Consider the following 57,671-nt stretch of genomic DNA (forward strand, 5'->3'; position numbering starts at 1 on the left):
TCTTGCGCTTTCGGTTCTTCCTTAACTTTTACTTTCTCTGATACTTTCGCCTCTTCTTTAGGCTTTACTATTTCTTGCGCTTTCGGTTCTTCTTTAACTTTTACTTCTTCTTTAGGCTTTACTATTTCTTGTGCTTTCGTTGTTTCTTTCGCTTTTGCTACTTTCTGCGTCTTTACTTCTTTCTTTTCTTTAACTGATTTTTGTACTTTCGCTACTTGCTTTGCTTTCTCTTCAGTTTTCTTTTCAGTTGGTGCTGTACTTGATAGGAAAGAAACATTTGCATAAGCTGTTTTTCCTTTATACTCAAATTGCAGCCATCCGTCTTTTACTTGATGCGTTGATTCAATTACATCATCTTTTTTTAGTCTGCCAAGAATTTCTGAATCTGTGTTTGCTTCAGTACGTACATTTAACAAATTTGCCGTTACATGATACACATCTTTAGTAAACTCCGAACTTACAAATACTTCCTTACCATTTAACTCAATTTTTGACCAGCCATCTTCGGTATTAATGACTTTTAACTCTTGCCCATTCTTTACTTTTTCGACAACTTTTGATTCTGTAGTCGGTTTTTCACGTACGTTAAGTACATCTGCTGTTACGATTGTTTCTGCGGTAGCGGTTGTGGTAAACGCCCCCAATCCAAAAATAGTTGCTGTTGCTGCGCCAATTACTTTTTTCATATTAGCCTCCATTATATTTTTTTGAATTTTATTAAATGTCTCTGTAAAATTGTATAATTTTACATAATATCAAAACATTTGCAACAGTATATTAATACCGCTTAATATACTGTTATTAAAACTCATCACTTCAATACTAACAAATTCTTATTTCTAATTCTATATATTATAAATCTCCTTATCTTTTATAAAAGCTTCATGCCCTTCTTCACACTAAATAGTCGTTGCAATTCCCGCCAAAAATAAACTTACGATTGCTAAAAATTGAGTAGCGACTATAGCCCCTCTTAAATGAAACTTATAATCTTTATATCCCTTCATTCCTTCCGTACTAGGAATCACAACAAACCTTGGAGTAATCCAGCAAAAAATTAGCCAATCAATTATAAGTAAATCTACTAAATTGAAAATCATTAAAATACCAAAAGTGTGTAAATAAGCATCCATATACATTAATTTTTCATGTTTATGTAATATATATGTAGAAACGAAAGGACAACCGAAAAGAATAGCATTATATACAATATTAAAGTAAATGGTTTGCTTTTTTTCATGAATCGATTTTGGAAAAACTACTTTTTGAATATCTTTCGGATAATCAGTTAACGATAGTCGAGGATTATAATATAAGGACCCTAAAATCATTACGGATAGTACAGTAGACATGATGACACCAACGTACATCATTTGCTCAAATTGATTCATATGCTACATTCACCTTTTTCTTTAATTACTATGTTGCTCCTTTACTTAATTACACATTGTATGCTCATAAATAACCAAAAATTAATACCACCTTCAACACCCAATCAAAATTCTTGCAATGCAAAAACAATTTTTATAAAGTGAAAGCCTAATTAGTTAAGTTAGGATTGGTAAAAACTATGAAAATAGATCATATTGCAATTTGGGTAAATGATTTAGAATTAATGCGTTCTTTCTATACGAAGTACTTTAATGGTAAATCGAACTCTTTATATCATAATGAATTGAAACAATTTGAATCTTATTTTATTACGTTCGAATCTGGAGCAAGACTTGAAATTATGCGTAAAAAAGGTATAGAAAACGAGCCTAACCTTAACATAACTGGCTATGCTCATATGGCTTTCTCTGTCGGTAGTGAAGAACGCGTAAATGAATTAACTACAACATTAAAAAATGATGGTTATCCTTTATTAAATGGACCACGTTTCACTGGAGATGGCTATTACGAAAGTGTGATAAGCGATCCTGAAGGTAATCAAATTGAAATTACGATTTAATTTATCTTTTTTCTGAAGAACAAATGAACATTAGTTTGGAGGAGTATTATACAAAAGCTAAATTTGAAGAAACAGATTTTAATTTATCTTTCCAGCTCGTATCCAATAAAGAAGTAATGGCGCCATGAAAATCATCAACTATTCAGCTGTTATAAAGTATATGATTCATTATGGGATTTGAATGTAATACAAAAAATGCTTAGGATTTCTCCGAAGCATTTTTTGTATAGGAATAATAAATTTATTCCTTAGCCGTTTAGTCAATGCTTAAACCTATTTCCTCATCTTTTACAAGTGAGGGCGCCCCTATTAATCTAAATAAGCGTCTCATTTCCAATCTTCCAGCTAAACCATTTCCCATGCCCTTCTGTTTCTCCAACCGTTTCACGATATTCGTTTCCGTTAATATAATAATCAATATGAAGGTCACGATCCCACATGTTGTTATAAAGGTGGAATACATCACGTTTTGCGCCAATTTCTTGTATTTGTTTTTCTAACTTATGTTTTACTTGTTCTGGTATTTGATTTGCGACGTGTGTATGGAAAATACAAATAACAGCTTCTTCACTTATTTGTTCAATAATAGATGATAATAGCTCTACACCGTCTCCTTCTATTAATTGGACAGATTCATTTTTCACTAAAGATGCAGCTTGATCAAACATCTCAAGCCTTTCTTTATGTTCTGGCCAAATTAAAGCACGTAACCATAAATAATCTTCCTCATTATGTAAATCATTCACATGTAAGTCCAGTCCGATTCTTTCTACGACAGATGGGCTTTCTTTTAGAAAATGCGGCACATTCTCCCCTGTTATTTCAGAAGTTACATGCACATTTGAATTTATATTTCCGTACATTTCATCCGTCCCGTACGAATAACTATATTGGTCCCAGAACAGTTGCAACCCAGAACTTGTCCCAATTTCAATTAACGCTAACGGCTTCTTCACTTTGTTAAATATGTAGCAGAAACTTGGGTATAAATATGCGCACCTTCTTACTTCATTCGTTTGAACGAGTTTCGTTTGTAACAAAGTAATGATTTCTTCTCGGTACTCTTTACAGAAATCTTTAAAGTGATCAAAAGCTTTATCTAAATTTGTATCGGCATTTTCAACTAAACTACTATAATACGTTTTTAAATGATGTTCTTTCCCTGCTAACAATAAATAATGTACTGCACCTAATAGTAAGTTTGGGACTGGTTGACCTACCTGAGCATAGGACGATAGTGTAAGTACTTCCTCATCTTCAGCAATTTTCATCGATAAATATTCATATAAATCACTTGACCCTTTACATTCCTTTATTGAAAAGTTTCGAAATAAGTTTGAAATTTGCTCTTTTGTACGCATTAGAGTTCCTCCTTTTTTTCAGAATAATCTTACCATTACAGAAAGAATACTTCCATAAAAAGGTACTCAATTTAGTCACTTAAGGATACGTAAGCTTTTTCGAGATAATTTCAAACTGTAATTTTTTTCTATTTATCACCTTAAAAGAGCTTGTTAAATAAGATTTTTGGCGAATAAAACGTTAAATAGTTTAAAATTATCAGATAACACTAGATATTTTAGTCTATTAATTATTATAATAGAGTATGAGATGGTTATACAATTGAGACAAAAAAGGTAAATACCTAGGTGGGGCCTAGGCGGTGTTTCTCTTTTACGGCTTAGACATAGAAAACACCTACTCTTTTTTGCCAATATAGGGGATGGAGAGATTATCATGAGCAACATGCAGCAAAAAACAGACGTTATCTTAATTGGTGCAGGAATTATGAGTGCAACGTTAGGCTCATTACTAAAAGAATTAGCACCTGAATGGGAAATTAAAGTTTTTGAAAAACTCGCAAGTGCCGGGGAAGAAAGCTCTAATGAATGGAATAATGCAGGTACAGGGCATTCTGCGCTATGCGAACTGAACTATACTTCCGAAAAATCTGACGGATCTATAGATATTAGTAAGGCTGTAAAAGTGAATGAGCAATTCCAGCTTTCAAGACAATTTTGGGCATATCTTGTAAAAAGTAAATTAATTCGTAATCCACAAGATTTCATTATGCCTCTACCTCATATGAGTTTAGTACAAGGTGAAAAAAATGTTGAGTTTCTAAAAAACCGTTTTGAAGCGCTTTCAAAAAATCCACTATTTCAAGGTATGGAATTTTCCGATGCTCCTGAAACATTAAAAAAATGGCTTCCACTCATTATGGAAGGACGTACACCTAACGAACCAATGGCTGCAACGAAGATTGATTCTGGAACAGATGTTAACTTCGGTGCATTAACACGTATGTTGTTTGATTACTTACAAACGAAAAATGTCGAGCTAAACTACAAACATAGTGTCGAAAATATTAAACGCACAAAGAATGGTTTGTGGGAAGTAAAAGTACACGATATGAATAGTGGTAAAATTGAGCATCACACTGCAAAATTCGTCTTTATCGGTGGCGGTGGCGGTAGTCTACCTCTACTACAAAAGACTGGTATCCCTGAATCAAAACATATCGGTGGATTCCCTGTAAGTGGACTATTTATGGTATGTAAAAACCAGAAAGTTGTCGAGCAACATCATGCGAAAGTATATGGTAAAGCTAAAGTTGGCGCTCCGCCAATGTCTGTACCTCACCTTGATACGAGATATATAGACAATAAAAAAGCTTTACTATTTGGACCGTTCGCAGGGTTCTCTCCTAAGTTCTTAAAAACTGGCTCAAACCTTGACTTAATTGGTTCTGTAAAACCAAATAACGTCTTAACGATGTTAGCTGCTGGTGTAAAAGAAATGGGATTAACAAAATACTTAATTCAGCAAGTTATGTTATCTCACGAAAAACGTATGGAAGAATTACGCGAATTCATTCCGAACGCGAAAAGTGAAGATTGGGATATTGTAGTTGCTGGGCAACGTGTGCAAGTAATTAAAGACACTGATGCTGGCGGTAAAGGTACACTTCAATTCGGCACAGAAGTTGTCAGTGCAGCTGACGGCTCAATCGCTGCATTACTAGGTGCCTCACCAGGTGCCTCTACTGCCGTTCACGTCATGCTTGAAGTATTAGAAAAATGCTTCCCAAGCCGCATGGTAGAATGGGAAGGAAAAATAAAAGAAATGATTCCTTCTTACGGCATTTCATTAACAGAAAATCCAAGATTATTCCAAGACCTTCATACTTCTACAGGTCGTACCCTTGGATTAAATGAAAAAGAAACGGTTCATAATTAATGAAGAAATGAAAACGTCCGATATATTCGGACGTTTTTTCGTTACTAGAAATTATATTTATCAATATTATCCTTTGTAAATACAACTCGTTCTGGTAGTACGATAATTCCGTTTCCTTCTGCCTCATAATCATATCCTTGAATAGAGTTTGGCTCTACTTTCACTTTTCCGATTCCTTCTACTTCAAAGCTATCCCCTACTTTTAACTTCTTCCCTTTTACTACTATTTCATTTGCTACATACGTTGCGAGTGCACCTTGTTGTTTTACATCCCATAATCCGAATTGCTGTACTGTTCCTCGTTTTACATAATCACGCATAACATTCGGTGTAGAAAACCCTGTTACAACGACTTTTTTATCCATTTTTAAGTTTTCCGCTGCTTGTGCCATCGCCGGAAGTGCCGTTGCATCTGGACAAATGACTGCATTAATATCTGGATATGTTTTTAAAATGTTCTCTCCTACAGATAACGATTTTTGCGCATTATTTTCGCCGTACTGCGTCGTTACAATTTCCCAGTTCGGATATTTCTTTTTAATAATTTCTTTCGCTTTCGTTACCCATTGGTTTTGATCTGTTACTGTTGGGCTAGAATAAAAGAATGCTACTTTTCCTTTATCTCCAATTTGTTTGGAAGTCATTTCAATTAATAAGTTAGCAAGTTGATCTGGTGTTCCTTGGCTTATATAAAATGAACGGTCTTTCGGATTCACATCAGAATCCCACGTTAAAACAGTCATTCCTTTTTTCTTAGCTCGTTGTAATGATTGTGATAAACCATCTACTGACGTAGAAGAGACCATAAGTGCATCATAGTTTTGATTAATAAAGTTGTTTATATATTTCACTTGCCCTGATACACTTGCTTCAGACGGTCCATCATACTTCACTTGTACACCTAGTTTATCTCCCATCTCTTTTGCTCCTTCACCGCCCGATGTAAAGAAGCCAACTCCAGTTAATTTCGGAATGAATGCAAATTTCACATCATCTGCCCTTTTCTTATCTGCCGTTTGACTAGAGCAAGCGATTAAACCGATTAAACAAATGCATACAATGAATACAATCCCCAGTTTTCTCTTCATGACATTTCCCCCTTATGCAAGTTCTTTCTTTTCCACGGTGTGAATTGATGTAATTTGAAATGTCTCATAATAACTGAAAGAATAAGAATAATACCAATAACTACGTTAGATTGTTCATTTGTTAAACCCGTCATTTGCAAGCCATACTGCATGAGCCCAATAAAAATACTCGCCAGTACAGTACCGATAATACTTCCTTTTCCCCCTGTAATAAGTGTCCCGCCTAATACGACTGCTGTAATGATTGGTAAAATCGTTTCACTTCCCATATCAGCACGGGCGGAACCGAAATATGCAGTTAAGAAAGCGCCCCCTAATCCACCTCCTAACCCGGAAAGTATGTAAGCGATGATGACTACTTTTTTCGTTTTGATCCCAGTGTATTTTGCTGCATTTTCGTTCGCACCTGTTAATTTGACGTGGCGCCCATAAATAGTACGTTGAAACAATACAGTGCATAAAATCGTTAATATAATCAATAACCATAATAAATTCGGTATCCCTATAAAACTACCGTTTGCCAGTTGTACAAATGCGTCAGGCAAACCACTTATCCCTTCATATCCAGAAGCACCTGCCCCTCCTGAAATGACGAGTGCAATTCCGCCGTATAAAAACATCGTTCCGAGTGTAACGACAAGTGGCTCTACATCTGTCATTTTTATAATGATTCCGTTTAAAGCTCCTGCTAAACAACTAATTATAAGAGTTAATATGACAGCTAGCAAAATAGGTATTCCATTCATCCAAAGTACACCAATTATAATCGAAGTTAACCCCATAATAGATCCTACAGAAACGTCAATTCCTCCTGTTACAATAACGAAAGTCATTGGTATCGCTGCGATTGCTATAAATAGAAAATCATTTGTACTAAAAAGGAGATTACTAATATTTAAGAAATCACTACTTATAAAACTAAAGAGAATGAATTCTATAAAAAGTAATACAATTAGAACACCTTCCCATCTGTACAAATACTTCATAGATTCATCCTCCTTTCCGCCTTCCACTTTTTCATAACACTATCTAATATAACGATTACTAATAATAAAAACCCTGAAATAGCATTATTCCAAAACGCAGGTATTTTTAAAAAGACAAGTGAACTACTAATCGCCTCTAAAAATACTGCTCCTAATGCAGCTCCAACTATAGAACCCGTTCCTCCTTTTAAATGAATTCCCCCTAGTACAGCAGCTGCGATAACCTGTAGTTCTATCCCGGTGCCTGTTTGATTTGGAACGAATCCGATATTCATGACAAATATGCAACCAGCGAGCGCAGCGCTTATGCCAGATATAATAAACGCATATATCTTCACTTTATTAACAGGTATACCAATGAGTCTCGCGCCATCTTCATTATCACCTACCGCATAAAAGTATCTTCCGAATGGCACTTTCCTTAAAAAGAAGTATAGTAGTAGTAAAATAATAAGAACAACCCATACAATTATCGGCAAACCAAGTATGACGATCGATGACAGTTTCTTAAAATTGTTTGGTACGTCTTCAATCCACTTTCCGCCTGTGAAAATTAACATCGCACCTCTAATGATCCCTAACATACCTAATGTCATAATAATAGCTGGTACCCGAAACTTCGCAACGCCAATCCCATTTATAAAACCGAGAATAGCGCCAAGTAAAATAGCAGCAAGTATGGACAAAAATGCATGATATCCATCCGTTAACAACATCCCGCAAACAGCTGCGCTTAATCCCATAATTGAACCGACTGATACGTCTATATTTTTCGTAAATAAGACGAACGATTGGCCAATTGCTAGGACAACTAAAATAACGCTTGATTTCATCATTAAAGATAACGAGTTAAGCTGAACGAAACTTGGATTTATCATTCCGACAATGGCAATGTAAATGAGTAATAATAGTATGATAGATGTTTCGTGCATTTTATACATACGTTTCATTCCGTTACACCTCCGTATGCAAGACGTGTAACTTCATCTACAGTCATATTTTGTTTCTCTAAATGAGAAACAAATTGTCCATTTCGCATTACATATACACGATTTACTAATTGAACGATTTCTTCAACATCGGAAGAGATTAATAATATTGCGAGTCCTTCTCTTTTCATTTTTTCTATCGTCTCATATACTTCAATCCTTGCTTTCGCATCAATTCCGCGAGTCGGTTCATCAAGAATAATAATTTTTGGATTACACGCAAGATATTTTGCAAGCACGACTTTTTGCTGATTACCTCCCGATAAAGATGCTAGAACTTCATCCATGCTTCGTACAACAATTCGAAACTGTTCTATATACGCCTTCAATAAAGCGCTTTCTTTTTCTTGGTTAATGAAAAATCGACTATTCTGATGTAAACTTGCTGCAGTCATATTTTCTTTAACCGATGCAATTGAGAAAATACCATTTCTTGCTCTATCCTCTGGCACATAAACTAATCCCTCGCTAAGTCTTTTATGCAAAGAGCATGAATCAATTGATTTTCCTTCTAATAAAATAGAACCTAATTTTATAGACTTCAATCCAAATATGGCTTCTGCTAATTCCGTTCTGCCTGATCCAACAATGCCAGCAATTCCTACAATCTCTCCAGCATGTACAGTAAATGATATATTTTCGAATGCGTGACTCGTTATATCAATTACTTCTAATATTTTTTTCGTTTCTTTTGTCTCTTGCACTATTTCTCTTTTCTCTTCTTGTTTATACCCTTTCGGCAATAACCCCTCCATTAGCATGTCATATGTATAGTCACATACATCACCTTGGCTTACAATCATTCCATCACGTAATATCGCTACTTTGTTGGCAATTTCAAAGATTTCTGGAAAGCGATGCGTAATATATATCATTCCAATTCCTTTTTCTTGTAAGCTTTTCATCAGCACAAAAAGACTCTTTATTTCGTGAGTTGTTAATGTCGATGTTGGCTCATCTAAAATAAGAATCTCGGCTTCCCGTATTAATCCTCTAACGATTTCTACTAACTGTTGCTGCGCAATGGATAGTGATCCTCCTAATTCTTTAAGGTCAATATCCCATCTTAAACTGTCAATCAATTGCTGAATCTTTACTTTTAATTCCTTTTTCTTCCCTTTTAGTCCGATACATATATTTTCTTCAATGGTCATATGCGGAAAAATGAGTGGTTCTTGTGGTATTAAGTAAATCCCTTCTCGGTGTGCTTTTTCCGGATTTACAAACTGTCTCCTCATTCCTTTTACATACATTTCTCCACTATCATACGAATATAACCCCGTTAATATTTTCATTAATGTTGATTTTCCAGCACCATTTCCTCCAACTAAAGCGTATATATCGCCACGCTCTACTTGTAAGTTCACCTCTTTTAACACATGTTGATTTGAAAACGCCTTACTCATTCTCTTTACATGTAATAAAGGTACGTTCTCCACATGATGTCACCTGCCTTCATCCAGAACATTTTTTGAGAAAATGATTATTTGTTCTACTTGTTTTGTAGCATTGTATATTTCTTTTTTCATATCTAGAACACTTTTTTCATCAGACAATTAATCGTTTCAACTGGAATAAACAAAATATATGGCACATATGTTTAAGCAGTGGTCAATTGTTGAAAGGGATGACGCGTATGACACAGCTGAACTTTGAAGAGAATTTATTAACGAAAGTAGCTTGGTATTATTATAAAGACCAATTAACACAACAGGAAATTGCTTCACTTCTTCACATTTCAAGAAATAAAGTTGTCCGATTATTAGATAAGGCGCGGAGTGAAGGTATCGTTACATTTCACGTAAAAGGGACTGGTTTGCACTGTTTAAGTATTGAGCGTGACCTAATGAAAAAATTCCACTTAAAAGATGCTTTTATTATCCCTACCCCAGTAAACAATTATCACGCTTCTCTCGGAAAAGCTGCTGCACAATATTTAGAAACTCATCTCCAGCAAGGCGATTTACTCGGTATTGGCTGGGGAGAAACAATTAGCAAAATGCTAGAAAACATTCATTTTGAAACTTCTATCAACCTTTCAATTGTAACGCTAACAGGCGGAGTAAATCACTATCTCCCGAGAAAACAAAACTATTTTCACTACATGCAAGGCGATTTTCACATTATCCCTACGCCGTTTCTAGCATCTACAACCGAAATGGCACAAAGTATTCTATCAGAACCGAGTGTAAAAGATATGCTTCATGTCGCTTCACTTGCTCATACAGCAGTTGTTGGTATTGGCGGGCTATCCCAAGACGCAACTATTGTAAAAGAAGAAAAATTAACACTACGTGAGATGACATATATTCGTAGTCAAAACGGTGCTGGCGATATTTTAGGGCAGTTTTATAATACGAATGGTGATTTATTAAAGCTCCCACATCATAATCGACTAATTGGTACGCCGCTCTCGATTCTGCGCAAAATGAAACATGTCGTTGGTGTTGCTGGAGGTATAGAAAAGATAGATGCAATTTATGGTGCCTTAAAAGGAAAGTTCATTCATACATTAATTACCGATGAGGAAACGGCCCTCTCCTTATTACGAAAGGATGGTGATTGTTAATGTCTCATTTATTAGCTTTTGATGCTGGTACAGGAAGCATTCGAGCTGTTCTTTTTGATTTATTAGGTAATCAAATTGCGGTCAGTCAAAAAGAATGGGTTCATAACACGAATCCTCGTTACCCGGGTTCTATGAATTTTGATGTAATAGAAAACTGGAAGCTAGTACAACAGTGCACGAAAGAAGTTTTACAAAGAAGTAATGTCACGCCCTCTTCTATTCTAGCTATTAGCGCTACTAGTATGCGAGAAGGTTTTGTTTTATATGATAAAGGTGGGCAAGAAATATGGGCTTGCGCAAATGTTGATGGACGTGCATCCGCTGAAGTTAGTGAGCTAAAAGAAATACGATCACATCTTGAAGAAGGTTTATATACTAGATCTGGTCAAACTTTTTCATTAGGTGCTTTACCTCGACTACTTTGGATTAAAAAACATGAACCAGACGTCTATAGTAATATTCATTCTTTTACGATGTTAAACGATTGGATATTATATAAACTAAGCGGCGTACTACAAATCGACCCTTCAAACGGATGTACATCCGGTATTTTTGACCTACAAAATAGAGTATGGGATAACGATGTCGCTATCGAGTGCGGTCTAACTTTGCCATTTTCACCAACAGTAAATGAAGCTGGTACAGTAATTGGCAACGTCACAAAAGAGTGTGCAACATTAACTGGATTATGTGAAGGAATTCCTGTCGTCGCCGGGGGCGGAGATGCACAAATGGCCTCACTTGGAACAGGAGTCGTGAAACCTAATCAAACGTTAATATGCGGAGGTAGTTTTTGGCAACAAGAAGTCAATGTTACAGAACCAAAAACAGATCCACATGCTTCCATTCGGGTAAATTGTCACGTCGTACCTAACCTTTGGCAATATGAAACGATTGCCTTTTTCCCAGGCCTTGTTATGCGCTGGTTTCGAGACGCTTTTTGCCATGAGGAAAAGAAACTTGCTGACAAACTCGGTGTAGATGCTTATGCATTATTAGAAGAACAAGCGAAAGACGTACCTGTTGGTTCACATGGCATTATCCCTACCTTTTCAAATGTTATGAACTACATTTCTTGGCGTCATGCCGCACCTTCTTTTTTAAATTTAAGTTTAGATGCTGACAAATGCGGAAAAAAAGAACTGTTCCGTGCTATTGAAGAAAATGCTGCCTTTGTTACACTTGGCAACTTAAAATTAATAGAAAATCTCACAGGGACATTCCCTTCTGAAGTCATTTTTGCTGGCGGTGCTGCTAAAGGAAAACTATGGCCACAAATTTTATCGGACGTCCTTGGTATTCCTGTAAAAGTACCTGTTGTGAAAGAAGCAGCTGCTTTAGGAACTGCGATTGCTGCTGGATTTGGCGCTGGCATATATTCATCTATGGAAGAAACTGCCGAAGAGTTTGTACAGTGGGAGCAAACATTCGAACCAGTTACTGAAAATCACGAACTATATAAAGAGTTCTATGAAACATGGAAAACTGTATATGACAGTCAGCTCGCTTTAGCTGATAAAGGGCTCACCTCACATATGTGGATTGCGCCTGGTGCACTGTAACACATTACATAAAGGAGTGAACTGTATGTTAAAAGCGAATGAAAATGACTTCTCCTATCGATTCGGTGATAACGGGCCCAAATATTTAATACAAGGTCCAAATATTGATCTTGGCCTTGTTGTCATTCAGCCTGGGCAGGAGTTTCAAAACCATTATCATACGACGTGCGAAGAGGTCTTTTATGCATTAGAAGGTGAAATAGATTTCTATGTGAATAACGAAAGAGTTCCAATTAAACAAGGTGATGTCCTGCAAGTTCGTCCTCATGAATCTCACTATCTTATTAACCATTCTGACAAACCTTTTAAAGCAGTTTTTATTAAGTCACCACATTTACCAAGTAAAGATACGGTACAAACGGAAAATCCAACATTAACGAAGGAGTGATTTCGAATGACTTGGGGATTTAAAAATCGATTAAATACAATTTTACCTGATGGCAGAGCGGTTATGTTAGCGATAGATCACGGCTACTTTTTAGGACCAATTCATGGGCTTGAACAGCCACTTGAAACAGTTAAAAACTTACTTCCTTATACGGATTCGCTCTTTTTAACGCGTGGTGTACTTAGCTCCTGCATTCCTGAAAACTGCAGCACACCGATGGTTATGCGTGTATCTGGCGGGGCTACTGTCGTCGGTAAAGACTTAGCGAATGAGACAATTGTTACGCCTGTAAAAGAAGCAGTAAAACAAAACGCAATTGGCGTAGGTGTTTCTGTTTTCGTCGGATCAGACTATGAAACACAAACAGTTTCGAATCTCGCAAATGTAGTTTCAGAAGCTCACGATTATGGCCTGCCAGTACTCGGCATTACCGCAGTTGCCAAAGAACTACAAAAACGTGAAGCTCGCTTTCTAGCACTTGCTTCCCGCGTATGCGTTGAAATGGGTGCTGACATTATTAAAACGTATTACTGCGAAGGGTTCGAAAAAATTACAAGCACATGCCCTGCCCCAGTCGTAATTGCTGGTGGACCAAAACTGGATTCAATTGAAGACGCATTAAACATTACGTACAATGCACTGCAAGAAGGCGCAATCGGCGTAGATATGGGCCGAAACATATGGCAATCTGAACATCCTGCTGCGATGATTCAAGCGATTCATGGCATTGTGAAGAATGGATTGAATGTGAAAGAGGCACTCCAATTATTCGACGATGTAAAAAATTAAAATAAACGACAGACTATTACTCTTAAATATATACAAAATTAATATTTACAATAAAGAAAAACCTCTATGTTAGATTACTAAGTAACCTAACATAGAGGTTTTCTTTTACATTTTTTTGTTCCGGATTTAGTCAGATTTCTACAGATCGCGTACGTTCCAAACAATCTCACCGCGCTCCCCCCATGTACTGTGATGCCGATGAAACCCTATCTTTTCTAATACCCGGAAAGACGCTGTATTCCAAGCGCCTACAGTTGACCAAAGTCTTTGGCGCCCCGTAGCGATCGCGGCCTCAAGCACTGCTGATGCTGCCTCTGTCGCATAACCATTACGATGAACTCTTTGGAACAACTCATATGCAATCTCCGGCTCTTCAAGCGTGGCACGACCAATAATTAAGCCACAGTATCCGATGAAATCCCCTTCTTCTCGCCTACGTATAGTAAGAAGAGAAATACCATTTTCAGTTGCTTTCTTGCGCATTTCGATAAGAGAGCTACGAACAGATTCAATGGTAGGCATGTCCACACCACGTTCACCAATTAATTGTCTCAGCCAGACTGCATCAGATTCCTCCCACATATTCAGATCGAGTCGTTCCGTTTTTAACTGAAACGCCATATCTTTAAAAACAGCTGTCATACCGGTAACCTCCTATTGATTTCACTGTACTACTTATAATAGTTTCGTACTTTATCATATGGGAAACCTGCTTGATTCATACATTAATATTATTTTATGCATAAGCAATTCCTCTGCTAAATAGACCTTGTTATCAAACTTCATTTTAAGTCTACAATATTTGATTTATGAATGAGTTTAAATTTACATTTAAAAATGTATCGCACTTTCTTTTTTGTTAAAATAAAGAAAAGGAGGAATGATTATGAAACGAATGGGTTTTGAACGGCCTAGTGATTATTACGATGACAGGTTATATACTATCGATGAAAAAATTTGTGCCCTATTAAAAGAACGAAAAGAACTTTCAGGTGGTGATCCAGGTTTTCCACATGATGAAGCCATTTATAAATGGGCAAAGCAATACGGATTTTATCCAGACTATCTAAATTCACTGTTCTCTTCTATGATGGACGAAGGTGAATTTAAACCTCGCGTAGAACCAACTACATTCAAAAAACATATACCTGTTTTTAAAACGTATGAACATAAAGGTATTATGTATACCGTAACTTTTATTCGGCAATACGCAAATGCTAGTGTAGTTTATTTATATAGCGATTGGGATTCCACGAATGAAGCTTTTAATGAAGTTAAGCCTCATAGTTTCTTCCAATTATCAATAGATGATACATATGACTGCTGGCCAGAAGGTGGCGGCGGCACTGATGGACATTTGAGTCATCATTTCGTTGTATCTCCTGCTCTTCCTGATAATTTGTCTGGAATAAGCTTACGATTCAAAGAACTCAATATACCGTTTAGGAAAGATCAAGCTGTGCTTGAATTTGAAATTCGCTTGGATTAAAGAGAGCGTAATCTAGTTGAAAATCAGACTAGATTACTCTCTTTTATTTTGTACTTATACGATGTATAAAATTTACATCAATGCTTTTCGATATACCGATAACCCGACAGAAAATATCGATATATTAACAGAATTAGACAAAATCATTTATATAACACCCACTCCATTAACATGATTGCCGATTCAATACGTTCTTTCGTATCCCCTAAAAATAGTTTATGAAGTAATGCCTCCAAATGAATTGGTTTATTAGGCAACACTTGTATATACCTTAAAACAGATCCCGCTGGCGGTGTAGGCTTGTTATTAATAGCCCATATCCCTTCTAACAATGTCCAAGTTGACGTATGAACAATGTATGAAGCTTTTAACTCATCATGTGCTTTCAAAGCAGACTGAATTTTAATGAGCGAACTACGCAACCAATGAGAAATACCTTTCACTTTGTCGCTAGAAACACGATAGTTTTCAAATTCATATGTAGCTATTTCCTTTAACTTTTTCAACTCGCCGCTTTTATCAAATAAAATTTCCCCTTCTAAAAATGAGTATAATTCCATCGGATTGTTTTTGAAGTTTTCTAGTATTTGATTAACGTCTGCATACTTATATTCAACTAAAATTTCTTCTCTCGTTTCAGAATGAAATTTCTTATTTTGCCCGTCTTCTAAAAGAACATAGAAGTCTAAATCCGAATCAGGATATGCATCACCTCTTGCGACAGATCCGATAAGCATACATCCAGTTATCTTATTTATAGATAAGATTTCAGCTACTATGGTTTGCACTAATTTTTTATGTTGTTCATGTTTAATAGATATTTGTGCTTCTAACATTTGTAACCTCCAAACATATTATTATGGAGTTATTCCTCACCTAAATATATTGTACTTTTCTTATAATCTTCTACATACTTATTCAACGATTGTCAGTTCATATATAATTGCGTCTTTACTGCTTTTTGTTTTATCTTGAATTGTAACAATATCTCCAGCTTTTATTTTCGAAGCATTCACTACTTTTACCATCTCTGGCGGAACAACCCCTCCATCGTTCTCTTTATTTAGTGGTAACCACTTAACTGATTTACTAGTTGCTTCTAAAATTTTATATTTAATTGTACCATCATACTTTATTTCACCAACAAGATCTTTTACTAATGTAGGTGTGTATTTGCCCCCTTCTTTTTCCAAAGAGATATGATCACCTATATCTGGGATACCGTTTCTTACAGGTGCCTTCCATTTTGTTGAGTTTAAATCATTTAAACTTACTTTCACACTATCTTCTTTATTTGAACTAGCATCTTTTAGAAATATATCATTATGTTTCTTATCAATAATGATATACTCCTTCTGCTCTACTATTTTTGCACTGCTTTCACGTTTTTCTTCCTCATTCTTAAATACTTCTTCTTTCACATTATTATTACTACACGCTGATAATAATGTCGTTGCTAAAGATGTCATTAGTAATATTCTTTTCACTTCATTTACCTCCATTTACAATTAAACAAATAAACATATATCACATCCATATTTTACTATAAATCAAAAAAGAGGATATTTGTTTATTAATAAACAAATACCCTCTACCTTTACATATATATTACAACTGCTGATAAGCCGCTTTTGATGATTTCACATAATAAACCGCATGATCCACGTTAATGATATGATCTGGTTTTGGTTTACCACGGCTTGCTCTATGACCTGCTAAATGCTCTTCACTTGTTTCCCAGTTTTTCCATGCTTCTTCAGATTCCCAGCGAATCATAACGACTACTTCTTCGTCGCCGCGTCTTACTTTTTTCACAAGAACACTTAAATCAATAAAGCCTTCAAATTTTTCGATAATACCTTCTCCAGTAAAACGTTCTACAACTATATTTGATGTACCTTCTTTTACTGTAAATGTTTTCGTTTCGATAAACATATATCCCACTCCTTCATTGTAATACGAATACTACTATACTTCTATTATAGTTGATTATGATAATTATTTTCAATTATAAAGTTTGGATTTTTCGAATTATGCTGTTTTCTCTTCAACTGCCCCATCTAAAAATTTGAAATATGGGAGTAAGATTCCGATTAAAGAAGTGACACATATAATTGAACCGATAATAAAGTATAGTACTCTTACTCCCCACATTTCACTCAATATTCCCCCTACTAACACACCTAATGGCATAGCGGATCGTATGAAAAATAATCGCACCGAAAATACTTGTCCTATCATATTGTTCGGAACTGATTGTTGGCATATCGTCGTATTATAAACATTGAAAAAGGCAATACAAACACCTGCAACTATTTCAATTATTACCGCTATTACAATACTGTGGTTAAAACCTAGTGAAATGTATGTGAGTCCCCCTATAAACAATCCTCCAAGCATAAGTATGCGCCGGCTTTTATATGTTAGTTTTCCGACTAGTATAGATCCAACTACATAGCCAAGTGGGAATCCGGCCATAAAATAACCAAATTCCGCATATCCCGCTGATAGCTCATCTTTTATATAAGGAAGGTTTGTGACCATTGTTACTCCTACTCCAAATTGAACAAAAGTTAGAAATATACCGAGCCAAACGATGATTGGTTTTGTGAAAAAATATGTAAAACCGTGAAGAAATTGTTCTAGCCACGTTTTCCGAATGGATTGTGACGTTCTATTTTCTTTTATATAAAGTAAGACAGTACCACTAACAAATAAACAAATGCATACGAAGAATAATGCAAGTTTTGTTCCAATCAAATGAATGACTACTCCGCCTAATACTGGCGCAAGAAACATCATAAGGCGAGTCATTCCATCAATGTACGCATTTGCATCTTGAAGTTGTTCTTTCCTTACAATGCTCGGTGTAATTGCTTGACTTGCAGGTGTATAAAGTGGTGTAATAAGCCCCACTACAATTTGAACAACATAAATGTGCCAAACTTCTATACTACCTAAAACTAGCATCACTAAAGGTAATAAAAATACAGACGCTCGTATCCATTGTGAAAATATCATAATCCACTTCCGGCTCCATTTATCAATAAATGGGCCACTTATTAATTGCAATATGAGTGATGGGATGAAATATAATAACCACATACTACTTAAAGCCATTTCCGATCCTGTTAACTCATATACTAGAATTGAATTACACAACGTTCCGAAAGCCCCTCCTAATTCAGAGATTGCACTACCAATCCACATAAAAAAGAACGAACGATTTTTCAATATATTTTTCAATTTCACACACCAACTTTTCTTTTATATTCCTCCCTTTATGTACATTCTCGTTGTTAATTATCTATTCAAAAACATATCTAATTCTTTCGCTAAAGACTGTACTGCTTTCTTTCTCAATACATATTTCCCCTCATGTATATCAACTAACTTCGCCGCACGTAACAATTTCAAATGGTGATGTACTGTCGATTTACCGAGTTGCAGTCTTTCTGTAATTTCCTGCAAAGTCCGTTCTTGTTCGAACAACATTTTTACAATGCGTAGCCTCGCTTCATCCCCAAGTGCCTTATGTTTTTGAACTAAAAAATAATTCGGTTCATATAGATCTTCAGGATGGATGCTTTCGTTTGCAACTGGGTAATGAAATACTTTCGTATCTTCAATATCCGCCTCAATATTCCACGGTCTGTACGTCATTTGCGGAATAAGAAGTACGTGATGAACACTTGGCTCTGGCATATAGTTCACGCCACCAGTGGCCCACTCGACAAACTCTTCTGGTTTCATTTTTTTATTCATTTCATTCTTTGCTTCATAATCTCGTTTTAATATAGAAAGTATTTGTTCTTCCTCTCTTTTAATAACACTGTCGTACCATCCTGTCATAACAGCAATTAAATGGGATTTCAGCACTTGTACATCAACATCACATATAAAACGAATATACGTAGAGAAAAACTGATGATCATGTGTTAATTCCTTTAGTTCATGTATTGCAGTTACATCTCTACTTGCGGCTAAACGTCTTTTTTTCTCATATTTCTCCCCTAAAAACGGTAAACATATATACTTCAAATCTTCTTCTGAAAGTGAATCGATTTTAGCATGAAACTGCGATACATCCTGCATGTCTTCTTCATACAACAACTGAAGTAACGCTTTCCACGTATTATGTTCTTCTACAAACTGTAAGTGCTCTCTCATTTCTTCTGTTAATGATTCCTTAATTTCTTCCCATTCATTTTGACTCTTTTCAAGGGTATCGATTAACCTTTTATGAGTAATTGCCGCAATGCCAAGTGCACATTCGAAAAGTATTGAATACTTGACTTGAACATGGTAAGTTTCCCTCTTTCTACTCGTTATGTGATAGACCTCCATTTTATCCCCTCCTTGTTTACTATATATCAAATTCTATTTTTATCGAATTTTATCTTCTATGTTTTTAGAATTAATAAAATTTTAGTTGAAACACATTCATTCTAAATTAAGAAGAATAGGAGCTTTTTTATATACAAATAATAAGCCTCAAGGAGTTGTTGATATGCATTTTATATTAAATATGTTAGGAATTTTCGTTGTAATATTAATCGTTTTCCTATGTTCGCCTAATAAAAAACAAATAAAATGGAGACCAATCGTTATTCTAATCATATTGGAGCTCTTTATTACATGGTTTATGTTAGGCACGAAGCTCGGCAGTATTATCATTAATAAAATCGCGTCATTTTTCAGTTGGCTACTATCGTGTGCGAATGAAGGTATTCGGTTTGCCTTTCCTTCCGCTATGGACAGTCCACACATTGATTTCTTCTTTAGTGCATTACTTCCTATCATTTTCGTTATCACTTTTTTCGATATTCTTTCGTACTTTGGGATCTTAACTTGGATTATTGATAAAGTAGGTGCAGTTATTTCAAAGATTTCTCGTTTACCAAAGTTAGAAAGTTTCTTTTCGATTCAAATGATGTTTTTAGGAAACACCGAAGCACTTGCGGTTGTTCGTGATCAGTTATCCGTTTTAAAAGAAAATCGTTTGCTGACTTTTGGAATTATGAGTATGAGTAGCGTTAGCGGATCCATTCTTGGCGCCTATTTATCAATGGTTCCAGCAACATATATTTTCAGCGCTATCCCTTTAAACTGTATTAACGCATTAATTTTAGCCAATGTATTAAATCCTGTAGAAGTTACGAAAGAAGAAGATGTCGTATATACACCTTCAAAAGATGAAAAAAAGGATTTCTTTTCTACTATTTCAAACAGTATGTTAGTCGGGATGAATATGGTTATCGTTATTTTAGCTATGGTAATTGGTTATGTGGCATTAACTGCATGTTTAAATGGAATTTTAGGCTTTTTCGTCACAGGTTTAACAATTCAAAAAATCTTCTCCATTATCTTTAGCCCCTTTGCTTTTTTACTCGGTTTATCGGGCAGTGATGCGATGTATGTAGCTGAATTAATGGGGATTAAAATAACAACGAATGAATTTGTTGCCATGATGGATTTAAAATCGAACCTAAAGTCTTTACAACCACATACGATTGCGGTTGCAACAACATTTCTAGCTTCTTTTGCTAACTTTAGTACAGTAGGTATGATTTACGGAACTTACAATTCATTATTTGGCGGAGAAAAATCAGCCATAATCGGTAAAAATGTGTGGAAGCTTCTCGTTAGCGGAATGGCAGTTTCCTTATTAAGCGCTATGCTTGTTGGGCTATTTGTATGGTAAATAAATAAAAAGACACCCAAGCAAATTGAGTGTCTTTTATTATTATTTTCGAATTTGTCCATTTCCACGAATCACGTATTTAGTAGAAGTTAATGCAGGTAGTCCCATTGGTCCCCTTACGTGTAACTTTTGTGTACTGATGCCAATTTCAGCGCCGAATCCGAATTCAGATCCATCAGTAAAACGAGTGGATGCATTATGATACAGTGCAGCCGCATCTACAGCTGTGAAGAATTTGCTGACGTTTTCCTCGTTTTCTGAAATAATCGCTTCGGAATGCATAGAACCATACGTATTTATGTGATGAATCGCTTCTTCTATAGAAGAAACTACTTTCACTGCCAACGTGAGTGATAAAAATTCTGTTTCCCAATCTTCTTCTGAAGCAAGTACAATTGACGAATCGATTGCCAATGCTTTCTGATCACCACGTAGCTCCACGCCTTTTTCCTTCAAAGTTGAAAACAGCTCGCTACCAAATTGCTGCGCCCACTTCTCATGAAGTACAATCGTTTCAATTGCATTACATACAGATGGACGCTGCGTTTTTGCATTTATAATAATATCAATTGTCATTCGCTTATCCGCTGTTTCATCAATGAAAATATGACAATTTCCCGCACCTGTTTCAAGTACTGGAACAGACGCTTCTCTCACTACCGTATCAATTAATTGTTTGCCACCTCTTGGAATAAGAACGTCTAAGTAATCATTCATTGTAAACAACTGCTTTGCGCTATCCCGTGTTGTATCTTGTATAAGCTGTACACTTTCTTCTGGCAAGCTTGTTTGTTTAAGCGCTCGGTGAATAACGGAAACGATGGCTTTGTTAGAATTGATAGCAGAAGAACTACCACGTAATATAACTGCGTTTCCTGTTTTCAAGCAAATTGTAGCAGCATCTACTGTTACATTTGGCCTTGCCTCATAAATCATCCCAACAACACCAAGTGGTACACGCATCTCCTGAATAGATAGTCCATTTGGTCGCTCCCATTCGCTTACACGTTCTCCAACTGGATCACGTAATTCGATTAACTGCTTAATTCCCTCTGCCATATCAACAATTCGTTGTTCAGTTAGCATAAGTCGATCAAGGAGTGAATCAGAAAATCCTTTTGCCTTACCTTCTTCGATATCACGTTTGTTTTCCTCTACAATATAAGCTGTTTCTACTATTAGCCTTTCAGCAATAGCAGCAAGTGCTTCGTTTTTTTGACTTGTAGATTTTAGTACAAGTTCTCTAGCAATTTCTTTCGCCTTTTTTCCCTTTGCCAACACTTCATTCATCTTCATTTCCTCCTTTTTAACATCACTATTCTTAAAGTGACACCCAATAATCTCTATGAATGACTTCATAATTATGCCTTTCGCCTCTTGCTTGAATATGTTGACTTTGCATACCTTTTATCTCTCTTAATTCCTCTGCGCTATATGTGCATTGTCCTTTTCCAATTACGCGCCCTTGTTGCGTCATTACTTCTACGACATCGCCAACTTGGAAAAATCCTGAAACATTTGTAACGCCAGCAGGAAGAAGACTCTTACCATGCTGAATGATAGCAGTAGCTGCTCCAGCGTCTACTTCAATTTGTCCGCTAACAAGCGAATGCAACGCGATCCATTGCTTGTTCATCTTCATCTCTTTTTGAGGGGCATTTCCGACATACGTACCATCACCTTTGCCCTTCAAAACATCTACAAATTTCTCTTGTCCACGTCCTGTTCCGATAAATACACTCACGCCAAGAGAAAGTGCTGTCTTCGCAGCATCAATTTTTGATTTCATACCGCCAGTCCCAAGTTTGGACCCAGCATCTCCTGCAAGAGAAGCAATCTCTTCCGTAACTTCAGGAAGGAAATAATATTTTTTCGCATCCGCATTTTTCTGTGGATTTTTGTCATATAAACCGTTCACATCCGTAAAAATCATAAGCATATCTGCCGAAACAAGTCCGCTTACTAAAGCTGACAGCATATCGTTATCACCGAACGTTAGCTCCTCTAAAGAGATGGAATCATTTTCATTAATGATTGGAAGAGCAGAACGGTTTAGTAACTCTCCTAAAGTAGCGTAAGCGTTACTATATTGTTCTTTTCTAGAAAAATCACTTCTCGTCAGTAATAGTTGCGCAGTAACGATGCCATATTTACGAAATTCCTCCGTATACGCCTGCATTAACAAACTTTGTCCGACAGCCGCAGCAGCCTGTTTTCCTTTAATTGTCACAGGTCTGCTAGGATATCCTAGAGCAGAAAAACCTGCAGCGACAGCCCCAGATGTAATTAACAAAACTTCATGCCCTTCCTCTTTCAATCGAGCCAATGCGGCAACATGATCTGAAAGTTGTTCTTTAGAAATGCCTCCGTGACTATCTGCTAGAGAACTGCTCCCAATCTTTACAACAATTCGTTGTTTTTTCACTTTTGTATCCCCCAAGTCTAAAATCAAAGTTTTTTATACATTACACTTTTATTCATTCGGCTTGCAGCGACTTCTATTCTCACCAATGCTGCATCTAGCCTATTAAAGAGCAAAATAAAAATGACCGCTTCGCCCTTAATAAAATAAAAAGGACGAAACGGTCATTGTTCCGCGGTACCACCTTAATTGATATACATAGATATCCACTTGGCGCCTATAACGCAGGCGAACGCCTAAACTTTCATTTAAGACTCAGGGATAGGTTCGATATATTCTATACGAGGAATCTTTCAGCCGGTGAATTCCACTCTCTTTCGCAAGAAGACATATGTACTATTTCCCTTCAACGATTTTCGGTTTAATTTTTTATATTATGCGATATAATTTGATTTGGTGTCAAGAAGTATTTTTAAAAATAAATAGAGCGGTAAGTTACTTGTATGAAATTATTACCGTACTGAATGAAAATACAAATCGATATAAGTTTAACTCATATTCATCAACATAAAACCTAAAATTAAAGTGTATATATTTACATAATGTCGAATATAATTGATTTTTATCTTTTGGTGTTGCAAAAAGGAATATATTCTCTTAGAATGTTTCTTTATATTACTTAAAGATGTCATTGTTATTTTAAGATAGCAATTTCAAAATGATATAATTTATTATAAAAGGAGCAAGATTGAGTTATTATGGATAAACAAATTGGATTTATCGGTTGCGGAAATATGGGAATGGCTATGATTGGTGGGATGCTACACAAAAAGATAGTGTCTGCAAATAATATTATTTGTTCGGATTTAAACACTACGAATTTAAAAAATGCTAGTGAAAAATATGGGCTAACTACAACTACTGACAACAATGAAGTAGCTAAAAATGCTGATATTTTAATTTTATCAATTAAACCAGACCTATACACATCAATCATTAACGAAATAAAAGAAGTAATCAAAAACGATGTTATCATCGTAACGATTGCTGCCGGGAAAAGCATTAAAAGTACTGAAGAAGCTTTTGCTAAAAAATTAAAGGTTATAAGAGTAATGCCTAACACCCCTGCTCTTGTTGGAGAAGGAATGTCTGCATTATGCCCTAATGAAATGGTGACAGAAAAAGATTTAGAAGATGTGCTAAACATTTTCAATAGCTTTGGTCAAACAGAGATCGTAAGCGAAAAATTAATGAACGTTGTAACATCTGTAAGCGGTTCTTCACCAGCATACGTATATATGATTATAGAAGCGATGGCAGACGCCGCTGTACTTGATGGTATGCCACGCAATCAAGCATATAAATTCGCTGCTCAAGCTGTGTTAGGCTCTGCAAAAATGGTACTAGAAACAGGCATACATCCAGGTGAATTGAAAGATATGGTTTGTTCTCCTGGCGGAACAACGATAGAAGCTGTAGCAACATTAGAGGAAAAAGGATTACGAACTGCAATTATTTCAGCAATGCAGCGCTGTACACAAAAGTCTGTTGAACTATCTGGGCAAACGAAAAAGTAAAACTATAAAAGAGATCACGTTAGCTTTGAATTTAGTTAGAAAACGGTGGATTACATACTCTCTCGCTTGCACTAAATGATAAACGGACAAACTCATAGATACTTGAGTTTGTCCGTTCTTTTGATTATACTACAATAATTTTATTTGTATCTTCTTTTGAAATTTTAGTTTTATCCCTTCCTTATTCCCTACTATGATTGTGTAATTTTATTAGAAACTAATAATTTTTCAATGCATTTCGGTAACATATCTAATAGCGTTTCAAATGCGTAATTTACATCTAAACGTTCTGTCCATTGATGTGCATCTTTTCCTACCGGCCCCATATTTAATACCGGAACGTCAAACTCTTCTAGATCCTGAAGTGGAATCGAATAACCTTTATCCCATAATGGCATATTGTCTACAAGTGAACTCATTGAATCTAGTGGATTCTGTAAGCCCACATAGCTCAAATCTGAAATTCCCCCAAAATAGTTTTGTTTTTCAAATGTAATGTTATGATTGTAGTGAGCATACTTTTCCATTTCTGCAACTACATCTTTAATTAACGGATTGTTGCGTGAACTTACAGCTGGATAATATGGTGGAGCAAAGAAAAGTACAATCATCGGCGCCTTTTCTTTACATAAAATAGATAGTTTATCTACTAAATCAATTGTTACCGCACGATCATCTTTATCTTCTCTATTTTTTATTATACTAGATTGAATATCATCTATTTTCTCTTGCCCATGTTGTTCAATTGCATAAGCGATAAGCTCTTCATACGTTAATACATTTACTTTCATATTAGGCGGTATAAACGGATTATATTTAGAAAAACGATATGCTTGCTTCTCGTATGATTCTTCTATTTTCTCTGCTACTTTCGTTACTTTTTGACGTAACATTGAAACGACATCTGTCATCGTTTTTTCCAGTAAAAACAAATTGAATAATGTGACTGCACGATGCGGAATTTGTACAGAATAATCCTCCTTTAAATCACGTTGAAGTAAGTTAGTTGGGGGAGGACTCGCTTCTCCTTCTACAACATCACAAAGGTCCGTATTCAATTCTAATTCAGCCGTTAATAAAGCAGCCATATAACTCCCATTTAAACCTGCAAATGGCTCACCTACATGTGTCTCTTTTCCGTAGCAAAGGAATCCAGGTAACACTTTACCAATAGAACCAGTGTAAATATACTTATTTTGGTCACCAGGATGTCGTGAAAACATAGGCTCTGAATTTAATACCGTTTTATAATCCAAGTTATGTTCTCTTGCTAACTCTAGTAGTCTTGGAACAGCAGCTCTCATTCCCACAGAGTTTACTTCTTCATCTGGTACAGCCAATAAAAGAACATTTCCATCAAATCTTCCTTCACAAGCTTGCTCAATCATTGCCATTTGTAACGTGAGGCCGCATTTCATATCCATTGTTCCTCTACCAAACAGCCAATCTCCATGTTCTATATCTTCACGTACATGGTCTGGTAATTCATCTTTATGAGAATAAAACATAGATGTTAACTTTTTAGGACTAAATGCATCTTCTTTCCAAACTCCGTAATCTTGCACATCTACAACATCAAAGTGACTAACTAGAATTACGGTATTTTTTGTACTATCGCTTTTCTTCACTAGGGCTGTAACAAAATATCGTCCGTCCCCCGTCGGATTTTTTTGCAAATGATGCGGGTTTTCTTTGAAGTACTGTAAATCAGATAATTGTTCCACAACAAAGTCTGGCAATATCACTTCAGCTTCTGTACCTGTAATACTAGGAATTTCAACAAGACTGCTTAATAATTGAATCAATTGTTCTTTTGATTGCCACTTTGACATATAAATCCCCCTATTTTTCCGCATTATGAAAATGAATTCCATTATATGAATAAAAAATGACGACAGTTATCAAAATTATAGTTCTGATGTACTGCCGATTTTTATTGATATTTCATGAGCTGCTTGTTTTACCTTACTAATAAGAAAAGATAGTCGATCATCATTTATGCGATGACTAATTAGCCCAACACTTAATGCTCCTACTACTTTATGATTAAATCCGATAATAGGTGCAGCTACTGAAGCTGTCCCTTCTGTTTTTTCACCATAACTTACCGCATATCCTTCAGTTTTTATTTGCTTTATTTGATCTAAAAGAATGTGCTTTTGTTCTGGTAATGAAGAAAGTAAATGTTCTACAATATGTTCCATTTCATTCGTTTTCATATTGGCAAGCATCGTTTTATTTGCGGCACCAATTGAAAGTGGAATTTGTTCCCCTAAGTTATCAATAACTCGAATTTTTAAAGGGCTATCCATTCTTTCAATGATAATAGAATGTGTTCCATTTGGAATGTTCAAATAAACACTTTCTTCCACTTCAGAGGCTAACCGCTTCATCACTTCTCTTGCAACTGATCTGTAGTCTACTTTCTCCAATTGACGTAATCCTATTTCCATCCACATTGGCCCAATTTTGTACTGTTTCGTTTCTGAAATTTGCGTAACTAACCCATGCTCGATTAAAGAGTTAAGTAATCTATGTACTGTACTAACTGGGAGATGTGTTCTGTCCGCTATATCAGAAATAGCCCAATACTCTTTTTCATTAGTAGAATTTAACAACTTTATAATACTTATCGCTCTATCAATGGACTGCACCATAATAACTCACCTCAGCTTGACTTGTAATATGCTAGTTCGCTCAATTACCTATCAATTTAACAAAAATTTAAAATGAAATCAATCTATTTATTCAATTTTCTAAAAATAAAAATATGCCACTGATAACAATTTGTAAGCGCGAACAAAAAAATATTGACTTTTCTTTTTAATTATCTGAAAATTATAACAAGATTTCACATCACGGAATACATTCCACAATACGGAAAAACATCAAACTTCATTCTATCAACTATGAAAGTGAGGAAAACAATGACGCAAGTAAGTAATACAAACAATGAATTAAAACGTACGATGAAAAGTAGACACTTATTCATGATTGCACTCGGTGGTGTGATTGGAACGGGGTTATTTAACGGATCTGGTTTTATTATAAGTCAAGCTGGACCTGGTGGATCCGTACTTGCCTTTATGGCCGGTGGATTATTAATGTATTTCGTTATGCTTTGTCTTGGTGAACTTGCTGTAGCCATGCCTGTTTCAGGTTCTTTTCAGGAATATGCAACTAAGTTCATCAATCCTGCAACTGGATTTACAATCGGATGGTTGTATTGGCTAAGCTGGGCGAATACAACCGGCCTTGAATTTACAACTGCCGGCATTACAATGCAGCGCTGGTTTCCTGATATTCCTGTTTGGGTTTGGTGTTTAATATTTGGCGTTACAATCTTCACGATTAACGCATTATCTGCTCGTAGTTATGCAGAAACAGAATTTTGGTTTTCAAGTATAAAAGTATCTGCCATTATAGCTTTTATTATCCTTGGCGGTGCCGCTATGTTCGGTTTTATTGACTTAAAAGGCGACGAACCAGCCCCGTTATTATCAAATTTCGTAAATCATGGCGGTTTATTCCCAAATGGACTTGCAGCTATTCTATTAACAATGGTTACAGTCAATTATTCCTTCCAAGGTACAGAACTTGTCGGAATCGCAGCAGGTGAAAGTGAAGATCCAGCAAAAACTTTACCTCGTTCTATTAGAAATATTATATGGCGCACGATGTTTTTCTTCGTCTTAGCAATCTTTGTTCTTGTTGCTTTAATTCCTTGGAAAGAAGCAGGATTAACAAAGAGCCCATTCGTTGCTGTATTTGATAATATTGGTATTCCATATGCAGCTGATATTATGAATTTTGTTATTCTTACTGCTGTTCTTTCTGTCGCAAACTCTGGACTGTACGCTGCAACTCGCATGCTTTGGTCATTATCAAAAAATGAAATGGCTCCGGCTTTTTTAAAAAAATTATCTTCACGAGGAATACCTTTAAACGCTTTAATTTTGACAATTTCTATTTCTGCTTTTTCTCTGTTAACAAGCGTCGTAGCTGCTGAAACAGTTTACTTATGGTTAATTTCCATTTCTGGCGTCATTACAATCATTGTTTGGATGTCAATTTGTGTCTCTCAATTCTTTTTCCGTAAACATTATTTAGCAGAAGGTGGAAAATTAGAAGACTTAAAATTTAAAACTCCACTTTATCCACTTGTACCAATTCTTGGTTTTGGATTGTATGGCATTATATTAATCAGTCTTATTTTTATCCCAGAACAACGACTTGGAATCTATTGCACTGTACCGTTTATCATTTTTTGTTATACTTACTATCACTTTAAAGTTAAGAAAAGAATTTCTACTAACACTCATAGTGAAAGTGAAATTAGCGAGACTATGTAATACTATACTTATATATAAAAGACCGCACATGGCTTTCATTTCATATGCGGTCTTTTATCATTGGCATTTGTTCTATTCCCTTTTCATTCATTACCTCATACGAGTCAGTATTACTATATACCTTTACTTGGGTTGTAAGTTCTTTGAAAAGTGATACCGATTTCCATAATGCGGTAAATACTACAATACTAGTAATTGGATTTTTTCACTTTTAATACGTTATTGATTTTCCTTACTGTTACTGTTTTGATATATTGAATATATATTGCTTAAAAATTTAAAAAAAGACAGGAGTTATCTACAATGATAAAAGGGTTCGGGGGAATATTTTGGAGAACTAACAATCTTGATGTTATAAAAAAATGGTACAGTGAAGTGTTGAAAATTGAAATCGAAGATTGGAATGGGACTGTGATTAAACCCCAATTAGGAAATGAGACTATTTTTTCTTTCTTTACCGAAAATGATAATTATTTTCCAATAGAACAGCAAGTGATGTTAAATTTTGAAGTACATAATTTAAATGAGACTATTCAGCATCTTGAACATATTGGTGTACCTCTTGAAAAGAAAGAAGAAATTAGTGAGTTCGGAAAGTTTATTTGGATTAAAGATCCTGAAGGTCGTCTAATTGAGCTTTGGGAGAAATAGACGGTTATAATCCGTTGCTATTAAGCTAACGGTTGCTTTCATCCAACAAAATAAATAAAAAAGTCGATTTCTTAACTCCACAGGAAATCGACTTTTTCTATCCCATCGCAATAAAATGAAACTACTTCCCTTGATTAGATTGTTTCCAAACAAAAAATACGAAAAATAGTTTTTTCTGGCTGCTTATTTATCCCTTCTAATTCGCTTTAAAATTATATAATGGCTTAATATTGTGCTTTATATCTATCGTTTCTTTTGTATTTGTTATAATTTCATCCATTGGCTTGTATACCATTGGTGCCTCATCAATTGTGCTCTCTACTACCGATGTAGTCCAAACCTCTTTCATCGTATTTTGGAAGTCCTCTAGACTCAATAATTCTTTAGCCTTCTTACGACTCATGATACGTCCTGCCCCGTGCGGACCAGAAAAGTTCCAGTCTGGATTACCTTTACCAAATATTTTATCTTGTATTGTCATCGTTGTCCCAATCGTGCAACCTGCTCCTGCATGTGTATCTGGCATAATACGAATTTGACTATCCTTTACGAATTCTTGGTTACAAAGATCAATAATCTGCCCAGTTGCAGTCTCATCAATGTTATTCGTAAATACTTTTGCTTCATTGTATTTCCCTTGTAATTTCAACATCTTTCATGTCCCCTTCCTTTTGAAAGAATTATTTTATTACGTTGTATGTGTTCTTATAATTACTATCATCCACCTTCTGCTTTCCATTATATATGTACTATATCCTTCACTATAATAAAAAATTATAATGAAGGATTTTGTTTACATAACATAATTACTGTCTCTTTATATTTATACCTACACATAAGCATTCCCCCCTCCTCAATATCGGTCATATAATAATTAAACAAAAACTCCCCTTAAATCGAAAATGATTAAGGAGAGTTTTTTATATACGATGAAATTATAGTTCAGATTTCACTCGAACAGAGACATTGTTTTTAATTATTTTTTTGAATTCTTTAAAGGTAACAAAATTGTTACTTTTCTCATCCCAAAGACGAAAACGGAGTGATCGTAAGCTTGTAGCAAGTGTAATCGTTGGTACATTTTTTAACGGAAGCGTATTATTGTGTGCCTCTTCTAGTTTATAGTTAGGTACTCTTGGACTTAAATGGTGAACATGATGGAATCCAATATTACCAGTTAGAAATTGCAAGATTTTTGGAAGTTTATAAAATGAACTTCCTTCCACTGCCGCTTTCACATATTCCCAATCTTTATCCTCTTCAAAATAAGAATCTTCGAATGTGTGCTGTACGTAAAACAGCCAAATTCCTACTGAACCTGCTATTAAGAATATAGTGCCATGCACTAACAGAAACGATTGCCACCCAATTGCCCAGCAAAGTATAGCTATTAAAGCAACGATTATAATATTCGTCAAATACGTATTCATACGTTCTTTCTGTCTAGCACCTTTTCGGTTAAATCTATTTTTAAGTAAGAAAACATAAATCGGACCTAATCCAAACATAACGAATGGATTGCGATATAAGCGATATGCTAAACGCAGTCTAAATGGAGCAGCTACATATTCATCCACTGTAAGCGTCCAAATATCTCCTGTACCTCTCTTATCCAAATTACCACTTGTAGCGTGATGAATAGAATGCTCATGTCCCCATTGATCAAACGGGAATAAAGTTAACACACCCATACATGTCCCTACGATTCTATTTGCAGGTCGACTTTTAAAGAATGAATAATGGGTACAATCATGAAAAATAATGAAAATCCGTGTCATAAAACCAGCGGCTAACAGAGATGGAACTAACGATAACCAATAAGAAACGGACAAACTTTTATAAGCAAGGTACCATAAAATAATGAACGGCACAATTGTGTTAATAAGTTGCCACACACTTTTTTTAATCGTTGATTTTTCATACGGAGCAACTTGTTTTTTTAAATTTTTAGTATTTTCTAATGTCATTGGTCTAATTCCTTTCCTTTATGTTGCTAATTCACATTATAGCATACTATTAGTATCAGGTGTTAAAAGTAGCTGTAATAAATATTATATAATATAAAAATCTCTTTTTTCTTACTCATTACTTACAAATTACTTACGGTCAAAAAACCTTATATAATCGGACTGATGGAGCATTTCAATTATAAAAGAAACATCTATTTTTTCCAATAAATATATATAAAAGCAGAGGACTTTTTCACTTCTGTACATCTTTTCATTTTTTAAAATGGTAATTTTTTTCGATTTGTATTTATGTAACAGTTTTTTCTCACAAGAAGAAAAGAGCTGCCATAAGTCAGGTTTCACCGACTTATGGCAGCTCCTTTTCATTTTATTTTAGCGATGGATCCAAACTGCACCTGCAGACTTGTCTTCAGCTTGACCTACTACTTCAAACTTCAATCCAAGTTTCGGCAACTTACGTCCGGCATCTGGAATAACACTGTTGATGTACTGCTTAGAATCATCAAATTTCGCAACGCCTGGCAATCCTTTATAATCAAAGATACCGCGGGTTGGCGAATTTACTTTCCATGCTGGCGTTTGATCAAATGAGAATGCCGCATCGGCAATTTGATAACGCGTACTGCTCTTCACAGTTGGTTGTCCATTTAATGTTCCTACGATTGCCTCTGGATGAGAATCTACTACCCCAAGGAATCCTTCGCCTGGATGAACGCCTACCCAGTTATCTGTAAAGCTTTGATCCGCATACCATACAATCATTCCTGTATTAAATACTGGACCACGTGCATGTTGTAGCGCCGTGTCAGACCCAGCGTAATTTCGCCACTCGATATAGTAGTTATGTTTTTTCTGTTCAAATCCGTTAGACACAGTAAATCCTTTTAGCGTCATTGCTGGCTGTCCTTCTGCATCATCAGAGAAAACAACTTTTCCATCTACAGTTAATGCTGCATTGTCTAACGCAAATCCTTTATAAGCTACTGCAATATCTGTTACATACTCAAATTGCAGTTTTACTTTCTTTCCTTTAAATTGGCTTAAATCGTATGATTTATCAACCCACTTACCATCTGTTGTATCTACGCCGCCTTTTACATCTTTTTCGCCCATTCTATCAATACGTGTCTTCGTTCCATCTTCTGCAATCGCATTTACGTCAAGGAAATCATACTTCGCTTCCAATTCATAAAATGCCTTATAATCAAACTTAGCATCCGTTGCAGTCGTTAAGTCAAATACTGGTGTCTCAAGTGTTGTATGAATGTCATTTCCTTTTGTGCTGTAATAAAACTTCTTACCAAATGCTGATTCGATATTTTTTATATCTTTGTCTGGCAAGTTAACACGAACGATTCCTGGTCGTTTTGATTTTGTAACACTTTGATCTAAAAATGTTGCAGTACCGATTCCTGTGCGCAGTTTATCATAATCTACCTCAACGATATTCGCCCAGTTACCCTTCATATTCTTTTGGAAAAACTCTTTATTTTGTGGCGAGAAACTTGTTGGCTCTGTTCCCGCAATTTTTCCAGCCCAGCTACCGCCGCTCATAAGGGACCATGATTCAACAGGTTCACCTTGCCCTGAATACTTTGTATCATATTCATCTGGTAAGCCTAAATCATGACCGTACTCATGTGCAAACACACCAACTGCTCCGTCTTCAGGCTCAATTGTATAATCATATGCAGCCATCTTTCCGCCCCAATTTGAAACTGAAGATTTTGTACCATCAATTGCATATGGCTTTGAGCCTAGTTTTGAACGATGAGACCAAATCGCATCATCTTTCAATTTACCGCCGCCAGCTTCTTGACCTACGCCCGCATGTACAACCATTAAATGATCAATAATTCCATCTGGCTCGTTTTTATTTCCATCACCATCTTGATCGTATTGATCAAATTGATCATAATCAGCTAAATTAATGCCTTTTGCTACCGCTGCTTTTAATGCTTCTTTCACAAAATCTTTTGGTCCTAAAGGCCCCTTGTTATCATGACCAGTACCCGCATCCGCACCATAATCTGACGCTTTTCCTGGAACAGTAAGCCATTCTGTTACAGTTCCATCAACTGTGTAGCTTCCGCCAGATTGTTCTTCATAATATTGTTTAAATGTATTAATCTTCGATCCATCAAATAACGTAAATGGCTCATCACCAAATAACATTTTTTGATAATGTTCACGATTAAAGTCCTTAGAATACATATAACCCGGTTCTTGATCAATATTATTATGCTTAAAATCGCTAAATTCTACGAGTAAAACAAGCACTTTATCTTTTCGAACAGCTCCATTGTACTCAGCTTGCTTCGCTGGTGTAGTAGGTACTTTTCCATTTAATTTTCTAGAATTCAATCCTGCATCTTGTCCAGCAACTGGTCCTACTTCTGGTTGCTGCGCCTGTTCATTCTCCTTCATTTTTGCATCTTTTACTTTTTTCATAAAATCTGTAGCTTCTTGCGTAAGGTTATCTCCTGTCAAGATTTCTTTTCCAGGGTTTTCCCCTTTCTTTTTCTCAACATATTTTTCGACAGCCTTTGATGTCTCGGCTTGTGATGCAGATTGATCAATTACTCCCCGTTGTTTCAGCGCTTCTGCCAAACGTTCCTCTGGTATTAAGTGCTCATCTATTGGTAGAGATGATGTTGGTGTCTCAGCATACGCTGCATGACCTCCAAAAGCAAACGTACCACTTAGTACTGCTGCTGTTGTTAATACCGCTAATGGTTTTAATTTCTTTTTCAATGTATTTCCTCCCCAGTGTCTGCAAATTATCGTTTTTTGCCGATAACAACATAATATTCTTTATAATACGAATATTCAATCTTTTTTCAACAAAGAGAATGTTGAGAAATATTTTTTTAGGCAGGGCGAAAAATATATGATAGCAATAGGTCTAATATTGCAAAATCCTCATTCACAATAACTTATAAACGTAGAGAATATTTTTGTAGAAACAGCGATTCTCTTTACTCTTGTTTTCGAATGAAATTTCATCTACACAAAAAATGCCAATTCCTAAGTACTTGCTAAGGAATTGGCATTTTTTAACGAGAATGCTTTATGAATAAGCGGATTGCTTCTTCTGGTATATAGAACTTGCCATTGCTTTCTACAACGACACTACCTAATTCATATTCTTTATTCTTAATACGAATTATATTTTTATTTACAAACAATTGAGCTTTTACATTATTACGTTTTACTATGAGCACCGGATTTTCTGCATCAGTATTATCTATTGTTACTGTTGCACCTTTTCGTTTAAAGGCTAATTCACTCTCTACAAATAATTTGTTTGTTACTTCTTCTAAGTTAAAGCCCATTGCTTTCGCCATCGTCTTCGCAATGTCTATGTTTTGGATCAAACCGTTTGGCTTTTGAGGACCGTAAGAATATAAAAACACATCCTCACCTGTATGGCCTCCTGTTGTGAAGCCTATGTTCGCATGATTGGCCAATAATGTAGTAAGTATTGGACCTACATCCGATTTCTTTTTTGCTGCTTTTACTCTTTCTTTTTCCTCATAAGTTAAATTGTCCAAACCGTATAATTTAGCTACATCTTCTACATTTGATAAATCAGATTTCAGTTTATTTGTAGCACCTTCAAGTGTCATTTTCGATTTTTTTAATGGATTAATGTATGCAGAGACCGGCGTAATATTATAGCCTTTTGTCGTATTCGTATTCCCAATAGAAATACCGCTGTTACCATGATCAGTTACAGCTATTAACATCGTATTACTATCTTTTTTTGCAAATTCCAATGCTTCTGCAACTGCGTTATCAAATGCTAATACATCACTAATTATCCCTATTGGGTCGTTCACATGAGCTGCCCAGTCTGGCTTACTTCCCTCTACAAATAAAAAGAAACCATCTTTATCTTTTGATAGTGTTTGAATTGCTTTTTCCGTCATTTGAGAAAGTGTTGGTTGCTCCGGATTTGTTGCTTCACGATCCATATCAAACGCAAGAGCATTATGTGAGAAAGAGCCCCAAATTTTCTTAGATTTAGAGTTCAATAATGCATCTTTCGTTTCAACAAAGTCGTATCCTTTGTCTTGAATCACCTTTACTAAATCTTCACCATCTTTTCTTTTTATAGGTAGCAGTGCCTCTTTTCCCCCACCTAATACGACATCTATATTTTGATACACTTGCTGCTCCGCAATTACGTCAAAACGCTTACGGTTAATATGGTGAGCAGAAAATCCAGCGGGAGTAGCATGCTGAATTTCAGCTGTAGCAACTATTCCAGTTGCGCGACCAGTGCGTTTGGCACCTTCTAAAACATTGGCAACTGGACGTAACTTGTCCTCTTCTTTTATTGATTTTAATCCAGGTGAACTTACAATAGAAGGTAATATACCTACATATCCTGAATTCGATTTATTCCCCGTCGCTAAAGCTGTAGCTGCTGGAGCTGAGTCTGTTATAGCTGATTCCGCCGAATAGGTACGAACTCCTCCTGTTACAATTTCATCTAGTGCAAGTGGTTTCCCTTTATACAAGCGAGCTAATGTCGTTGCTGAAGAACTCGTTCCGTCCATAACCATTATGATTACATTTTTCGGTTGCCGTTCTACTTGTTTCACCTTAGCTTCCACCGTATGATAATTCATCATGCTTTCCGTACATAACATACTTAGTGTGATTGTTCCTACTAACAGTAACTTCTTCATCAATAAACCCAAATTCGACATTGTTGTTCCTCCGTATGTTTCACATTCATTTATATACAAAAAGATTTCCACAACCTATATATGTTTTATTAGTCCCCAATTTTCATGAAGCTAACAATCATTACCTTTACTTTCTTTTATTAGTAAAGCAACGAACGGTACATATCATAGCTTTTTATGTTCAAATAACTAGAGACCACACCTTTTTTATAAAAACGTCTTATCATTCTCTTCACTAAAATTTGTTTCTCAATAAAAATCCGATTGAAATAAATAAGAATTTATTGTTAAACGATAAAATTTATGTTAAATTAATATGATAATTTAAAAATGAGGTGCTTTATATGAAACAAGGATCAACACTCTTTTTAAAGACAGCAATTATCCTTATCGGTATTCCTGTTTTTGCTTTGTGTATATTTTTAATTCCTAATATCGGGAATTACGCAGCGGACTTATACCCGGATATTGCATATATAAAATATCTTGTTTTAATCAATCTATATGCAACGGTGATACCTTTTTATTTTGCTCTATATCAATCCTTTAAACTTGTAAGCTACATTGATAAGGGGAACGCCTTCTCGAAATTATCTGTTAGAGCTTTAAAAAAGATAAAACAATGTGCTATTACAATTAGTGTATTATATGTAGTAGGTATGCCGCTTTTCTATCTTGTAGCAGAGAGAGATGATGCACCAGGTATTATAATAATTGGCATGATCCTTATCTTTGCTTCAATAGTTATCGCAGTCTTTGCTGCCGTTCTCCAAAGACTTTTAAAAGATGCGATAGATATAAAATCAGAAAATGATTTAACGGTCTGAGGTGAATAACATGGCAATAATAATTAATATTGATGTAATGTTAGCGAAAAGAAAAATGAGTGTAACTGAACTTTCAGAGAAGGTTGGAATTACAATGGCTAACCTTTCTATATTAAAAAATGGAAAAGCAAAAGCAATTAGAATTACAACTTTAGATGCTATTTGTAAAGCGTTAGAATGCCAACCAGGGGATATTTTAGAATATCAACCGGAAGATACCGAATAAAAAGAGTCCTTCATACGAGAAGGACTCTTTTTATTACATATTACGGCGCAAAACTAATTTGACCAGTAAACAATAAAATAATTGCGATGATCCAAAATATAAAAAATGATGAGGACAGTATTAATGAAAGAATAGCAATCCCCTTCTTCTCTGCTTTTTTCGCCATCGTAATGATAGAAAGTATAATTCCTGCAACTGTGAGGGCAACTGTAATATAATCTCCCACTATATTACCTGCATTCGCTATCCTTGTTGGCGTTATAAAAACGAATAGAAAACATAAAATGCCGATGAGTAAAGATATGTAGCTTATTATGCTGTACTTCTTTTTAGGAACTATTTCAGTTTTCATACTCACACCCCTTCTCTATAGCTATGAGTTCATATTAGCACAAATATCCATAATTTAGTTAACACAAAAAAAACAGATACAGCGAGAACTTCCACTGTATCTGTTTTTAGTTAATATATAAACCTGCTATTTCTTCTTTATTATTATAAGTTATAATGAATGTCCGTTGTTCTTTACTATATTTCGCTACAAGAATAACAGTATATGAACCATCTTTTTCTTCAATCGATTTTTTCTCAATTTTTTCGAACGTACCGGCTTTCTCAATTACAGGTGTAAGATCTTTCATTTTTTCTTCTGGCAATCCAACTTTCATTTTACTATCAAATTTTTCGTGTACGTCTTTATACTTCGCCTCATTTAGTAATGATACAATTTCTTCCGCCTTTGGAATAAACTTTTTTGACGTACTTTCATCTACTTTATTACCGGTACATGCTGCAAGCGCGAACGCCGCGATAGCACTTATAATAATAAGTAACATTCTTCTCATTTTCATACACCCTTTCTTTTTAAAGTGAAACTATAACTAAAAACGAGTAAAGCACAAATTGCTATTGAAACTTCTGACATTATGATCCCGCTTTTCCCTGGTACATATAGCGATATAATGCCAGCTAATGCATTTGCAGTTCCATGGATGAGAATTGCATAGACAACATAACGAAATTTCTTTTGGACGACAGCTTGTAATATAATGAAGGACAGTCCAATATGCAATACCATCGCGAAGATGCGCTCAATACCGCCGAAATAATAACTGTCACCATTTTGAATGACTGTTTGTGACAATAATAGGGATATTACCGGGATACCAACTATCAACACCGCTTCAATACCACCATGCCCTGCTCCAAATAAAAAACCAGACTGCCAATCTCGTTGCTTCATAAAATAACGCATTGCGATAAAACGAGCTATCTCTTCAAAAATTCCAGCTGATAAACTAAGCAAAAGTACAAATAATACAGGCTGCATTATTGAAAACATTTGAAAATCTGTGCTAGTTCCATTTACATAATTCAGTATTGGTATGCGGATCAATATTTGCGATACAACAAAAGCCAATACACCTAACATATATGGAATATAGCGTTTCTTCCAAACAGCATATAAAAGTGCTACAAGCGGTAAACCAAAGCAAATCATTGTTGTAAAAATAAGTCCATTCATCTCGCTTCACCTCTTACTTGAAGTATATAAAAACGAGTGAAGAAAGTATGTAGTTCTTTCCTATTCGGTTTCATTTTCATCATAGATGGTCATTTTATCTCTTTTAATATGAATGTTTGCGTGAAATAAGGACGTACATAAGTTGTTTCTAACGTCGCATTATTTGTTTTATTCATAATACGTTTTAATGAGAATAACCCGTATCCTCTAGCCCCCTCTTTACTTGAATTGTTTTTCTCATAAATTTTTCGCAGATCAAGCTCTTCACTCTTTGAACTATTACGCACGATAAAATATTGTCGTGAATCCATTTCAAAGAAGGCGATTTGCAATATCTTTTCCTCACTATGTACTGCTTCTTCAATTGCATTGTCTACTAAAACTGAAATGATACGAATAAATGAAATAATCGTCATCGAAACACTTTCGATGTTTTCCGGTATATCAAGCATTACTTTTATTTGTTGGTGCTGAGCAGTGCTAACTTTCGCCCTTAATACACTTCTTACTTCAGGAATATATATGCGAGATAATTTCGCAATATCAAGTTCATGATCATTTATTGTTTTTAACGTAGGAGCTATAACCTCATAATACACTTGCTCAATTTCTTTCACATTTTTCGTACGTATTCCCTCTTCTAACGATAATAATACATTCATATAATCATGACGGAAACTAGCAAGCTCGTCATGCATATCCTCTAATTTCTCCACATAATCTAATAACTCTTTATCTAAGCGTTTTTCATGCTCTTCTCGTAACTTTGCTTTCGATAAATGTGAACTTATAAGTACTATAATGACTAATAATAAAAATACAATAATCGCTGAAATATAACTTAATTCACTGTATTGTCGATTTAATTGTGCTAAAAACGCAGTAGATGGCTGAGTTAAGATTAATTCAATAATAAATCCGGCAATTAATAATATATAAGTTACATAGTATAGCCGACTACCTACTATATATTGAGCAATTTTTCGGATTCTTTTCCGAGCTACAAAAATACCGATAAAAGTAAGGGTTGATACGATAAGATGAATCATGCTACCCGTCCATAAATATAAATTGAATGGCGTTAACATAAAGGTTTTCATTCCTAAATCGAAAAGCAACATTTTCACTAACGTTATAATTACCATACTCACTAGTGCAAAATATACATTATGCTTAAATTTCAATTCATTATGCATTAATCCTAAACTTATTAAAAATAACACAATAGTACTATTCAACTCTGGGTATCTCGTTACTGTTACGACAATAGCAAGTAAAATAATGAATACTGCACTTAAAGCTATTAACATTCTAACTGACAATCTGTTGTACCGGATTAATTGAATGTATAAAAACGTATGGCTTATACTAGTAAGCAGTATTGCAAATAAATCATAAATATACATTACATCTCACCCTTTAATATGTTACGTACTTTACTCACTAAGCGCCGTGATACTGGAATACGTTTCCCGCTTTTTAAAACTATCATTTTTTGCTTCGCATCGTAAGAAGACAGTTGCTTCGTATTCACGATATATGATTGATGACAACGAAATAAACGTTCATCTACTAATTCAATTTCTTTTAAAGTCCCATAAAAATAAACAATTCGATCTAACGTCACTAATGCTAAACGGTGCGGTTCATCGGTCATAACATATTCAACTTCATGAAACGGAACCCGCACAGTTGCATTACTATTTTCAACGATAAAGTCATCGGACGGAATAATATGCTTATTACGCGCTTCATATTGGAGTAAACATTGTTCAAAAACGTTACGCCTCTCCTCGTATGGCAACCCTTTATCAATAAAAGTTAAAGCTGATACCATGTATTGATACGAAATAGGTGCATATTCAGAATGCGTCGTTACAAACACAATAATTCCTTGCGTGTCATACTTCCGTATCTCTTGTGCCACTTGTAACCCTTTACGTTCTTCTCTTTTTATCTCTATATCTAAAAAATAGATTGGGACATACCTCGCCTTAGGAATGTTCGTAATAATGTTCTCACTTTTACTAGTTACCTCTATAAAATCAAAAGGCAACATATACTCCTCACAAACCTCTTCAACTAACCGCTTCATTTGCCGTGCTTGTATGACATCATCTTCTAAAATAAAAATACTCATGGGATCACTCGCTTTATTGAAATCTTTTTATCTATAGATTTATCTATAACTATATAATTCAAATTGTTATACTAATCTCCTTCTATGTACTAGATAGTATTAATTTTTATAAAGCATAGAAAATAACCTCTACTTTCAAAAAAAAAGTAAAGGTTTTATTTGAATTATTTATAAAATAACCTCTCTATCAATCACTACCTTAAAAAATTCCGAGTAATGCGATAAAGAATAATTCGCTACATCACAATTCCCTTGAAACATACATGTTGAAATACCTAATTCTTTTGCAGGTAATAAATCTAATTCTCTATCACCAATAGCTAAATCAATACTGTGCTTTTTATGCAAATAATCATAAGATAAAGCGTTCGGTTTTCGGGGGAAACCATCGTCAATTGTAACCATGTCTACGAAGTATTTGTTCCAGCCGTAATGATTTAATATTGATAATACTCCTGCTCTATCTTTGTGAGTCATAATTACATTTTTATCAGCAAACTTTAAAACCTCTTCCACTTTTTCAAATGGCTTAATATCTTCTATCATAATGCGACTTTCTAATACATCAATTTCACTTAATTGTTTTGTTGATATTTCATAATAATCAATTGCGTGTGAAAATGAAACCTTTAACTTTGTATAGATCTCTTCTTCGCTTATTTCCTTCCCTAAAACTTGAGAAAGAATTTTTGTATAAACTGGATACGTATCAAATAACGTCCCATCAAAATCCCATAAAATATTCATTATATTCACCTTCTATTTTCAAATCATTGGATGACTACATCCGCCCTATCCTTCGGCGATTCCGTTTCTAAGTAATAATCCTCTGCCTTCCAATACCTATTCTCAAACTTTGAAAGGTTTTTCTGCGTTTCCACACTCTCGCGTAGAAACCTTGTCTCTCTTGCACAATCCAAATACACCATATAATGAAAGAAATCTCTCCATTCTTTTCGCTGAAGAAATACTCCTTCAATTACAATTACACCTACAATAGGGATCTGTACTTTTTTCATTTCACATATATCTGTTTCTTCATGATAGAAAGGTAATTTCAATTTCGTTTCATGTTGTAGCTTTTGAAAAAATTCCTGCCGGAGCCATTCAATGTCCCATTGTAAATGGTAATACTCATGCCATTCTTCATGGTTTGTATGATAGCGTCTATTACGCTCCACTATATGATCATCAATATGAAAAATATGAAACGGAATACTTTCTTGTTTCATATTTTCCTTTAAGTTTGTTGCGAATGTCGTTTTTCCGGAACGACTTAAACCATCTATACCTAAAATGAATCTGTTTTCTTTATGTTTTTTCATAACATTTATAATTTCAGCCGTGTGCATTACTTCTTCCACTCTTCTTTTAATAACGAGTATAAAATGGTATCATGAGCGACTCCATTTTGAATCATATGTTTTCGAAGTAATCCTTCTTCTTGAAAACCTGCTTTTTTTAACAACTTTTGAGAAGCTTTATTTTCTACATATACAACAGCAGCAATTCTAATTAGTTGCAATGTTTCAAACCCGTAAACTAAAATCGCCTGTAACGCTTCAGATGCATATCCTTGTCCCCAATATGTATCGTCTAATTCATAACCAATTTCAGCACGTTTATGATGATTGTTAATTAAATGAAATCCGCACGTTCCAATTAATTGCCCTGTCCCTTTTTTCTCTATTCCCCAGCGAAATACACTTCCCTCTTCATAACGATTTTTAAACGTTTGAATAGTCGTTTTCGCTTGCTCAATATTTTCGAAAGAATCCATTCCGAAATAACGTATAACAGATTCTTTTGAAAAATAATGAAACATCATTTCTGCATCTAACAATGTAAGTTCTCTTAATTGTAAACGTTCTGTTTCTAGTTTCGGAAACCCCATCTCTTTTTCTCCTTCTATTCTAATGAACTGCAAATTTCAATATAATTCCCATCTGGATCAGCAATGTAGGCAATTGTTTGTCCCCACGGTTTCACAATTGGCTCCACTAAAACTTTAATACCTTGCTCTCTAAATTGTTCGATTGTTTCTTGTACATGATCAACAACGAATCCCAATTCAAAATGAGAAGATTGTAACTCGCCTTCTGTAAGTGGTAGTCCTGTTAATTCTTTCACATCTTGCCTCGTGTTCATCGCTAAAATTGTAGAACCAGTATTAAACTCAATATATGTACCATGCTCTGCTTTTATAGGTAACTGTAAAATATCTTTATAAAATCTTAAACATTCTTCAAACTTTTCTACATATAAAATGATGTACTTCATTTTTAAATTCATTTTACATCCTCCTTTATATCCATCCCTAAAATTTCGACAAATGTCTCATAAAAACCTTGTTTCGTATAGCAACGAGCAAAAAAAAATGAGGCCGATTTCTCGGCCCCCCAGCTTATTGGCATAAAACAGGAGATTTGGTTTGGACATAACCAGTTCGTACTTTTATTATATTTTATTTTTTCTGAATTTTAAATACTTTAGACACCCATTTATATTGAGAAAGTTTTTTTGCTTGCATAAAATTAATGAGTTTAAGAAATGCTACAAATGGAGGTGTATACATATGGAACCAATGCTATGTCCAAGCTGTAAAACGAACCGTACTCGCTTTAATATTCTTGAGCAACAAGTAAAACCAGTCAAGTTAAATCCACAAACTGGTCAAGTAGAAGAAGAATACACAAACGAAACGATGAATGCTTTTCATATGTCCTATCAAGGACCAACATACAGAGTCCAATGCGCTGTATGCGGACTTGTTGAAAACCCGGAGCAATTTATTAAACCTGCGCAAAATCAATCTTTTTCTTAAATAATTTTATTACCCCCTACCAATTTTTTGTAGGGGGTTTATCGATTTAATATGTTAATCAAAAAATGTTTTTCTTCCTTATTATAAGTTACACCCAAACCTCTTTAGTCATCTTTTATTTTTTTGATCTTCGATATGAATCATTTTTTCTTCATTTATTATTTTTGGGTTGGGTTCTTCGTAACTGTTAATTTTGTGCCTTTATATAGATTTTTATTATATAAAAAAGAGTGAACAAAAATACGATTATATAGAAACAAAAGAAGTTGATTCCGATATTCTTCTCTCTTTACAAAATCAACTTCTTTTTAACTCTACTTTTTATTATAATATTTCACTTTTTAATTTCTTAATTTTCCAAGAGAGTCTTATAAAGAAGTATATCCACATACAACCTGTAAGACCTGTCATAACTTTCGCCCAAATTGGCACTCTTGATTCCATCGGGCTTAAAAATAAGTTATACATTGATGGTAATATACTTGCTGATATAATAACAAGGAATAGCAATAACTCATTTAGCTTTTGTACCCTCGTCTCCTTTTCTGAGTATATATCAGGTAATTCATTTACCTCTTCTACCTCTTTACAAAAATAATTCCATCTTGTGAAACTTGTTACACGTTCCCAACCTGACATTTCATATATTTCGAAATACTCTTGTTGTTGTTCTTTCGAATCTCTATAAACTAATCTAAAATCAGCTTTGTATATTACATCTTTTGGCTCAGTTTTCTTAAACGTATACATTAAATTATATTTTTGTAATGCCCAACCTTGCTGATGCATCTTTCGTAAAAAAGCTTCTTCTTTTTCTAAATTCCATGCCGTAAAAAACTTAAATACCCTTTTAGTCTCCATCTTCCATTCACTCCCCTAAAATACTATTCCCATTCCTTACAGATCTCTGCAACCTGTTATACTCTAGCTCTAATACTTCTTTACCAAGTGGCGTTAACTCATAGCACTTCTTTCTATCTGTAGAGGCCACTTCAACTATTAACTTCTCTTTTAGTAACTTCGTCGTATTCCCATATAAAGTACCTGGACCGAGCTTTACTTCTCCATTTGTCATCTCTTCTACCATTTGCATAATTCCGTAACCATGCATTGGTTTCACTAGTGATAACAATATGTAATATGTCGCCTCTGTTAACGGAATATATTTTTTCGCTTTCGCATTCATTATAACCACCTCCGATACATCGCTTACTGATATATCGACTAACGATACATCGTATATCGATATTGTATAACTACATTCCAAAATATGCAAGTATAATTTAATAACTGGATATTCATTTCTTTGAATTAAAAAATCATATCAATTTTCTGAATAATTTGTTAAAATATAGAAATATCCGCTTATATTTTGAAAGGAATGATACATATGATAAATAAATTGAAAGAAAACATAGGATCGGTTTTTGTCGGTAAAGAAAATGTTATAGATTTATTACTCGTTTCATTGCTTGCTGATGGACATGTACTGCTTGAGGATGTGCCTGGTACGGGGAAAACGTTACTTGCGAAAACACTTTCTAAAAGTATTGGTGGTAATTTTTCTCGCGTCCAATTTACACCGGATGTACTACCGAGTGATGTAACAGGTATTGAATATTTCAATCCAAAAACGAGTGAATTCGAGTTAAGACTTGGGCCAGTCATGACCAATATTTTGCTTGCCGATGAAATTAACCGCGCTATGCCTAGAACACAGTCTAGTTTATTAGAATCGATGGAAGAACGACAAGTAACGCTTGAAAAGCAATCTACTCCTCTTCCGAAACCGTTCTTTGTTATTGCGACGCAAAATCCAATTGAATCACAAGGAACTTTCCCTCTTCCAGATGCACAGCTTGATCGCTTTTTAATGACGATTTCAATTGGTTATCCGTCTCCAGAGGATGAACTACAAATGATGCGACGTTTTCGTAGCGATGTACCACTAGAAAGTGTCACATCTGTTATTTCTTTAGATGATATTTTAGAAGCACAGAAACGAGTAAAAGAAATTTTCGTATCAGAACCGTTAGAACATTACATTATTAAACTTGCTCACGCTACAAGAAATCATGATTACATCGCTAACGGTGTAAGCCCGCGTGCCACATTAGCTTTAGTACGCGCAGTTCAAGCACTAGCCTTTTTACGCGACAGAGAATATTGCACGCCAGAAGATATACAATTTTTAGTTCCTTCTGTTTGGAATCACCGTATCGTCTTATCAATGGAAGGTGCATTACGTACGACAAAAAATGAAATTATGCAAAGGATTTTAAAAGAGGTTGACGTACCAGTGGAGATTGAACAAACATGAATGGACAGCGCGTTGTAACTGTACCTTTATTTTTCCAACTCCATATTATTCAACTAACTGTCCCAGGCGCTATACTATTTACATTTTTTATGCCACAACGAATCATTATGTTTCTCTTTTTCTTCTATTATTTATTTGCGATTTTCATTTATAAATATGTCGCTTACATAGAGAAAACATTTGAAGTCGTAAATGAGAAACAAACTACTCGGCTTTTTCCTAATGAATCTGGGCAGTTTTTTATTCATTTAAAAAATGGAGCAAATATACCGCTCGTTAACGGTGTTTGTTATTTTCATTTAAATCCGTCACTACTACCACAAAAAGATCAAGGAATTGAACAAATATCAAAAACACTATTCTCTTTCCCGTTTTCACAATCTGCTCATTCGGCGCAAAAGTGGGATTTAACATTAACCGCAACGAAACGTGGTGTGTTTCAAATTGAACAGTTCGAATGTGTCTTGAAAGATCCTTTTCATCTTTTAACTGTACATTTGCCCATTTTTGATAAATTGAGGACTGAAATTATTGTGTACCCTTCTCCTAAAGAAGTAGCAGGCTTACAAGAACTACAGCAACTTTTAACTGGATCTTATCGAACGAATTTTTCTTTTTACAATGATGAAACATCTATTATCGGTGTTAAACGATATGAACGTGAGTCTTTCCGTTCTATTCATTGGAAAGCATCTGCTAAAATGCAAGAATTACAGGCGAAGCAATATGAACCTGTAAAAAATTATAGTTGGACGATTTGTCTTTCATTAGCTGCTGATCGCGGGTTTGGTTGGAAAGATAATATAGAAGACCTTATTTCATTTGCAACATACATTTGTCAATACGCAACGAAGCATCAAATACCGTTTGAACTATTTATTAGTGTATTAGCTGAAGGTGGTCCTCTGCACTTACCATTAAACGAAGGGCAAACACATTACGGAATATCTTTAGAGGAATTAGCGCGTATTTCAGATGATAGTACGTTACTTCCGAAACAAGGATTTCTTCATTATGTAACGAGAAAAAGAGAACGATCGTCTACAATGATATACATTGGTTTACAGAGAAATGAACTCCCTCTTCTCTCTCAGCCTACGTTTCTCATTAATAACGAAGGGATGGTGGAAAAGCTTGAAAACTTGGCTTTATCACGTTAATGACTTTATTCTGCTGCTCCTCCTTTCGTTATTAACGGAAAGAGATGAACTCATCGGCATTGCTATATTTTTAGCAACAGGCTATATTGGAGTATTTCTTATCCATAAACTAATGAAGAAAAAAACAACAGGTTTTGTCATACTGTTAATTACTCAAATAATCGGTTGTTCTCTCTTTCTCTCTTTCTCTCTATTTGGCACAATAATGTTACCGCTTTTCTTCTTTATCGTACATGTAATCGGACCAGGATATCCAGTTCAAAAATCATTAGGCGGTATTGTTTGGTTTAGTATTTCAGCCGTATTTTATGCGCCCTTTCCACCTTTGTGGAAACTGTTACTGTTAGTTATACACATAATGATTACATTTTGGTTAACCGGGGCAAATCGTAATCAGCAGTTATTACGTTTCGCGTCTCTTATTACGATTGGAATAATTAGTGCTTTCCTCATTCCTATTTTCCCATACATTCGGCTTCTTTTTTCTTATACCGTACAAGTAGTTGCTTTAGGATTTGGATACGCCATTAATCCGTTATTTTCGGCAGCTGAATCAAAAGAAACAGACGATTTTTGGTCGAATAAAGGAAATTTAAAAGATCCTCAAATTAAGGATGAATTTGGACATCGTTCTTTTGATCCAACCCTTATAAATAGTATTACAATATTAGTTTGTACAGTCATCGCTTTTTACGTCGTTTGGAAAATAATAAAAAAACGAAAACAATTAAGTTTACCAAATATCTCTGCCTTCGAATCTACTATTATCACTGATAAAGAAGGAATGAGTTTAAAACATTTTAAACGAAACAAACCGCCACATAATGAAATTCGAAAAGAAATTTTTAAACTGGAGAGTAAATTAACTCCTCCTTTAAATAGAAAAAGAGGAGAAACTGTTGAAGCATGGTTAGAAAGAATAAATAGTGAAGAAGATGTAAATATTCAGAGTCATATTATTGTAAATGCTTATAATACAGTACGTTATTCAAATAGTGAGGATATGATGCTACTTCAGGAATTTAAGGAAGAGATTCATAAGCTTTATTTGTATCAGAAGAATTTGAAGAAAAGAAAGAAATAACATAACAAAAAAAGACTCCTATTTTCATAGGAGTCTTTTTATACTTCTACGTTACTTTTTAAATTGAAGCATTTTTCCCTGCTTCAATTTCTAACGACTCTTCATGCCACCAAAGTGTTTCTTCAGGGTCTTCTTTTGCAATCTGGTGTGCTTCTTTTTTCGATTCTACTGTAGGATATGAACCTTTTAGTGCACGTCCTGAAGTTGTAACGAATAATACACTAAATACGACTAATCCAATAATACTTACACCTGCTAAATAAAATGCCGGTGCAAGCGGGTTACCGGTTGCATGAACTAAGTATGAACATACGAGCGGTGTTGTTCCACCGAATATCGATACAGAAATATTAAATGAGATCGAAAGCGCTCGATAACGTACATCGGTGAAAAATAGTGATGGTAATAATGAAGGTAATGTTCCTTCATATACACTTAGGAAGAATCCTAATACGAAAATACCTGCAAATATAGCTGCAATATGTCCGTTACCTATTAGTAAAAATGCTGGAATTGCAAATACTGTTAAACCAAGTAAACCAATTTGCACGACGCGTTTATTACCAATTTTATCACTTAATTTACCGAAATAAAGTGCTAGCGGAATCATAAGTGCCATCGTAATAGAAATAATTAATAAGCCAGTTGTTTCTTTGACTTTAAGTACTTGAGTTAGATAAGAAGGAATATACGAAAGAATCATGTAATTCGTAATATTAAAGAAGGCGACAATTATTGTGCTTAATAAGAAGTCTTTTTTGTGATATTTTAATATATCCATAAATGAAAATTGTTCGTTGTCTTCAGATTCCTCTTGTGCTTTTTCCATCTCTTCAAAGATGGGAGATTCATCTAAATGACGGCGTAAATATAAACCGACCAAACCAATTGGTGCAGCTATTAAGAAAGGAATACGCCAGCCCCAGCTGAGCATTTGCTCATCTGTTAACAATAACGTCAAAATGGTAACAATTACCGATGCAGCAATGTAACCTGAGAGTGTTCCAATTTCAAGACCACTACCGAGTATACCACGCTTTTTATCTGGAGAAGATTCTGCGATATAAACCATTGCTCCTGAATATTCGCCGCCTGTAGAGAAGCCTTGAATCATTCGGGCAACTAAAAGTAGTATTGGTGCCCATACACCAATTTGTTCATAGGTTGGTAGTAATGCGATGAATAATGTAGAAAGTGCCATTAAAATAATAGTAGTACTTAACACGATTTTTCGGCCGTACTTATCTCCTATTCTACCAAAGAATACACCTCCGATTGGTCGAACGAGAAAGGCCACTGCAAAAGTAGCAAATGTAAGTACAAGTTGCAATCCACTATTATCAACACCTGAGAAGAATAATTGACTTAAGATAACCGCTAAATACGCGTATAATCCGAAGTCAAACCACTCCATTGCATTCCCTATACCAGTAGCAACTACTGCTTTCCTGGCTTGTTTAGGATTGACAATATTAACGTCTTGAGGTTCAAAATTTAAATCATTATTTTGTTGCATATAATAAATCAGCTCCTTTTTTAATTTAACTTCTTTAAGCACACCTTCTCTTATTGAATAAAATTAATTCGAAGCACTTAAGGAAAATCAACGTCTCCTTGTCTGTTATTATTATTTCACATAATTAATTATTTGTCCAATTAAATGCTCTTTTTGTATAAATTTACACCCTATTTAACTTTTTATAAAATGAAGTTTAGGCTATATAATATATACCTTTACACTACAAATGAACCTTTCATTTATTTATATTTATAACGTTTCTATAATTGCTTCCTATAACTTAGAAACCAGTAACTTTTACTAAAGATTTGCATATATTTAAAAAGTGAACTCATTAGCTCGAATTCTGTTTTATTACATTCAACTATAATATTATTATAGTTTTAAAGGAGGCTATTTTATGTTGGAAATAATACTTTCACTTACTACTGTTTCTTTTCTCTTAATTATTTCTGGATTTTTCATTACCTTAAAACAATATAAAGAAATTAAAAATATAAAGACTATATTAACTACAAAAGAAGAAAATGAGAAAACTCCATCCGAAAACTCCATCCCTCTGCAATTAGACCTTAGCGTTCTCAATAATTTACTCGCTTCTGGAATAAATAAAGGTTCTAATACAAGTAAAGAAAATTATGAGTCTAATAAAACTAAATGATTGTTATGCTTATAACAAAAAGAAAATGTATCTCCTCTTTTATCTAATCTTATTAACAACTACCTCTGATTAAAAAGGAGACTGCTTATGTGTAAAAATCCAATTTCTATTATTATCCCCATACAACATAAAATAAAAAATTTACCTAAAATTTTGAAAGCATGTGAACAACTACAACCTTTTGAAATTATCCTTACTATTATTAGTAGTGTCGATGATTCTATTGATATTGCGCGATCTTACAATTGTGAAATTATTACACTAAAAGAGCCGATAGAATCTACTAATTGTTATGTAATTGGTGCAAAAAAAGCAAAGGGAGAGTACCTCTTATTTTTAGATGAAAATTACATTATTCACGCCTCCTCACTTATACAATTTCTTCAACCGTTACTAAATGGATTTGCTGACGTCGTATTAAATAATTTAGATGATTTTTTTTATCAAAAACAACAGCCAAATTTAGCAATGATTTGGCAGCAAGTTACGAATCATTTTTTTCATCGTCCAGATTTAAATGTTAACTCCTTATTATTTCCTCCCTATGCAATGACAAAAGAAGTACTTGAGGTAATTACTTCAGATAGTTTATCAAATCCAATATTGGCACAAATGAAAATTATTGAACATAAATTTCGGATTTGCGATCAATTAAAAATTTCTATCCCTCAAGTTCCCTCTTTTCCTTCAACTCAACTCATTCATTATCATCTTGCAGCCATTGCAAATTGGATCAATCTAGTGCGAGATCAAAGAGGAAACTATACCGATTGTAATCGAAATCGTGATATTATTTTAGGGCTTCAAAACGGTGAACCAAAATACATCCCAAAAATAATTACAGGTAAAGAGTTTTATTCAAATACTTATGGAGATAAGCAATTATCAGTTATTATCCCTGTTCAAAATGAAGAAAAAACGATAGAATCTGTCATTTTTGAGGTACAGAAATTAAAACCTTTTGAAATTATCGTTATTGTTAATGGATCAACAGATAAAACAGAGGCATTGGCGAAGGGTTGCGGTGCAACAGTTATAAGTTACGAAGAAGCACTTGGAAATGATACGGGACGTGCTGTCGGTGCCTTTTTTGCAAAAGGTGAAATACTATTATTTGTAGATGGAGATTTCTTAATTTCTAGTTATGATTTATTACCATTTGTACAATCTATTCAAAATGGCACGGACTTAGCTTTAAATAAACTAGAGTACTACTATATGTATCGTCTACCGTATTCTATCGTCACCGCATGTAAATATGCTATCAACTTAGCATGTAATCGGAAAGATTTAGGTATGGGATCCACAATTGCTGTCCCTCATGCTTTTAGTCGAAAATGCATTCATACAATTGGGTTTGATTCACTTCTTTCACCAACCTTAAGTCAAGTTAAAACAATTTTAGCAGGCTTTCATGTACAAAATGTCCATTCTGTCGACGTTGATAAATTGAATCGTGTTCGACCTGAAAAACACTTCTCTGAGGAAAGTTCCCTTTCATTAGCAACACAACAAATCATTGGCGATCATATAGAAGCAATTTCTTACCTCATCGAACAAAAAAGAGGTAAAGAGTGCTTTTAATTATACATCCTACCTACTAAATAATATATTATCTCATTTTTAATATATGACAGAATAAAAAAGATGGGTTGTAACCATCTTTTTTATTTTTACATTAGATCAAAAGAAAAGTAGCAGGCAGGCTTTTCATTTCTGTATCTTTCTTAAGAAGTTTGAAAAGAGAGGCTTGTTAATGCAGAGTCAACACTTAAATCATCTTTTAGTGCAATTGAGAAACATGCAACTAATGGTAAAGTAATAACAATTGATCCACTAGGACTAATTACAATTGTAGGACTTGTCCCACATGTGCCCCCACAATCCACTTCTGCATCAATTCCACTACCAGGGGTAATTGTAATTTTAAGACACACATCTAAACAAACATTATTCGTAGTACATGCCATAACTCTCCCTCCTTTCTCTTAACAATATATGCAGTTTATCGAATTTAGACACGACTCTCCTACTAAATTTTATAAATCAGCTGCTATTTTCTTATCAGTTTTATATATGTTTAATTTATTATTAAACTAGATAAATTAATTAATAAATTCAGATCATCTTTTACTGAAATAGAAATACATGCGGTAAATGGTATGACATTAAAATTAGATGAAAATTCATAATTGCACCTTAGAGATATTTCTGCCCCAACATTTGGATAGACCTTAATTTCTAAATACATATTAAAACACCTTTTATTGATGTAAGAAAAGGTATTCCCTCCTTACTTGCATCTGATATTAAGTTATATAGAACTTATCGTTACTTCTTTATTTATTTTTTACTTGATATACTTAAAATAAGTTAAAATAAAAAAATAAAAACCTCTTCATGTATTTTAAGAAGTTTTTACTTTTCACTTACACCTGAACCAAAATGGTAACTTTTTTAAATTTTGTTTTCATTCCAATACTCAACTTATACTCTATCCGTTGCTATTCCACGCCTATTAATAATAGTAGCTTCCAAATTAAAATAAATCTTTAAAATCCCTATTCTTAAGTAAATAAGAAAGCCCTTCTACATGATCGCCGGTAATTCTCAATACAGCTGGTGGATGTCCTACTGTTGCAAAGTGCTCATTTGGACGAATACGATTTGGTTTCATTACATCTACAAAATGGACACATTCGACTTTATACCCTTCTAATATTGCCTTTACTTGCGCAACACACGCTGTGTGAAGAGTGTCCCAGCCAATTCCCTCTAAACATTTTCTACTAATAGCATGGGGAACAGCAATTGTAGATCCCACTCCTAAATCTTTACGGTTACAAGCAATATTCAACATATATTTATATAAATTTACAATATATAGGGGAAATCTAAGATTTAAATTTAAATCGTTTAAAGCTATATCAACACCATCCGTAACAGCCTGTGTTAACGGATGAAGATCTTTTGCTGGAATAGCAAAATCAGCATCAATAAAGAGAAGTATATCCCCTGTGGCTTCTTGTGCACCAATTGCCCGTCCTACATCATGCCCTAATGCTTCTTGATAAACAATTACGGTTGCCCCTAATTGCTTAGCAATTACTTCTGTCCGATCTGTTGACCCATTAATGACAACAATTATTTCTTTCGGTTCAACTTTTCTTGCCTCAAGAATAACTTCTTTAATCGTCGCTTCTTCATTTTGTGCTGGTATAATAATTGATAACTGTTTCCCATTATAAATCGATGAATTCATACCCCATCCTTTATGAAAACTTGAATAATTCTTTTGTTTTTTTAGTTGCTCTATAATTTCTCTTTTTCTTCCTCCATCTGTATAGTTACCTCTAGCATTTTTTCGTTGTAACCAACTTTCCAAAGCTTTTATGTTCTCTTTAATCTCACATACTTGTAATTTAGTTAATTGATTTTTATAGAAAGAGGTTTTGTTTGCGGTTATATTATTCAAAGAGGTGTTAGTGATGGCTGACGAGGATTGTAGTCGCCACCCTTTCTCAATAAGGGTGATTTGGGAAAGAACTGGATTTTGCAAGGTGTCATATTCAATGTCTTCAATTGCTTTTTTAGTCATAGCATATGGCATAGATAACATCGAATCATATTTTAAATCCATACGCCCCAATACATCATTTACTATTTTTCTATACACCATAGCAATACTTGGCCATTCTACTCTCACCTTTTCAAAACATACGGAGTCTATGTTATTCAAGATTACATCCTGTTCCTTTTTCAGTAGTGGTTCTATAAATCGTTCTAATTCTACCGAAAAAATAACATCTTCTCCATTTAAAAATAAAATTACATCTCCATTAGCGATTTTCGCCCCATGAACTGGTACTTTCCATTTATTTTTCTCTTCAATAACAACAACGTTACTCTCAACAAATGTAGGTATGGATTGTATCGCACTCATTCTATCATCAGCTACAATGATAATTTCTAATGGTTTTATATGGTGCAATTTGTTTAAAATTTGATTCAATTTCGATTTTTCTTCTCCTAAAACTATAACGACTGACAGTGCCACTTCTTTTTGTTCTTTTTTTACAGTCTGATTAGGCTTTACTTTTTTTATATATTCAATTGTTTCACTCTTACCTACAGCTGCATGCCCTGCTTTTTTATCGAAATATAAGTCTATTACAATTTGATTTACTTCTGTATCTTTATCCAGTTGTTCTAATTCAAAAATGAATGGTATTAAATGATTTTGCACATCAAATTCACACGCGAAATTTTGCAAAAAATAAATATTCGGTACATATTTAATGTGATTAAAAAATTTCACAACATTAATTCTTTCGCCAAATTTCTCCTCAACTTCTTCTCTTGATAAACCTGGATAAGACAAATCGAAAACTAGATTTATTGGTACAGGTATCCATTTTAATAAATTTGTTTGAGGATTATTAATTAAAACTGTGGAGCCCTTAACGAATCCAGCTAAAATTAAAGACATAAACCCTCCCCCGGAACTGCCATAAAACAACACATTTTTCGAATCAATATTTAACTTTGTAAATAATATTTCTAAAATATTTGCTATATCTTGTAAGTAAAATCTATCTAACTCCCCTTGTCCCCAACCTAAAGATAATTTTCCAAGATATAATGTAGGATCATTATAATATATAACAGTATCTTCAAACTCTTCCATCCAAGAATGTCTATGAAAAATAGGTGGACCAATTGGCTGTTCTTGAAATCCACCTGCTCCGGATCCAAAAACAATAGTGTTAGAAGCACCCGGCTTAATACGAATTAAAAATTCATACGTTACTTTACCCCAATCAACCTTGAGTATAAATGGTTCTGTAGTTTGAAAATCCATTTGCCATAATTCTTCATATGAAATGTTAATTTTTTTGTATTGGTCTAACAGTTTAATCACCCTTTCCATCTATTTCAAGGTGTTCTATTAAGTAAGAGAGAGCTTCAACGTGATCACCAATTATTCTTAATACCGCTGGAGGATGTCCATTATGACTTACATTCTCCATTAAACGAATTCTATTCGGTTTTACAACATCAACGTAATGTACACATTCTACTCTATACCCTTGTAATATAGCTTTTACTTGTGCAAGACTAGGGCATAGTAAACTTTCCCAGCCTATTGCATCTAAACATGATCTACTCATAGCATGTGGAATCGCTACTAATGAGCCATTACTTAATTCTGGACGATTATATGCTAAATTAAGCATATACTTTACGACGTCTACAACATAAAACGGAGGATTTAACATCGGATTCAAATCATTTAATGCTATGTCTACACCAGCTGAAACTGCTTTTGTAAAGTGATGCAAATTACTTCCTGAAACACTAAAATCACCATCAATAAATAAAAGAATATCTCCTGTAGCTTCAAGCGCTCCAATAGCACGTCCAACATTATGACCAAGTCGTTCGTTATATTCAATAATAGTAGCACCAAGTCTTTTAGCAATATTGGCCGTTTGATCTGTTGAACCATTTACAACGACAATTATTTCTAGCGGTTCTATTTTTCTTGCCTCAAGTATTACTTGTTCTATAGTCTCTTCTTCATTTTGCACTGGTATAATGACAGATAGTTGTTTCCCGTCATAAATTGAAGAATGCATTCCCCAACCTCGATGATACGAAGGATACTGCTTGCTTTCACCTAATCTTTGAATAATATCTCTTCTTTTTCCTGCATCAGTAAACCCTACTCTTCTTCCCTTTTTCTCTATCCATTTAGAAATACCGATTAAATATTTTTCCACTTTCCCTTTTTCATTTTCTGATAATTCTTTTTTAAATAAATACCCTTCTTCTTCTAACATTTCATCTTCAGATAACGTTTTTATTGCATATTGATCGTTAATCCGCCAGCCTTGATTCACTATGTTCATATGAGCTAGAACGATATCTTTTATATAATCAAAGCCGATATTTACCACTACTTCTTTCGTAAGTGCATATGGTAATGAAAATATTGAATTGCTTTTTAAATCTGGTCGACATAAAATTTCATTTAACATTTTTCTCCAAACAATATCCATATTTGGACATTTACCAACTTCTATAAATTTATCTATTTTGTTTAATACTACATCAGCCTGATTTGTAATGACTGGCTCAATAAAATTCTTCATTTCATTTGAAGATAATAAAGAATTACTATCTACAAATAACAATACATCTCCTTTTGCTGCCTTTACAGAAGCTTCATACCCATCATAATACGTACTATATTTATCCATCAAAACAATATGGCATTTATGTTTCTTTGCTATTTCATACAAATTACTTCTATCGTTAGGAACTAAAATTATAATTTCAAGAGGATTTAGCTTCCATATAGATTGAATTGATTCTTCTAATATTTGCGCTCTTTCACTATACAAAATAATAACCGTTAACGATTTCACTACACTCCCCCTTTGCACATCATGTGACATAAAATATTAATACCATTTCCTATGAATTTGCTACTTTATTAACATATTCAAGAATGAATTATACTGTGTAAAAACAACCGTCTATTTTTGAAAATATAAGTTCTACACTCGCTTCCTTCCTCTTATCATTGTGTGTTACAACAATCCCCATTTAAAAACAAAAAAAGCCCTAATTTCTTTAGGACTCTTTTAAACTAATTTATCAATATTATTAATTTTACATACTACCTTTTTCCATGTTATACCGCGATCTTTTGTATTAAATATTTCTTTTTTATTACACGCCCAACCTTTACGCCGATTAAAAAAATGCAAACAAAATACATTTTTTAACAATGGATTACTTGATACTTTGATCCATTTTGATTCTTTTTTTATTATTTGATACACACTTCCATTTTCACTATTTATAACCCAGCCATAATAGGAACTAAAAAACGAAACAGCCACTTTACTAGTATTTATTGTTTTATTTGAAATATGCCACGAATTCCCCTTATCAAATGAGTAATTCATTAAAAATTTGTCATCATTCATTTTAGTTGGTATTACTAATAGGT

General features: G+C 34.5%; 56 protein-coding genes and 1 other annotated feature (1 of these 57 running past the window's edge). Of the genes, 19 read left to right on the plus strand and 37 right to left on the minus strand.

All coding sequences use genetic code 11. The annotated features are described in order from the left end of the window. Together DN392_RS29555 and DN392_RS29560 are read right to left on the minus strand one after the other, a co-directional pair. The coding region (locus DN392_RS29555; RefSeq protein WP_149238251.1) for an SH3 domain-containing protein at positions 1–686 on the minus strand (686 nt) is incomplete at its 3' end. Positions 687–899: 213 nt separating this feature from the next. After that, entirely contained in the window at positions 900–1,391 is a 492-nt protein-coding gene (locus tag DN392_RS29560) for a hypothetical protein (protein WP_064057082.1), read from the minus strand. A 179-nt stretch (positions 1,392–1,570) separates the two neighbouring features. Here DN392_RS29560 and DN392_RS29565 point away from each other — a divergent pair, with 179 nt between their 5' ends. Then, the gene (locus tag DN392_RS29565; protein ID WP_064057081.1) at positions 1,571–1,951 is read left to right on the plus strand and encodes a VOC family protein; all 381 of its coding nucleotides are present in this window, start codon (positions 1,571–1,573) and stop codon (positions 1,949–1,951) included. A 314-nt stretch (positions 1,952–2,265) separates the two neighbouring features. Here the strand turns inward: DN392_RS29565 and DN392_RS29570 are convergent, their stop codons facing one another. After that, positions 2,266–3,312, minus strand: coding sequence for a DUF2332 domain-containing protein (locus DN392_RS29570; protein ID WP_064449473.1), 1,047 nt, complete (start codon positions 3,310–3,312; stop codon positions 2,266–2,268). Between the two features lie 376 nt (positions 3,313–3,688). Here DN392_RS29570 and DN392_RS29575 point away from each other — a divergent pair, with 376 nt between their 5' ends. Continuing rightward, positions 3,689–5,191, plus strand: coding sequence for a malate:quinone oxidoreductase (locus DN392_RS29575; RefSeq protein WP_000069157.1), 1,503 nt, complete (start codon positions 3,689–3,691; stop codon positions 5,189–5,191). Positions 5,192–5,235: 44 nt separating this feature from the next. Here the strand turns inward: DN392_RS29575 and lsrB are convergent, their stop codons facing one another. From lsrB to DN392_RS29595, 4 genes are read right to left on the minus strand one after another with little or no spacing between them, the layout of a single operon-like run. Next, on the minus strand, positions 5,236–6,279 hold the full coding sequence (gene lsrB / locus DN392_RS29580) for an autoinducer 2 ABC transporter substrate-binding protein LsrB (protein ID WP_048566170.1): 1,044 nt from the start codon (positions 6,277–6,279) through the stop codon (positions 5,236–5,238). Continuing rightward, a complete protein-coding gene (locus DN392_RS29585) occupies positions 6,276–7,265 on the minus strand; it encodes an ABC transporter permease (RefSeq protein ID WP_048566169.1) in 990 nt (329 codons plus the stop codon). The genes lsrB and DN392_RS29585 overlap by 4 nt, the downstream gene beginning before the upstream one ends. After that, positions 7,262–8,215 carry an ABC transporter permease subunit gene (locus DN392_RS29590; protein WP_048566168.1) on the minus strand — a complete coding sequence of 318 codons (954 nt, stop codon included), beginning with the start codon at positions 8,213–8,215 and terminating at the stop codon, positions 7,262–7,264. Before DN392_RS29590 ends, DN392_RS29585 begins: the two co-directional genes overlap by 4 nt. Then, a complete protein-coding gene (locus DN392_RS29595) occupies positions 8,212–9,693 on the minus strand; it encodes a sugar ABC transporter ATP-binding protein (protein ID WP_048566167.1) in 1,482 nt (493 codons plus the stop codon). Before DN392_RS29595 ends, DN392_RS29590 begins: the two co-directional genes overlap by 4 nt. A 197-nt stretch (positions 9,694–9,890) precedes the next feature. Between DN392_RS29595 and DN392_RS29600 the strand changes: the two genes are divergently transcribed. From DN392_RS29600 to lsrF, 4 genes are read left to right on the plus strand one after another with little or no spacing between them, the layout of a single operon-like run. Further along, a complete protein-coding gene (locus DN392_RS29600) occupies positions 9,891–10,823 on the plus strand; it encodes a sugar-binding transcriptional regulator (RefSeq protein WP_000192710.1) in 933 nt (310 codons plus the stop codon). Continuing rightward, positions 10,823–12,385: an autoinducer-2 kinase gene (gene lsrK, locus DN392_RS29605; RefSeq protein ID WP_071742376.1), complete on the plus strand. Its 1,563-nt coding sequence runs from the start codon at positions 10,823–10,825 to the stop codon at positions 12,383–12,385. The genes DN392_RS29600 and lsrK overlap by 1 nt, the downstream gene beginning before the upstream one ends. Positions 12,386–12,410: 25 nt before the next feature. Next, a complete protein-coding gene (locus tag DN392_RS29610) occupies positions 12,411–12,773 on the plus strand; it encodes a cupin domain-containing protein (RefSeq protein WP_000909987.1) in 363 nt (120 codons plus the stop codon). 6 nt (positions 12,774–12,779) lie between these two features. Beyond that, a complete protein-coding gene (gene lsrF, locus DN392_RS29615; RefSeq protein ID WP_000219775.1) occupies positions 12,780–13,562 on the plus strand; it encodes a 3-hydroxy-5-phosphonooxypentane-2,4-dione thiolase in 783 nt (260 codons plus the stop codon). A 138-nt stretch (positions 13,563–13,700) separates the two neighbouring features. Here lsrF and DN392_RS29620 read toward each other — a convergent pair whose 3' ends face one another. Beyond that, positions 13,701–14,204 carry a GNAT family N-acetyltransferase gene (locus DN392_RS29620; RefSeq protein ID WP_000127644.1) on the minus strand — a complete coding sequence of 168 codons (504 nt, stop codon included), beginning with the start codon at positions 14,202–14,204 and terminating at the stop codon, positions 13,701–13,703. A gap of 238 nt (positions 14,205–14,442) precedes the next feature. Here DN392_RS29620 and DN392_RS29625 point away from each other — a divergent pair, with 238 nt between their 5' ends. Beyond that, positions 14,443–15,051, plus strand: coding sequence for a hypothetical protein (locus DN392_RS29625; RefSeq protein ID WP_080482905.1), 609 nt, complete (start codon positions 14,443–14,445; stop codon positions 15,049–15,051). Positions 15,052–15,194: 143 nt separating this feature from the next. Here the strand turns inward: DN392_RS29625 and DN392_RS29630 are convergent, their stop codons facing one another. The 5 genes from DN392_RS29630 to DN392_RS29650 form a co-directional block, all read right to left on the minus strand. Continuing rightward, entirely contained in the window at positions 15,195–15,887 is a 693-nt protein-coding gene (locus DN392_RS29630; RefSeq protein WP_000888514.1) for a nucleotidyltransferase domain-containing protein, read from the minus strand. Between the two features lie 78 nt (positions 15,888–15,965). Further along, on the minus strand, positions 15,966–16,553 hold the full coding sequence (locus tag DN392_RS29635; protein WP_088321623.1) for a hypothetical protein: 588 nt from the start codon (positions 16,551–16,553) through the stop codon (positions 15,966–15,968). A 106-nt stretch (positions 16,554–16,659) separates the two neighbouring features. Further along, entirely contained in the window at positions 16,660–16,986 is a 327-nt protein-coding gene (gene hmoA, locus DN392_RS29640) for a heme-degrading monooxygenase HmoA (RefSeq protein WP_061673316.1), read from the minus strand. 96 nt (positions 16,987–17,082) lie between these two features. Further along, a complete protein-coding gene (locus DN392_RS29645) occupies positions 17,083–18,303 on the minus strand; it encodes an MFS transporter (RefSeq protein ID WP_000769171.1) in 1,221 nt (406 codons plus the stop codon). A gap of 51 nt (positions 18,304–18,354) precedes the next feature. Further along, a complete protein-coding gene (locus tag DN392_RS29650) occupies positions 18,355–19,398 on the minus strand; it encodes an ArsR/SmtB family transcription factor (protein WP_000454539.1) in 1,044 nt (347 codons plus the stop codon). A gap of 163 nt (positions 19,399–19,561) precedes the next feature. Here DN392_RS29650 and DN392_RS29655 point away from each other — a divergent pair, with 163 nt between their 5' ends. Beyond that, positions 19,562–20,755: a NupC/NupG family nucleoside CNT transporter gene (locus DN392_RS29655; protein WP_000545486.1), complete on the plus strand. Its 1,194-nt coding sequence runs from the start codon at positions 19,562–19,564 to the stop codon at positions 20,753–20,755. 42 nt (positions 20,756–20,797) lie between these two features. On the opposite strand, the gene DN392_RS29660 is transcribed toward DN392_RS29655, so the two are convergent. Then, positions 20,798–22,045, minus strand: a complete 1,248-nt coding sequence (locus DN392_RS29660; protein WP_088321622.1) for a glutamate-5-semialdehyde dehydrogenase — start codon at positions 22,043–22,045, stop codon at positions 20,798–20,800. 31 nt (positions 22,046–22,076) lie between these two features. After that, entirely contained in the window at positions 22,077–23,180 is a 1,104-nt protein-coding gene (proB, locus tag DN392_RS29665) for a glutamate 5-kinase (protein WP_061673314.1), read from the minus strand. Between the two features lie 145 nt (positions 23,181–23,325). Continuing rightward, positions 23,326–23,536: a binding site (T-box leader), on the minus strand. Positions 23,537–23,875: 339 nt separating this feature from the next. Here proB and proC point away from each other — a divergent pair. Further along, positions 23,876–24,694, plus strand: coding sequence for a pyrroline-5-carboxylate reductase (gene proC, locus DN392_RS29670; RefSeq protein WP_061673313.1), 819 nt, complete (start codon positions 23,876–23,878; stop codon positions 24,692–24,694). Positions 24,695–24,885: 191 nt separating this feature from the next. On the opposite strand, the gene DN392_RS29675 is transcribed toward proC, so the two are convergent. Then, positions 24,886–26,550: a M20/M25/M40 family metallo-hydrolase gene (locus tag DN392_RS29675; protein ID WP_074650708.1), complete on the minus strand. Its 1,665-nt coding sequence runs from the start codon at positions 26,548–26,550 to the stop codon at positions 24,886–24,888. A gap of 51 nt (positions 26,551–26,601) precedes the next feature. After that, positions 26,602–27,351, minus strand: a complete 750-nt coding sequence (locus tag DN392_RS29680) for an IclR family transcriptional regulator (RefSeq protein ID WP_000250770.1) — start codon at positions 27,349–27,351, stop codon at positions 26,602–26,604. A gap of 270 nt (positions 27,352–27,621) precedes the next feature. On the opposite strand from DN392_RS29680, the gene DN392_RS29690 reads away from it, so the two are divergent. Beyond that, the gene (locus DN392_RS29690; RefSeq protein ID WP_000195554.1) at positions 27,622–29,046 is read left to right on the plus strand and encodes an amino acid permease; all 1,425 of its coding nucleotides are present in this window, start codon (positions 27,622–27,624) and stop codon (positions 29,044–29,046) included. Positions 29,047–29,349: 303 nt separating this feature from the next. Next, a complete protein-coding gene (locus DN392_RS29695; RefSeq protein ID WP_000589594.1) occupies positions 29,350–29,697 on the plus strand; it encodes a VOC family protein in 348 nt (115 codons plus the stop codon). A 196-nt stretch (positions 29,698–29,893) separates the two neighbouring features. Here DN392_RS29695 and DN392_RS29700 read toward each other — a convergent pair whose 3' ends face one another. The 4 genes from DN392_RS29700 to DN392_RS29715 all read right to left on the minus strand — a co-directional run bounded on the left by DN392_RS29700 (position 29,894) and on the right by DN392_RS29715 (position 36,385). Continuing rightward, on the minus strand, positions 29,894–30,349 hold the full coding sequence (locus tag DN392_RS29700; RefSeq protein WP_000916215.1) for an RtcB family protein: 456 nt from the start codon (positions 30,347–30,349) through the stop codon (positions 29,894–29,896). A 283-nt stretch (positions 30,350–30,632) separates the two neighbouring features. Next, complete coding sequence (gene desA / locus DN392_RS29705) at positions 30,633–31,664, minus strand: Delta(5) desaturase DesA (RefSeq protein WP_000171508.1); 1,032 nt, start codon at positions 31,662–31,664, stop codon at positions 30,633–30,635. Positions 31,665–32,039: 375 nt separating this feature from the next. Next, positions 32,040–34,421 (minus strand): immune inhibitor A domain-containing protein, encoded by a 2,382-nt coding sequence (locus DN392_RS29710; RefSeq protein WP_000727913.1) that lies wholly within the window; start codon positions 34,419–34,421, stop codon positions 32,040–32,042. A 302-nt stretch (positions 34,422–34,723) separates the two neighbouring features. Further along, on the minus strand, positions 34,724–36,385 hold the full coding sequence (locus DN392_RS29715; RefSeq protein WP_000067229.1) for an alkaline phosphatase: 1,662 nt from the start codon (positions 36,383–36,385) through the stop codon (positions 34,724–34,726). A gap of 323 nt (positions 36,386–36,708) precedes the next feature. Here DN392_RS29715 and DN392_RS29720 point away from each other — a divergent pair, with 323 nt between their 5' ends. After that, positions 36,709–37,191 (plus strand): DUF2975 domain-containing protein, encoded by a 483-nt coding sequence (locus DN392_RS29720; RefSeq protein WP_000809087.1) that lies wholly within the window; start codon positions 36,709–36,711, stop codon positions 37,189–37,191. Positions 37,192–37,201: 10 nt separating this feature from the next. Beyond that, positions 37,202–37,417, plus strand: coding sequence for a helix-turn-helix domain-containing protein (locus DN392_RS29725; RefSeq protein ID WP_000974615.1), 216 nt, complete (start codon positions 37,202–37,204; stop codon positions 37,415–37,417). A gap of 40 nt (positions 37,418–37,457) precedes the next feature. On the opposite strand, the gene DN392_RS29730 is transcribed toward DN392_RS29725, so the two are convergent. The 9 genes from DN392_RS29730 to DN392_RS29770 all read right to left on the minus strand — a co-directional run bounded on the left by DN392_RS29730 (position 37,458) and on the right by DN392_RS29770 (position 43,374). Further along, positions 37,458–37,769: a hypothetical protein gene (locus DN392_RS29730; protein ID WP_088321621.1), complete on the minus strand. Its 312-nt coding sequence runs from the start codon at positions 37,767–37,769 to the stop codon at positions 37,458–37,460. A 106-nt stretch (positions 37,770–37,875) separates the two neighbouring features. Beyond that, positions 37,876–38,262 (minus strand): DUF3887 domain-containing protein, encoded by a 387-nt coding sequence (locus DN392_RS29735; RefSeq protein ID WP_088321620.1) that lies wholly within the window; start codon positions 38,260–38,262, stop codon positions 37,876–37,878. 2 nt (positions 38,263–38,264) lie between these two features. Continuing rightward, on the minus strand, positions 38,265–38,942 hold the full coding sequence (locus DN392_RS29740; RefSeq protein ID WP_064469839.1) for a YhfC family glutamic-type intramembrane protease: 678 nt from the start codon (positions 38,940–38,942) through the stop codon (positions 38,265–38,267). 89 nt (positions 38,943–39,031) lie between these two features. Beyond that, the gene (locus tag DN392_RS29745) at positions 39,032–40,348 is read right to left on the minus strand and encodes a GHKL domain-containing protein (RefSeq protein ID WP_088321619.1); all 1,317 of its coding nucleotides are present in this window, start codon (positions 40,346–40,348) and stop codon (positions 39,032–39,034) included. Beyond that, positions 40,348–41,082 carry a LytR/AlgR family response regulator transcription factor gene (locus DN392_RS29750; RefSeq protein ID WP_064057070.1) on the minus strand — a complete coding sequence of 245 codons (735 nt, stop codon included), beginning with the start codon at positions 41,080–41,082 and terminating at the stop codon, positions 40,348–40,350. Before DN392_RS29750 ends, DN392_RS29745 begins: the two co-directional genes overlap by 1 nt. 168 nt (positions 41,083–41,250) lie before the next feature. Next, positions 41,251–41,829, minus strand: coding sequence for an HAD-IA family hydrolase (locus DN392_RS29755; RefSeq protein ID WP_064449480.1), 579 nt, complete (start codon positions 41,827–41,829; stop codon positions 41,251–41,253). 23 nt (positions 41,830–41,852) lie between these two features. Continuing rightward, complete coding sequence (locus DN392_RS29760) at positions 41,853–42,434, minus strand: kinase (RefSeq protein ID WP_000556580.1); 582 nt, start codon at positions 42,432–42,434, stop codon at positions 41,853–41,855. Next, positions 42,434–42,976, minus strand: coding sequence for a GNAT family N-acetyltransferase (locus DN392_RS29765; protein WP_000506655.1), 543 nt, complete (start codon positions 42,974–42,976; stop codon positions 42,434–42,436). Before DN392_RS29765 ends, DN392_RS29760 begins: the two co-directional genes overlap by 1 nt. Before the next feature lie 14 nt (positions 42,977–42,990). Continuing rightward, complete coding sequence (locus DN392_RS29770) at positions 42,991–43,374, minus strand: VOC family protein (protein WP_048560663.1); 384 nt, start codon at positions 43,372–43,374, stop codon at positions 42,991–42,993. A gap of 283 nt (positions 43,375–43,657) precedes the next feature. On the opposite strand from DN392_RS29770, the gene DN392_RS29775 reads away from it, so the two are divergent. After that, complete coding sequence (locus tag DN392_RS29775; RefSeq protein ID WP_048547666.1) at positions 43,658–43,906, plus strand: hypothetical protein; 249 nt, start codon at positions 43,658–43,660, stop codon at positions 43,904–43,906. 324 nt (positions 43,907–44,230) lie between these two features. On the opposite strand, the gene DN392_RS29780 is transcribed toward DN392_RS29775, so the two are convergent. Further along, the gene (locus DN392_RS29780) at positions 44,231–44,767 is read right to left on the minus strand and encodes a DUF2812 domain-containing protein (RefSeq protein WP_064057067.1); all 537 of its coding nucleotides are present in this window, start codon (positions 44,765–44,767) and stop codon (positions 44,231–44,233) included. Between the two features lie 7 nt (positions 44,768–44,774). Next, positions 44,775–45,092, minus strand: a complete 318-nt coding sequence (locus DN392_RS29785) for a PadR family transcriptional regulator (RefSeq protein WP_064057066.1) — start codon at positions 45,090–45,092, stop codon at positions 44,775–44,777. A gap of 204 nt (positions 45,093–45,296) precedes the next feature. Here DN392_RS29785 and DN392_RS29790 point away from each other — a divergent pair, with 204 nt between their 5' ends. From DN392_RS29790 to DN392_RS29800, 3 genes are read left to right on the plus strand one after another with little or no spacing between them, the layout of a single operon-like run. Beyond that, positions 45,297–46,226 (plus strand): AAA family ATPase, encoded by a 930-nt coding sequence (locus DN392_RS29790; RefSeq protein WP_048560660.1) that lies wholly within the window; start codon positions 45,297–45,299, stop codon positions 46,224–46,226. Beyond that, positions 46,223–47,386 (plus strand): DUF58 domain-containing protein, encoded by a 1,164-nt coding sequence (locus DN392_RS29795; RefSeq protein ID WP_064449481.1) that lies wholly within the window; start codon positions 46,223–46,225, stop codon positions 47,384–47,386. The genes DN392_RS29790 and DN392_RS29795 overlap by 4 nt, the downstream gene beginning before the upstream one ends. Beyond that, entirely contained in the window at positions 47,361–48,470 is a 1,110-nt protein-coding gene (locus DN392_RS29800; RefSeq protein ID WP_064449482.1) for a DUF4018 domain-containing protein, read from the plus strand. Before DN392_RS29795 ends, DN392_RS29800 begins: the two co-directional genes overlap by 26 nt. A gap of 58 nt (positions 48,471–48,528) precedes the next feature. On the opposite strand, the gene DN392_RS29805 is transcribed toward DN392_RS29800, so the two are convergent. Further along, positions 48,529–49,986, minus strand: coding sequence for an MFS transporter (locus DN392_RS29805; RefSeq protein ID WP_088321618.1), 1,458 nt, complete (start codon positions 49,984–49,986; stop codon positions 48,529–48,531). Positions 49,987–50,389: 403 nt separating this feature from the next. Here DN392_RS29805 and DN392_RS29810 point away from each other — a divergent pair, with 403 nt between their 5' ends. Together DN392_RS29810 and DN392_RS29815 are read left to right on the plus strand one after the other, a co-directional pair. Then, positions 50,390–50,650 (plus strand): hypothetical protein, encoded by a 261-nt coding sequence (locus DN392_RS29810; protein WP_064449483.1) that lies wholly within the window; start codon positions 50,390–50,392, stop codon positions 50,648–50,650. Between the two features lie 87 nt (positions 50,651–50,737). Next, positions 50,738–52,234: a glycosyltransferase gene (locus DN392_RS29815; protein ID WP_061673305.1), complete on the plus strand. Its 1,497-nt coding sequence runs from the start codon at positions 50,738–50,740 to the stop codon at positions 52,232–52,234. Between the two features lie 143 nt (positions 52,235–52,377). Here DN392_RS29815 and DN392_RS29820 read toward each other — a convergent pair whose 3' ends face one another. The 4 genes from DN392_RS29820 to DN392_RS29835 all read right to left on the minus strand — a co-directional run. Further along, positions 52,378–52,620: a hypothetical protein gene (locus DN392_RS29820; RefSeq protein ID WP_071742369.1), complete on the minus strand. Its 243-nt coding sequence runs from the start codon at positions 52,618–52,620 to the stop codon at positions 52,378–52,380. Between the two features lie 569 nt (positions 52,621–53,189). Next, positions 53,190–55,511, minus strand: a complete 2,322-nt coding sequence (locus tag DN392_RS29825) for a bifunctional glycosyltransferase/dipeptidyl aminopeptidase/acylaminoacyl peptidase (protein WP_122974091.1) — start codon at positions 55,509–55,511, stop codon at positions 53,190–53,192. 52 nt (positions 55,512–55,563) lie between these two features. Beyond that, positions 55,564–57,081, minus strand: coding sequence for a glycosyltransferase family 2 protein (locus DN392_RS29830; RefSeq protein WP_088321617.1), 1,518 nt, complete (start codon positions 57,079–57,081; stop codon positions 55,564–55,566). 219 nt (positions 57,082–57,300) lie between these two features. Further along, positions 57,301–57,671, minus strand: the 3' portion of a protein-coding gene (locus DN392_RS29835; protein ID WP_048566156.1) for a hypothetical protein. Its footprint extends 652 nt past the window's final position; 371 of the gene's 1,023 nt are visible here — the last part of the coding sequence; the start codon falls outside the window, past its right edge — the gene reads right to left on this strand; the stop codon is at positions 57,301–57,303.

It is taken from the genome of Bacillus sp. BB51/4, assembly GCF_008368845.1.
Taxonomy (GTDB): Bacteria; Bacillota; Bacilli; order Bacillales; family Bacillaceae_G; genus Bacillus_A; species Bacillus_A wiedmannii.

Excerpts from the sequence above, each read along its gene's own strand:
- DN392_RS29805 (WP_088321618.1), bottom strand. The coding sequence starts at position 49,986 with ATGCAACAAAATAATGATTTAAATTTTGAACCTCAAGACGTTAATATT.
- DN392_RS29785 (WP_064057066.1), bottom strand. The coding sequence starts at position 45,092 with ATGAATGCGAAAGCGAAAAAATATATTCCGTTAACAGAGGCGACATAT.
- DN392_RS29650 (WP_000454539.1), bottom strand. The coding sequence starts at position 19,398 with ATGGAGGTCTATCACATAACGAGTAGAAAGAGGGAAACTTACCATGTT.
- DN392_RS29620 (WP_000127644.1), bottom strand. The coding sequence starts at position 14,204 with ATGACAGCTGTTTTTAAAGATATGGCGTTTCAGTTAAAAACGGAACGA.
- DN392_RS29765 (WP_000506655.1), bottom strand. The coding sequence starts at position 42,976 with ATGGGGTTTCCGAAACTAGAAACAGAACGTTTACAATTAAGAGAACTT.
- DN392_RS29625 (WP_080482905.1), top strand. The coding sequence starts at position 14,443 with ATGATTATGAAACGAATGGGTTTTGAACGGCCTAGTGATTATTACGAT.
- DN392_RS29680 (WP_000250770.1), bottom strand. The coding sequence starts at position 27,351 with ATGGTGCAGTCCATTGATAGAGCGATAAGTATTATAAAGTTGTTAAAT.
- DN392_RS29815 (WP_061673305.1), top strand. The coding sequence starts at position 50,738 with ATGTGTAAAAATCCAATTTCTATTATTATCCCCATACAACATAAAATA.
- DN392_RS29575 (WP_000069157.1), top strand. The coding sequence starts at position 3,689 with ATGAGCAACATGCAGCAAAAAACAGACGTTATCTTAATTGGTGCAGGA.
- DN392_RS29675 (WP_074650708.1), bottom strand. The coding sequence starts at position 26,550 with ATGCGGAAAAATAGGGGGATTTATATGTCAAAGTGGCAATCAAAAGAA.
- lsrF (WP_000219775.1), top strand. The coding sequence starts at position 12,780 with ATGACTTGGGGATTTAAAAATCGATTAAATACAATTTTACCTGATGGC.
- DN392_RS29660 (WP_088321622.1), bottom strand. The coding sequence starts at position 22,045 with ATGAATGAAGTGTTGGCAAAGGGAAAAAAGGCGAAAGAAATTGCTAGA.
- DN392_RS29690 (WP_000195554.1), top strand. The coding sequence starts at position 27,622 with ATGACGCAAGTAAGTAATACAAACAATGAATTAAAACGTACGATGAAA.
- lsrK (WP_071742376.1), top strand. The coding sequence starts at position 10,823 with ATGTCTCATTTATTAGCTTTTGATGCTGGTACAGGAAGCATTCGAGCT.
- DN392_RS29585 (WP_048566169.1), bottom strand. The coding sequence starts at position 7,265 with ATGAAGTATTTGTACAGATGGGAAGGTGTTCTAATTGTATTACTTTTT.
- DN392_RS29700 (WP_000916215.1), bottom strand. The coding sequence starts at position 30,349 with ATGTTGAAATTACAAGGGAAATACAATGAAGCAAAAGTATTTACGAAT.
- DN392_RS29725 (WP_000974615.1), top strand. The coding sequence starts at position 37,202 with ATGGCAATAATAATTAATATTGATGTAATGTTAGCGAAAAGAAAAATG.
- desA (WP_000171508.1), bottom strand. The coding sequence starts at position 31,664 with ATGACATTAGAAAATACTAAAAATTTAAAAAAACAAGTTGCTCCGTAT.
- DN392_RS29720 (WP_000809087.1), top strand. The coding sequence starts at position 36,709 with ATGAAACAAGGATCAACACTCTTTTTAAAGACAGCAATTATCCTTATC.
- proC (WP_061673313.1), top strand. The coding sequence starts at position 23,876 with ATGGATAAACAAATTGGATTTATCGGTTGCGGAAATATGGGAATGGCT.
- DN392_RS29630 (WP_000888514.1), bottom strand. The coding sequence starts at position 15,887 with ATGTTAGAAGCACAAATATCTATTAAACATGAACAACATAAAAAATTA.
- DN392_RS29740 (WP_064469839.1), bottom strand. The coding sequence starts at position 38,942 with ATGAATGGACTTATTTTTACAACAATGATTTGCTTTGGTTTACCGCTT.
- DN392_RS29600 (WP_000192710.1), top strand. The coding sequence starts at position 9,891 with ATGACACAGCTGAACTTTGAAGAGAATTTATTAACGAAAGTAGCTTGG.
- DN392_RS29695 (WP_000589594.1), top strand. The coding sequence starts at position 29,350 with ATGATAAAAGGGTTCGGGGGAATATTTTGGAGAACTAACAATCTTGAT.
- DN392_RS29715 (WP_000067229.1), bottom strand. The coding sequence starts at position 36,385 with ATGTCGAATTTGGGTTTATTGATGAAGAAGTTACTGTTAGTAGGAACA.
- DN392_RS29810 (WP_064449483.1), top strand. The coding sequence starts at position 50,390 with ATGTTGGAAATAATACTTTCACTTACTACTGTTTCTTTTCTCTTAATT.
- DN392_RS29790 (WP_048560660.1), top strand. The coding sequence starts at position 45,297 with ATGATAAATAAATTGAAAGAAAACATAGGATCGGTTTTTGTCGGTAAA.
- DN392_RS29760 (WP_000556580.1), bottom strand. The coding sequence starts at position 42,434 with ATGCACACGGCTGAAATTATAAATGTTATGAAAAAACATAAAGAAAAC.
- hmoA (WP_061673316.1), bottom strand. The coding sequence starts at position 16,986 with ATGTTTATCGAAACGAAAACATTTACAGTAAAAGAAGGTACATCAAAT.
- DN392_RS29780 (WP_064057067.1), bottom strand. The coding sequence starts at position 44,767 with ATGGAGACTAAAAGGGTATTTAAGTTTTTTACGGCATGGAATTTAGAA.
- DN392_RS29820 (WP_071742369.1), bottom strand. The coding sequence starts at position 52,620 with ATGGCATGTACTACGAATAATGTTTGTTTAGATGTGTGTCTTAAAATT.
- DN392_RS29560 (WP_064057082.1), bottom strand. The coding sequence starts at position 1,391 with ATGAATCAATTTGAGCAAATGATGTACGTTGGTGTCATCATGTCTACT.
- DN392_RS29735 (WP_088321620.1), bottom strand. The coding sequence starts at position 38,262 with ATGAGAAGAATGTTACTTATTATTATAAGTGCTATCGCGGCGTTCGCG.
- DN392_RS29755 (WP_064449480.1), bottom strand. The coding sequence starts at position 41,829 with ATGAATATTTTATGGGATTTTGATGGGACGTTATTTGATACGTATCCA.
- DN392_RS29655 (WP_000545486.1), top strand. The coding sequence starts at position 19,562 with ATGCATTTTATATTAAATATGTTAGGAATTTTCGTTGTAATATTAATC.
- DN392_RS29565 (WP_064057081.1), top strand. The coding sequence starts at position 1,571 with ATGAAAATAGATCATATTGCAATTTGGGTAAATGATTTAGAATTAATG.
- lsrB (WP_048566170.1), bottom strand. The coding sequence starts at position 6,279 with ATGAAGAGAAAACTGGGGATTGTATTCATTGTATGCATTTGTTTAATC.
- DN392_RS29635 (WP_088321623.1), bottom strand. The coding sequence starts at position 16,553 with ATGGAGGTAAATGAAGTGAAAAGAATATTACTAATGACATCTTTAGCA.
- DN392_RS29795 (WP_064449481.1), top strand. The coding sequence starts at position 46,223 with ATGAATGGACAGCGCGTTGTAACTGTACCTTTATTTTTCCAACTCCAT.
- DN392_RS29750 (WP_064057070.1), bottom strand. The coding sequence starts at position 41,082 with ATGAGTATTTTTATTTTAGAAGATGATGTCATACAAGCACGGCAAATG.
- DN392_RS29770 (WP_048560663.1), bottom strand. The coding sequence starts at position 43,374 with ATGAATTTAAAAATGAAGTACATCATTTTATATGTAGAAAAGTTTGAA.
- DN392_RS29610 (WP_000909987.1), top strand. The coding sequence starts at position 12,411 with ATGTTAAAAGCGAATGAAAATGACTTCTCCTATCGATTCGGTGATAAC.
- DN392_RS29570 (WP_064449473.1), bottom strand. The coding sequence starts at position 3,312 with ATGCGTACAAAAGAGCAAATTTCAAACTTATTTCGAAACTTTTCAATA.
- DN392_RS29775 (WP_048547666.1), top strand. The coding sequence starts at position 43,658 with ATGGAACCAATGCTATGTCCAAGCTGTAAAACGAACCGTACTCGCTTT.
- DN392_RS29730 (WP_088321621.1), bottom strand. The coding sequence starts at position 37,769 with ATGAAAACTGAAATAGTTCCTAAAAAGAAGTACAGCATAATAAGCTAC.
- DN392_RS29590 (WP_048566168.1), bottom strand. The coding sequence starts at position 8,215 with ATGAAACGTATGTATAAAATGCACGAAACATCTATCATACTATTATTA.
- DN392_RS29825 (WP_122974091.1), bottom strand. The coding sequence starts at position 55,511 with ATGGATTTTCAAACTACAGAACCATTTATACTCAAGGTTGATTGGGGT.
- DN392_RS29745 (WP_088321619.1), bottom strand. The coding sequence starts at position 40,348 with ATGTATATTTATGATTTATTTGCAATACTGCTTACTAGTATAAGCCAT.